General features: G+C 63.3%; 51 protein-coding genes (1 of these 51 cut by a window edge). 28 read left to right on the plus strand and 23 right to left on the minus strand.

Going from position 1 to position 57,130, the window contains the following annotated elements:
• Positions 1-193: 193 nt before the first annotated feature.
• A complete protein-coding gene (locus tag LB558_RS13745) occupies positions 194-826 on the minus strand; it encodes a class I SAM-dependent DNA methyltransferase (protein ID WP_224698044.1) in 633 nt (210 codons plus the stop codon).
• Between the two features lie 95 nt (positions 827-921).
• Between LB558_RS13745 and LB558_RS13750 the strand changes: the two genes are divergently transcribed.
• Entirely contained in the window at positions 922-1,824 is a 903-nt protein-coding gene (locus LB558_RS13750) for a phosphotransferase family protein (protein WP_224698045.1), read from the plus strand.
• 110 nt (positions 1,825-1,934) lie between these two features.
• On the opposite strand, the gene LB558_RS13755 is transcribed toward LB558_RS13750, so the two are convergent.
• Positions 1,935-2,858 carry a DMT family transporter gene (locus LB558_RS13755; protein ID WP_127256435.1) on the minus strand — a complete coding sequence of 308 codons (924 nt, stop codon included), beginning with the start codon at positions 2,856-2,858 and terminating at the stop codon, positions 1,935-1,937.
• 106 nt (positions 2,859-2,964) lie between these two features.
• Positions 2,965-4,245 (minus strand): amidohydrolase family protein, encoded by a 1,281-nt coding sequence (locus LB558_RS13760; RefSeq protein WP_224698046.1) that lies wholly within the window; start codon positions 4,243-4,245, stop codon positions 2,965-2,967.
• 168 nt (positions 4,246-4,413) lie between these two features.
• On the opposite strand from LB558_RS13760, the gene LB558_RS13765 reads away from it, so the two are divergent.
• A complete protein-coding gene (locus tag LB558_RS13765) occupies positions 4,414-6,168 on the plus strand; it encodes an ABC transporter ATP-binding protein (RefSeq protein WP_224698047.1) in 1,755 nt (584 codons plus the stop codon).
• A gap of 161 nt (positions 6,169-6,329) precedes the next feature.
• Here LB558_RS13765 and ilvD read toward each other — a convergent pair whose 3' ends face one another.
• The gene (gene ilvD, locus LB558_RS13770) at positions 6,330-8,174 is read right to left on the minus strand and encodes a dihydroxy-acid dehydratase (RefSeq protein ID WP_224698048.1); all 1,845 of its coding nucleotides are present in this window, start codon (positions 8,172-8,174) and stop codon (positions 6,330-6,332) included.
• 270 nt (positions 8,175-8,444) lie between these two features.
• On the opposite strand from ilvD, the gene LB558_RS13775 reads away from it, so the two are divergent.
• Positions 8,445-8,915, plus strand: a complete 471-nt coding sequence (locus LB558_RS13775) for a VOC family protein (RefSeq protein WP_224698049.1) — start codon at positions 8,445-8,447, stop codon at positions 8,913-8,915.
• A 73-nt stretch (positions 8,916-8,988) separates the two neighbouring features.
• Here the strand turns inward: LB558_RS13775 and LB558_RS13780 are convergent, their stop codons facing one another.
• Positions 8,989-10,581 (minus strand): peptide chain release factor 3, encoded by a 1,593-nt coding sequence (locus LB558_RS13780; protein ID WP_224698050.1) that lies wholly within the window; start codon positions 10,579-10,581, stop codon positions 8,989-8,991.
• Between the two features lie 233 nt (positions 10,582-10,814).
• On the opposite strand from LB558_RS13780, the gene LB558_RS13785 reads away from it, so the two are divergent.
• Positions 10,815-11,888, plus strand: coding sequence for an NAD(P)/FAD-dependent oxidoreductase (locus tag LB558_RS13785; protein WP_224698051.1), 1,074 nt, complete (start codon positions 10,815-10,817; stop codon positions 11,886-11,888).
• Here LB558_RS13785 and LB558_RS13790 read toward each other — a convergent pair.
• The 3 genes from LB558_RS13790 to LB558_RS13800 form a co-directional block, all read right to left on the minus strand.
• Positions 11,882-13,255: an amidase gene (locus tag LB558_RS13790; RefSeq protein WP_224698052.1), complete on the minus strand. Its 1,374-nt coding sequence runs from the start codon at positions 13,253-13,255 to the stop codon at positions 11,882-11,884. The two genes, LB558_RS13785 and LB558_RS13790, sit on opposite strands and share 7 nt — an antisense overlap.
• 164 nt (positions 13,256-13,419) lie before the next feature.
• Positions 13,420-14,220: a class II glutamine amidotransferase gene (locus tag LB558_RS13795; protein WP_224698053.1), complete on the minus strand. Its 801-nt coding sequence runs from the start codon at positions 14,218-14,220 to the stop codon at positions 13,420-13,422.
• 14 nt (positions 14,221-14,234) lie between these two features.
• A complete protein-coding gene (locus LB558_RS13800) occupies positions 14,235-14,483 on the minus strand; it encodes a DUF6356 family protein (RefSeq protein ID WP_224698054.1) in 249 nt (82 codons plus the stop codon).
• A 115-nt stretch (positions 14,484-14,598) separates the two neighbouring features.
• On the opposite strand from LB558_RS13800, the gene LB558_RS13805 reads away from it, so the two are divergent.
• The 6 genes from LB558_RS13805 (at position 14,599) to LB558_RS13830 (ending at position 19,248) form a co-directional block, all read left to right on the plus strand.
• Complete coding sequence (locus LB558_RS13805; protein ID WP_224698055.1) at positions 14,599-15,069, plus strand: Lrp/AsnC family transcriptional regulator; 471 nt, start codon at positions 14,599-14,601, stop codon at positions 15,067-15,069.
• 227 nt (positions 15,070-15,296) lie between these two features.
• Positions 15,297-15,782 (plus strand): dUTP diphosphatase, encoded by a 486-nt coding sequence (gene dut / locus LB558_RS13810; RefSeq protein ID WP_224698056.1) that lies wholly within the window; start codon positions 15,297-15,299, stop codon positions 15,780-15,782.
• Entirely contained in the window at positions 15,782-16,444 is a 663-nt protein-coding gene (locus tag LB558_RS13815; protein WP_224698057.1) for an HAD family hydrolase, read from the plus strand. The genes dut and LB558_RS13815 overlap by 1 nt, the downstream gene beginning before the upstream one ends.
• 70 nt (positions 16,445-16,514) lie before the next feature.
• Positions 16,515-17,369, plus strand: a complete 855-nt coding sequence (locus LB558_RS13820; protein WP_224698058.1) for a hypothetical protein — start codon at positions 16,515-16,517, stop codon at positions 17,367-17,369.
• Between the two features lie 80 nt (positions 17,370-17,449).
• On the plus strand, positions 17,450-18,253 hold the full coding sequence (locus LB558_RS13825) for an isocitrate lyase/PEP mutase family protein (protein ID WP_224698059.1): 804 nt from the start codon (positions 17,450-17,452) through the stop codon (positions 18,251-18,253).
• Complete coding sequence (locus LB558_RS13830; protein ID WP_224698060.1) at positions 18,250-19,248, plus strand: proline racemase family protein; 999 nt, start codon at positions 18,250-18,252, stop codon at positions 19,246-19,248. Before LB558_RS13825 ends, LB558_RS13830 begins: the two co-directional genes overlap by 4 nt.
• 8 nt (positions 19,249-19,256) lie before the next feature.
• Here the strand turns inward: LB558_RS13830 and LB558_RS13835 are convergent, their stop codons facing one another.
• Both LB558_RS13835 and LB558_RS13840 read right to left on the minus strand, forming a co-directional pair.
• Entirely contained in the window at positions 19,257-19,967 is a 711-nt protein-coding gene (locus LB558_RS13835) for a sulfate transporter family protein (protein ID WP_224698061.1), read from the minus strand.
• 91 nt (positions 19,968-20,058) lie between these two features.
• The gene (locus LB558_RS13840) at positions 20,059-20,943 is read right to left on the minus strand and encodes an EamA family transporter (RefSeq protein WP_224698062.1); all 885 of its coding nucleotides are present in this window, start codon (positions 20,941-20,943) and stop codon (positions 20,059-20,061) included.
• 278 nt (positions 20,944-21,221) lie between these two features.
• On the opposite strand from LB558_RS13840, the gene LB558_RS13845 reads away from it, so the two are divergent.
• Positions 21,222-22,214: an adenosine kinase gene (locus LB558_RS13845; RefSeq protein ID WP_224698063.1), complete on the plus strand. Its 993-nt coding sequence runs from the start codon at positions 21,222-21,224 to the stop codon at positions 22,212-22,214.
• A gap of 275 nt (positions 22,215-22,489) precedes the next feature.
• Positions 22,490-23,191, plus strand: coding sequence for an antitoxin Xre/MbcA/ParS toxin-binding domain-containing protein (locus LB558_RS13850; RefSeq protein WP_224698064.1), 702 nt, complete (start codon positions 22,490-22,492; stop codon positions 23,189-23,191).
• Positions 23,192-23,224: 33 nt separating this feature from the next.
• On the opposite strand, the gene LB558_RS13855 is transcribed toward LB558_RS13850, so the two are convergent.
• Positions 23,225-25,504: an NADP-dependent malic enzyme gene (locus LB558_RS13855; RefSeq protein WP_224698065.1), complete on the minus strand. Its 2,280-nt coding sequence runs from the start codon at positions 25,502-25,504 to the stop codon at positions 23,225-23,227.
• 213 nt (positions 25,505-25,717) lie between these two features.
• Here LB558_RS13855 and mutS point away from each other — a divergent pair, with 213 nt between their 5' ends.
• Positions 25,718-28,447, plus strand: coding sequence for a DNA mismatch repair protein MutS (gene mutS, locus LB558_RS13860; RefSeq protein WP_224698066.1), 2,730 nt, complete (start codon positions 25,718-25,720; stop codon positions 28,445-28,447).
• Positions 28,448-28,452: 5 nt separating this feature from the next.
• Here the strand turns inward: mutS and LB558_RS13865 are convergent, their stop codons facing one another.
• The 3 genes from LB558_RS13865 to LB558_RS13875 all read right to left on the minus strand — a co-directional run bounded on the left by LB558_RS13865 (position 28,453) and on the right by LB558_RS13875 (position 32,316).
• Positions 28,453-29,292 (minus strand): aldo/keto reductase, encoded by an 840-nt coding sequence (locus LB558_RS13865; RefSeq protein WP_224698067.1) that lies wholly within the window; start codon positions 29,290-29,292, stop codon positions 28,453-28,455.
• Between the two features lie 84 nt (positions 29,293-29,376).
• Positions 29,377-29,769 carry a DUF305 domain-containing protein gene (locus LB558_RS13870; RefSeq protein ID WP_224698068.1) on the minus strand — a complete coding sequence of 131 codons (393 nt, stop codon included), beginning with the start codon at positions 29,767-29,769 and terminating at the stop codon, positions 29,377-29,379.
• Positions 29,770-29,811: 42 nt separating this feature from the next.
• Complete coding sequence (locus LB558_RS13875) at positions 29,812-32,316, minus strand: heavy metal translocating P-type ATPase (RefSeq protein ID WP_224698069.1); 2,505 nt, start codon at positions 32,314-32,316, stop codon at positions 29,812-29,814.
• Positions 32,317-32,501: 185 nt separating this feature from the next.
• Here LB558_RS13875 and LB558_RS13880 point away from each other — a divergent pair, with 185 nt between their 5' ends.
• From LB558_RS13880 to murJ, 3 genes are all read left to right on the plus strand, one after another.
• On the plus strand, positions 32,502-33,326 hold the full coding sequence (locus LB558_RS13880; RefSeq protein ID WP_224698372.1) for a glycosyltransferase family 25 protein: 825 nt from the start codon (positions 32,502-32,504) through the stop codon (positions 33,324-33,326).
• A gap of 79 nt (positions 33,327-33,405) precedes the next feature.
• The gene (locus LB558_RS13885; protein ID WP_224698070.1) at positions 33,406-36,207 is read left to right on the plus strand and encodes a [protein-PII] uridylyltransferase; all 2,802 of its coding nucleotides are present in this window, start codon (positions 33,406-33,408) and stop codon (positions 36,205-36,207) included.
• Between the two features lie 46 nt (positions 36,208-36,253).
• Positions 36,254-37,837 (plus strand): murein biosynthesis integral membrane protein MurJ, encoded by a 1,584-nt coding sequence (murJ, locus tag LB558_RS13890; RefSeq protein ID WP_224698071.1) that lies wholly within the window; start codon positions 36,254-36,256, stop codon positions 37,835-37,837.
• Here the strand turns inward: murJ and LB558_RS13895 are convergent.
• Positions 37,827-38,231 carry a type II toxin-antitoxin system VapC family toxin gene (locus LB558_RS13895; protein WP_224698072.1) on the minus strand — a complete coding sequence of 135 codons (405 nt, stop codon included), beginning with the start codon at positions 38,229-38,231 and terminating at the stop codon, positions 37,827-37,829. The two genes, murJ and LB558_RS13895, sit on opposite strands and share 11 nt — an antisense overlap.
• A complete protein-coding gene (locus tag LB558_RS13900) occupies positions 38,231-38,476 on the minus strand; it encodes a PSK operon transcription factor (protein WP_027142906.1) in 246 nt (81 codons plus the stop codon). The genes LB558_RS13895 and LB558_RS13900 overlap by 1 nt, the downstream gene beginning before the upstream one ends.
• Before the next feature lie 184 nt (positions 38,477-38,660).
• Here LB558_RS13900 and trpS point away from each other — a divergent pair, with 184 nt between their 5' ends.
• From trpS to LB558_RS13915, 3 genes are all read left to right on the plus strand, one after another.
• A complete protein-coding gene (gene trpS, locus LB558_RS13905; RefSeq protein WP_127256391.1) occupies positions 38,661-39,728 on the plus strand; it encodes a tryptophan--tRNA ligase in 1,068 nt (355 codons plus the stop codon).
• 92 nt (positions 39,729-39,820) lie between these two features.
• Positions 39,821-40,312 (plus strand): universal stress protein, encoded by a 492-nt coding sequence (locus tag LB558_RS13910; protein WP_127256389.1) that lies wholly within the window; start codon positions 39,821-39,823, stop codon positions 40,310-40,312.
• Between the two features lie 156 nt (positions 40,313-40,468).
• Complete coding sequence (locus LB558_RS13915) at positions 40,469-41,038, plus strand: NifU family protein (protein WP_023811631.1); 570 nt, start codon at positions 40,469-40,471, stop codon at positions 41,036-41,038.
• 111 nt (positions 41,039-41,149) lie between these two features.
• Here LB558_RS13915 and LB558_RS13920 read toward each other — a convergent pair whose 3' ends face one another.
• Entirely contained in the window at positions 41,150-41,767 is a 618-nt protein-coding gene (locus LB558_RS13920; RefSeq protein WP_013528066.1) for a L,D-transpeptidase, read from the minus strand.
• A gap of 224 nt (positions 41,768-41,991) precedes the next feature.
• Here LB558_RS13920 and cueR point away from each other — a divergent pair, with 224 nt between their 5' ends.
• From cueR to LB558_RS13935, 3 genes are all read left to right on the plus strand, one after another.
• Positions 41,992-42,414 (plus strand): Cu(I)-responsive transcriptional regulator, encoded by a 423-nt coding sequence (cueR, locus tag LB558_RS13925; protein ID WP_224698073.1) that lies wholly within the window; start codon positions 41,992-41,994, stop codon positions 42,412-42,414.
• Between the two features lie 58 nt (positions 42,415-42,472).
• Positions 42,473-42,904, plus strand: coding sequence for an OsmC family protein (locus LB558_RS13930; RefSeq protein ID WP_224698074.1), 432 nt, complete (start codon positions 42,473-42,475; stop codon positions 42,902-42,904).
• A 163-nt stretch (positions 42,905-43,067) separates the two neighbouring features.
• Entirely contained in the window at positions 43,068-43,385 is a 318-nt protein-coding gene (locus LB558_RS13935; RefSeq protein ID WP_224698075.1) for a protamine-2 (modular protein), read from the plus strand.
• Positions 43,386-44,663: 1,278 nt separating this feature from the next.
• On the opposite strand, the gene LB558_RS13940 is transcribed toward LB558_RS13935, so the two are convergent.
• Entirely contained in the window at positions 44,664-44,834 is a 171-nt protein-coding gene (locus LB558_RS13940) for a hypothetical protein (RefSeq protein ID WP_224698076.1), read from the minus strand.
• Between the two features lie 392 nt (positions 44,835-45,226).
• On the opposite strand from LB558_RS13940, the gene LB558_RS13945 reads away from it, so the two are divergent.
• Positions 45,227-45,628: a hypothetical protein gene (locus LB558_RS13945; RefSeq protein ID WP_224698077.1), complete on the plus strand. Its 402-nt coding sequence runs from the start codon at positions 45,227-45,229 to the stop codon at positions 45,626-45,628.
• Positions 45,629-45,725: 97 nt separating this feature from the next.
• Positions 45,726-46,226: an MmcB family DNA repair protein gene (locus LB558_RS13950; RefSeq protein WP_224698078.1), complete on the plus strand. Its 501-nt coding sequence runs from the start codon at positions 45,726-45,728 to the stop codon at positions 46,224-46,226.
• A gap of 15 nt (positions 46,227-46,241) precedes the next feature.
• Here LB558_RS13950 and nhaA read toward each other — a convergent pair whose 3' ends face one another.
• The 5 genes from nhaA to LB558_RS13975 all read right to left on the minus strand — a co-directional run bounded on the left by nhaA (position 46,242) and on the right by LB558_RS13975 (position 53,115).
• Positions 46,242-47,450 carry a Na+/H+ antiporter NhaA gene (nhaA, locus tag LB558_RS13955; RefSeq protein WP_224698079.1) on the minus strand — a complete coding sequence of 403 codons (1,209 nt, stop codon included), beginning with the start codon at positions 47,448-47,450 and terminating at the stop codon, positions 46,242-46,244.
• A gap of 63 nt (positions 47,451-47,513) precedes the next feature.
• Entirely contained in the window at positions 47,514-48,077 is a 564-nt protein-coding gene (locus tag LB558_RS13960) for an ActR/PrrA/RegA family redox response regulator transcription factor (RefSeq protein ID WP_224698080.1), read from the minus strand.
• 85 nt (positions 48,078-48,162) lie between these two features.
• Complete coding sequence (locus tag LB558_RS13965; RefSeq protein WP_224698081.1) at positions 48,163-49,494, minus strand: ActS/PrrB/RegB family redox-sensitive histidine kinase; 1,332 nt, start codon at positions 49,492-49,494, stop codon at positions 48,163-48,165.
• A 112-nt stretch (positions 49,495-49,606) separates the two neighbouring features.
• Positions 49,607-52,177: an ATP-dependent helicase HrpB gene (gene hrpB / locus LB558_RS13970; protein WP_224698082.1), complete on the minus strand. Its 2,571-nt coding sequence runs from the start codon at positions 52,175-52,177 to the stop codon at positions 49,607-49,609.
• Positions 52,178-52,224: 47 nt separating this feature from the next.
• Complete coding sequence (locus tag LB558_RS13975) at positions 52,225-53,115, minus strand: DMT family transporter (RefSeq protein ID WP_224698083.1); 891 nt, start codon at positions 53,113-53,115, stop codon at positions 52,225-52,227.
• Between the two features lie 28 nt (positions 53,116-53,143).
• Here LB558_RS13975 and LB558_RS13980 point away from each other — a divergent pair, with 28 nt between their 5' ends.
• The 4 genes from LB558_RS13980 to LB558_RS13995 all read left to right on the plus strand — a co-directional run.
• Positions 53,144-53,833 (plus strand): PIG-L deacetylase family protein, encoded by a 690-nt coding sequence (locus LB558_RS13980; protein ID WP_224698084.1) that lies wholly within the window; start codon positions 53,144-53,146, stop codon positions 53,831-53,833.
• A gap of 277 nt (positions 53,834-54,110) precedes the next feature.
• The gene (locus LB558_RS13985) at positions 54,111-55,442 is read left to right on the plus strand and encodes an ABC transporter substrate-binding protein (protein WP_224698085.1); all 1,332 of its coding nucleotides are present in this window, start codon (positions 54,111-54,113) and stop codon (positions 55,440-55,442) included.
• 111 nt (positions 55,443-55,553) lie between these two features.
• Entirely contained in the window at positions 55,554-56,501 is a 948-nt protein-coding gene (locus tag LB558_RS13990) for a carbohydrate ABC transporter permease (RefSeq protein ID WP_224698086.1), read from the plus strand.
• Positions 56,498-57,130, plus strand: the 5' portion of a protein-coding gene (locus tag LB558_RS13995) for a carbohydrate ABC transporter permease (RefSeq protein WP_224698087.1). Its footprint extends 318 nt past the window's final position; only the first 633 of its 951 coding nucleotides appear in the window; the start codon lies at positions 56,498-56,500; the stop codon falls past the right edge of the window. The genes LB558_RS13990 and LB558_RS13995 overlap by 4 nt, the downstream gene beginning before the upstream one ends.

Raw genomic sequence — 57,130 nt, forward strand, 5'->3', positions numbered from 1 at the left:
CGCCGCCTGCGGGTGGTGAAGGCCCGCAGGCGGCAACCCACTTTGGCCCCGAAACGATGAAAAGTCATAAGACAAGCATTTCACCGTTTCACGGAAACGGCGAGCTGCTCTAACTCTTTGTTTTGACGCAATTCCCAAGGGAAAACGCTATGCGTTTTCCCGGGAAAACCGCTTCACACTTTCCTAGAATGCTCTAGTTTACGCGCAAAGCGAGACCGCGGCTGGGCACGGTGTCGGCTTCGCCAGGCATGGAGACGTAAGGGCGCGTTTCCTCGACGCGGGTGACGAGGCCTTGCGCCTCGAGCTCAGCGATGCGCGTTGCAAAGCCCTGATTCCACAGCGTGTTCTTGACCGTCAGCACGATGATGCCGCCCGGCCGGCAGATGCGGATCAGTTCGTCCAGCCCCTCGATGCCGACGTGGCCCGATGTGAAGACGCCGGCCGAGATCACTCCGGCATAAAGATCATCGGCAAAGGGCAGATGACCCCCCAGCGCCAGGCAATGCAGCGCCGAATAGACACCCTTGCGTGCCGCCTGGGCCAGCATGCCTTCAGAAATATCGAGTGCCTCGACCTGGGGATAGCCGGCAATGTTCAACCATTCGCCGATCAGTCCGGTGCCTGCCCCGGCATCGAGCAGCGGTGCGGCGCCGCGCGGCAAATGGCGGGCCAACAGGGCAAGGCAGATCGTCGGATGGCGGTAGCCGGCGGCCGACATGTCGGCGTCATAGGTTTCCGACCAGCGATCATAGAGTGCCGCCACCTCTTCGGGTCGCTTCGCCGCATAAGCAGCGCCGAGCGCGCCATGATGTTTGCTGTCCGCCACTTTTGTCCTGTCCCTTGGGTCTCACAGGGATGATAGCCAAAGCGCGAAAATTGTGGAACCGTCGCTGCGACAAATAACAGCGTGGGGGCGCAGGCATGGTGACAGACGAGGCGCGTGCGGCACTGGACGCCATTCCCATGCTGGCCGGCTACGACGGGCCGCTCGAACGGCTCGGCGGCCTTACCAATCTGGTCTTCAAGGCCGGCGAATTATGCCTGCGCATTCCCGGCAAGGGCACCGAGGAATACATCAACCGGGCCAACGAAGCGGTGGCAGCGCGCGAAGCGGCAAAAGCAGGGGTCAGTCCCGAGGTGCTGCATTTCGACGGCAGGACCGGCGTGATGGTGACACGCTTCATCGCCGGGGCCGAGACGATGTCGCCGGAGAAGTTCAAGATGCGACGGGGCAGTCCCGCGCGCGCCGGCGAAGCCTTTAGCAAGTTGCACACTTCCGGCGCGGTGTTTCCATTCCGCTTCGAATTGTTTGCGATGATCGACGACTATCTCAAGATATTGTCGACCAAGGACGTTGCCCTTCCTGCCGGCTATCATGACGTGGTGCGCAACGCTGAGACAGTGCGGTCGGCGCTGGCCGCCCATCCGCTGCCTCTCGTTGCCTGTCATTGCGACCCGCTGTGCGAGAATTTTCTCGATACGGGCGAGCGGATGTGGATCGTCGACTGGGAATATTCGGGCATGAATGATCCGCTCTGGGACCTTGGCGACCTCTCCGTGGAAGGCAAATTCGACACGGCGCAGGATGAAGAGATGATGCGCACCTATTTCGGCGGCGAAGCGAGGCCGGCAGAGCGCGGCCGCATCGTCATCTACAAGGCAATGTGCGATCTGTTGTGGACGCTGTGGGGACTGATCCAGCTCGCCAACAACAATCCAGTCGATGATTTTCGCGCTTATGCCGATGGCCGTTTCGCGGGCTGCAAGGCGCTGATGGAGACGTCCGAGTTTTCACGGCATCTGGCGGCGATCCGCCGGGGGTGAGCCTGGACTAAAGCGCGTCACGTTTGAACGGATTCAGGCGACGCGCTTTAGATCTCTGTTTTTATGCATGTCGTTCTCCCAAAACCGAGGTCACTTTTAGGCCACATGCATTAATTCACGCCCTTCGGAACGTTTTCGGGCGGCACCGTGGTCTCGACCACTTTCTGGCGGTGGAAGATGAACAGGCCGGCGAGAACGACGATGGCCGAGCCGATCAGGATGCGCGGACCGGGAACGTCGCCGAAGAACACCAGCCCGAAGACTACCGCCCACAGCAGCAGCGTGTAGTGCAGCGGCGCCAGCGTCGAGGCCGGCGCCAGCTTGAGCGCCCTGGTGATCATCAGATGCGCGCCGCAGGAGACTATGCCGAGCAGCAGCATGGCGCCGAGATCGAGCGCCGACGGCGTCTGCCAGGCGCCGATGCTCAGCACGCCGCCGACCAGCAGTGTGCCGATGGTCTGCCATGTCACCAGATTGGTGTCGCTGGTGCCGCGCAGCCGGCGGTTGAGGATGATGGCGAAGGCGAAGGAGATACTGCCCACCAGCGCAAAGCCAGATGACAGCGAGAACGCCGCCGAGGACGGTTTCAGCATGATCAGCACACCGCAGAAGCCGAGCAGGATCGCCATCCAGCGGCGCCAGCCGACCTTTTCGCCGAGCAAGAGGTGCGAGAGTGCCGCGACGTAGATTGGCCCGGCCATGTAGAAACTCATCACATCGGCAAGCGGCAGATAGACTACGGCGGCATAGAAGAGCGCGGTGTCGAGCGTGGTCATCACCACCCGCAGCAGCTGCAGCTCCAGGCGTTCCATGCGAAACAGCTTGGCCGGGCCCTGGTTGGCGATCATCGGGCCGAGCACGAAGAAAGCGCCAATAGAGCGGATCAGCACCACCTGGCCGACGGAGAAGCTGGCGACCAGCCATTTGCCCATGGCGTCGTTCAGCGCAAACAGGAAGTCGCCGGCCAGCATCAGCAGAATGCCAGCCAAAAGCACATTCCTGATCGTTGAATTCTGCGCCACGGGCTGCGTCATGCCGATCCCGATTCCTCCCTGGTAAGCCGCGTCGTAGACGGAAGTGGCTGCTTTGACGAGGAGAATTCGGGCAATGGGTAAGACCAGCGCCGGGAATCGGCTGTATCTAGCTGGATATGTGCCGCCGGTTCACCATTCCCGGCCTTCCGTCGATGGACAGCCTGGTTTCCTGCTTCGTCCGCTCCGCCAGCACCTTGCCCCTGGCGATGACGCACAGGCGCTCGGCGCGCAGCCGCAGGGCTTCGACCGGATTGCCGGCATCGAGGACGACCAGGCTGGCGCGCTTGCCGACCGCCAGGCCGAGATGATCGAGGCCCATGATCGCGGCATTGACGTTGGTAACCATGTCGAAGCAGCGCGCCATCTCGGCCGGGCTCGACATCTGGGCGACGTGCAGACCCATGAAGGCGACATCGAGCATGTCGGCGGTGCCCAGCGAATACCAGGGATCGAGCACGCAATCCTGGCCCCAGCCGACGCGAATGCCGAGCGCCAGCATTTCCTTGACCCGAGTCAGGCCGCGGCGCTTCGGGAAGGTGTCGTGGCGGCCCTGCAGCATGATGTTGATCAGCGGATTGGGAATGACCGAGACGCCCGCCTCGGCGATCAGCGGCAGCAGCTTCGAGACATAGTAATTGTCCATCGAATGCATCGAGGTGAGGTGCGAACCGGCGACCTTGCCCTGCAGGCCAAGGCGCTGCGTTTCATAGGCAAGCTGCTCGATATGGCGCGACAGCGGATCATCGGTCTCGTCGCAATGCAGGTCGACCATCAGGCCGCGTTTGGCCGCGATCTCGCACAGTTCCGTTACCGAGCGCGTGCCGTCGGCCATGGTGCGCTCGAAATGCGGAATGCCGCCGACAATGTCGACGCCCATGTCCAAGGCGCGGATGGTGTTCTCCCGCGCCGTCGGCGAGCGATAAAACCCGTCCTGCGGGAAGGCGACCAGTTGCAGGTCGATATAGGGAGCGACCGTCTTCTTGACCTCGAGCAGCGCCTCGACCGCCAGCAAGCGGTCATCGCAGACGTCGACATGGGTGCGGATGGCGAGCAGGCCCATCGACACCGCCCAGTCGCAATAGGCCAATGCGCGATCACGCACCGCCTCATGCGTCAAAAGCGGCTTCAACTCGCCCCACAGCGAAATCCCTTCGAGCAGCGTACCCGACGCGTTGATGCGCGGAATGCCGTAGGAGAGCGTCGCGTCCATGTGGAAATGCGGATCGACGAAGGGCGGCGAGACCAGATTGCCACGGGCGTCGACTTCGGTCCGCGCGGATCCCGGCAGAGTGGGTTCGATCGCCGCGATCGTCTCACCGCTGATGCCGATGTCAGCAACCCTGCCATCAGGCAGTGTGCCGCCGCGAACGATAAGGTCGAAATCCATATGTCGTCATCCCGTCAAAGAATCATCTGATATAGCCGAGGCTGAAAATCGCATCTCGTCGATGCCGCTTGCAACAGCGGTTTGTCCGCGGCGGCCGCGGATAGTTCCATCCGGCCGCAACTCCTTCTATAAGCCGCCTTCGTTGTCCCGGTTTCAAGGATCCGCCATTTGTTTCGTTTCTTCCGCTCGACGGAAAACCAGCGCCTCGTGGCGAGGTTGATCCGGGAATCCTTTTACCAGCACAGGTTTGGCTACGGCGCCGCGATCTTGTCGATGCTTGTGGTGGCCGCCACGACCGGCGCCAGTGCCTGGATTCTCAAAGAGATCACCGACGAATTCGTGGTCTTCAAGCGGATTGACCGCGTCAACCTGATTGCGGCGGGGGTTGCCACGATCTTCATCCTCAAGGGCCTCGCCAACTTCATCCAGGCCTATTTCATGAGCCGGGTCGGCAACGCCATCATCGCCGACCGCCAGCGCAAGATCTACGACCGCATCCTGGCGCAAGGCATCGAATTCTACCATTCGACCTCGTCGTCCGACCTGATCACACGCATGACCAACAATGCGCAGGCGGCGCGCAACGTACTCGACCTCGTTGTCACGTCCTATGTGCGCGACCTGTTGTCGCTGGTTGTCCTGGTAGGGGTCATGGTCTGGCAGCAGCCAGCCTTGTCCATAATCTGCTTTGTCGTCGGCCCCTTGGCTATCTACGGGGTCAACCGCATCCTCAAACGTGTTCGCAAATTCGCCGCGATGGAGTTTCGCTCGGTCGGCCAGATCGTGCAGGTGATGCAGGAAACGGCAATCGGCGTGCGCGTCGTCAAATCCTTCAACCTCGAAGGCGCAATGCGCAACCGCATGTACAAGGCCGTATCGGACGTCGAGAACCGGGCCAACAACATCGCGACACTGGAGGCTGCGACAAGCCCGGTGATGGAGACGCTGGCCGGGCTGGCAATTGCCGGGGCCATCTTCGTCAGCGGCTTCCTGGTCTTGCAGGGCGGCCAGATGCCGGGAAACATCATGGCCTTCATCGGGGCACTCCTGTTTGCCTATGAGCCGGCAAAGCGCCTTGCGCGCGTGCGCATATCGCTGGAAAGCGGCATTGTCGGCGTGCGCATGATGTTCGAGCTCGCCGACCAGCCGCTGACTCTGGTCGAGAAGCCGGACGCGAAGCCGCTTCTGGCCGGACCGGGCGAGATCCGGTTCGACGCCGTCGACTTCGCTTATCAGAATGGGCCGCCGGTGCTGGACAGGTTCGATCTGACGCTTGCGCCCGGCAAGATGACGGCGCTGGTCGGGCCTTCCGGCGGCGGCAAGTCGACGATTCTGAACCTGATCATGCGCATGTATGACCCGAAGGGTGGCAAGGTGCTGTTCGATGGTCAGGATATTTCCCATGCGACGCTCGCATCGCTGCGCGAAAAGATCGCCTATGTCAGCCAGGATACGTTCCTGTTTGCCGGCACTATCATGCACAACATCCGGCTTGGGCGCGAGGGTGCGACCGACGAAGAGGTGATCGCCGCCGCCAAGGCGGCCAACGCCCATGACTTCATCAGCGCGCAGGCGAAAGGCTACGAGACGGATGTCGGCGAGAATGGCGGCCTGCTGTCCGGCGGCCAGCGCCAACGGATCTCGATCGCACGCGCCATGCTGCGCAATGCCGAGGTCCTGCTGCTGGACGAAGCGACCAGCGCGCTCGATGCCGAATCGGAAGCGCTGTTCCGCGACGCGCTGCAGCAATTGACGAAAGGCCGCACGACGATCGTCATCGCGCACCGTCTGTCGACCGTGCACCAAGCCGACACGATCGTGGTGCTCGAAGCCGGCAAGGTGGTGGAAAGCGGCCCGCACAAGACCTTGCTCAAGCAGGGCGGGCTCTATCAGAAGCTTTATGAGTATCAGTTGATGCCGTGATGGTGTCCCGGATGTCGGAGCCAGGCCCCCTCATCCGGCCCTTCGGGCCACCTTCTCCCCGAGGGGAGAAGAGATCGCCAACGCCCGCGCGCCAGCCTCTTCTCCCCAGCGGGGAGAAGGTGGCCGCGTAGCGGCCGGATGAGGGGGCTTTGGCGTCAACCTTACTCCGGCACAAACCTCACCGCGCCCTTGGCCGCGCTGGTCGCCATGGCGGCATAGGCGCGCAAGGCGGTCGTCACCTTGCGCTTGCGCTTTTCCTCCGGCTTCCAGGCCAGGGCGCCCTTGGCCTCCATCGCCGCCCGGCGCGCAGCGAGTTCCGCCTCATCGACAGCCAGGCGGATGCTGCGGTTCGGGATGTCGATCTCGATCGTATCGCCCTCCTGCACCAGCCCGATCAGCCCGCCTTCGGCGGCTTCCGGCGACGCATGGCCGATGGACAGGCCCGACGTGCCGCCGGAGAAGCGGCCGTCGGTGACCAGAGCGCAGGCCTTGCCGAGGCCTTTCGACTTCAGATAGCTGGTCGGATAAAGCATTTCCTGCATGCCGGGGCCCCCGCGCGGTCCTTCATAGCGGATGACGACGACATCGCCGGCCTTGATCTCGTTCGACAGGATCGCCTTGACGCTGGAATCCTGGCTTTCAAAGACGCGCGCCGGGCCGGTGAACTTCAGGATCGATTCATCGACGCCAGCCGTCTTCACGATGCAGCCGTCGAGCGCCAGATTGCCTTTCAACACAGCAAGGCCGCCATCCTTGGAAAAGGGATGTTCGACTGACCGGATAACGCCTTTCTCGCGGTCGAGATCGAGCTCGTCCCAGCGGCGGTCCTGGCTGAAGGCGACCTGTGTCGGCACGCCGCCAGGGGCGGCGAGGAAGAAATCGCGCACACTCTGGCTGGTCGTGCGGGAAATATCCCAATGGTCGAGCGCTTCGCCCAGGGTTGACGTATGCACCGTCGGCAGGTCGCGGTTGAGCAGGCCGGCATTGTCGAGCTGGCCGAGGATGGCCATGATGCCGCCGGCGCGGTGGACGTCTTCCATGTGGACGTCGGACTTGGCCGGAGCAACCTTGCACAGCACCGGCACCTTGCGCGACAGCGCGTCGATGTCGTCCTGATCGAAATCGATCTCGCCCTCATGCGCGGCAGCCAGGATGTGAAGCACGGTGTTGGTCGAGCCGCCCATGGCGATGTCGAGCGTCATGGCGTTCTCAAAGGCGCCCTTGGAGGCGATGTTGCGCGGCAGCGCGGTTTCGTCGTCCTGCTCGTAATAGCGCTGGGCGAGATCGACGATCAAGTGACCGGCCTCGACGAACAGCCGCTTGCGGTCGGCGTGGGTAGCCAGCGTCGAGCCGTTGCCGGGCAGCGACAGGCCAAGCGCCTCGGTCAGGCAATTCATCGAATTGGCGGTGAACATGCCTGAGCAGGAGCCGCAGGTTGGGCAGGCCGAACGTTCGATGACCTTGACGTCCTCATCGGAGATCCTGTCGTCGGCGGCCGCGACCATGGCATCGACCAGGTCGAGCGCCTGCGTCTTGCCGGCCAGCACCACCTTGCCGGCCTCCATAGGGCCGCCGGAAACGAAGACGGTCGGGATGTTGAGGCGCAACGAGGCCATCAGCATGCCGGGCGTGATCTTGTCGCAATTGGAGATGCAGACCATGGCGTCGGCACAGTGAGCGTTGACCATGTATTCGACCGAATCGGCGATCAATTCGCGCGACGGCAGCGAATAGAGCATGCCGTCATGACCCATGGCGATGCCGTCATCGACGGCGATGGTGTTGAATTCCTTGGCAACGCCGCCGGCCTTCTCGATCTCGCGCGCCACCAGCTGGCCGAGATCCTTGAGGTGAACGTGGCCCGGCACGAATTGGGTGAAGGAGTTGACCACCGCGATGATCGGCTTGCCGAAATCCGAGTCCTTCATGCCGGTGGCGCGCCAGAGGCCGCGGGCGCCGGCCATGTTGCGGCCATGGGTGGTGGTGCGGGAGCGATAGGCTGGCATGTTTTTTCCTTGGTGGCTGGCCGCAGCCCAGGAATGGCGCGGCGAAGCTGAGTTCGGACCGCAGGCGTTATAGACGCGCAAGCCCGGTCTGGCCACAATTTTGCAATGCGCCAGATTCCTCGAAAAAATCAGATATTCCAAAAATATTGCACCCTGGTGTCGGATTGCGTGCCGCACGGCCGTCCTTAGGCACACGGCATGGAAATGGCACCATTCGCGGAGTCAGCCGTTTCGCCGTAACCGCAACCAAACCAACCCGAGGAGCACGACATGCAAAAGATCACCACCTGCCTGTGGTTCGACGGCCAGGCCGAAGAGGCCATGAACTTCTACGTCTCCATCTTCAAGAATTCGAAGGTGCTGAGCGTGATGCGCTGGCCCAAAGGCTACGCCGATGAAGGCAAGGTGCTGGTGACCACGTTCGAACTCGACGGCGTGCAGTTCCAGGCGCTCAACGGCGGACCGCAGTTCAAGCACACTGAGGCCATGTCGCAGTCGATCGACTGCAAGACGCAGGAAGAGGTGGATTACTTCTGGGACAAGCTCATCGAAGGTGGCGGCCAACCGTCGCAATGCAGCTGGCTGAAGGACAAGTTCGGCGTCTCCTGGCAGGTTGTGCCGGAGCAGCTGCCGCGCCTGCTTCTGGATCCGGACCGGGCCAAGGCCGGCCGCGTGATGTCCGCGATGATGCAGATGAGCAAGATCGACATTGCCAAGATCGAGGAAGCCGCTAGAGGATAGTAGAGGGTCGCGCCGTCCCTCATCCGCCCTTCGGGCACCTTCTCCCCGTGAATGGGAGAAGGAAAACTGGCGCCTACACCGCTCTGTCGCGGACCTGATAGTCTTTGATCGTGGCAAACTTGATCGCCTTCCAGCGTTCTGCTTCGTAGTTCAGCGAAAAGGCGTGCTGGGCGAGGAACACCGGATCGTTGTCGAGATCGCGGGCGATGTCGCCGCGGTGGGCTTCGATGAAGCGCTGCACTTCCGTCTTGTCGTCGGCCGAGATCCAGCGGCAGACCGAAAAACGCGACATCTCGAATTCGACCGGCAGCGTGTATTCGAAGTTCAGCCGCTCCTTCAGCACGTCGAGCTGCAGCGCACCGACGACGCCGACGATGGCTGGCGAGCCGTCTTCGGGCGAAAACAGCTGCACGACGCCCTCCTCGGCCATCTGGTGCAGCGCCTCCTTCAGCTTCTTGGCCTTCATCGCATCACCGAGGCGCACACGACGCAGGATTTCCGGGGCGAAGTTCGGCACGCCGCCGAACAGGATTTCCTCGCCCTCGGTCAGCGTGTCGCCGATGCGCAGCGTGCCGTGGTTGGGGATGCCGACGACGTCGCCGGCAAAGGCCTCGTCGGCGGTGACGCGGGTGCGGGCGAAGAAGAATTGCGGCGCAGACAGGCTCATCGGCTTGCCGGTGCGCACCAGCTTGGCCTTCATGCCGCGCTCGAGCTTGCCCGAGCAGACGCGGACGAAGGCGATGCGGTCGCGGTGGTTGGGATCCATGTTGGCCTGGATCTTGAAAACGAAGGACGTCATCTTCTCCTCGGTCGCCTCGACCTTGCGGGTGTCGGCCTCCTGCGCGCGCGGCGGCGGTCCAAAGGCGCCAAGCGCCTCGATCAGGTCGCGGACGCCATAGTTGCGCAGCGCCGAGCCGAAATAGACCGGTGTCAGGTGGCCTTCACGAAAAGCGTCGATGTCGAGCGGCCGGCAGGCTCCGCGCGCCAGGTCCAGCTCCTCGATGAAGGCCTCGCGTTCGTTTTCAGGCAACAGGCCGGCGACGCGGTTGGAATCAGGACCGTTGACCGGCGTGCGCTCCTTCTCATCATCGCCCCTGCGCACGGCGTTCAGCGCCAGATGATAGGTACCGGAAAAGGTCTTTCCCCGGCCGATCGGCCAGGTGATCGGCGCGGTGTCGAGCGCCAGTTTCTGCTCGATCTCGTCGAGGATCTCGAACGGGTCGCGGCTTTCGCGGTCCATCTTGTTGACGAAGGTGATGATCGGGATGTCGCGCAGCCGGCAAACCTCGAACAGCTTCAGCGTGCGCGGCTCGATGCCCTTGGCGGCGTCGATGACCATGACGGCCGAGTCGACCGCCGACAGCGTGCGGTAAGTGTCGTCGGCGAAATCCTCGTGGCCGGGCGTGTCGAGCAGGTTGAAGACATTGCCCTCATACTCGAAGGTCATCACCGAAGTGACGACCGAGATGCCGCGCTCGCGCTCGATCTTCATCCAGTCGGACCGCGTCTGGATCTTGTCCTTCTTGGCCTTGACCTCGCCGGCAAGCTGGATGGCGCCACCGAACAGCAGCAGCTTTTCGGTGAGCGTGGTCTTGCCGGCGTCCGGGTGCGCGATGATCGCGAAGGTGCGGCGGCGCGCCACTTCTTCTTCTATTGTTTCGGGCATTCTCTGGGATTCCGTATGACAGGCCGGGCTTCTAGCAGCGCAGTGCCGGCCTGTCGACCGGTCCGGCGGCTCGGAAGCTGCTGATCGCCGCCTCGCCGTCAGAGCGTACAGCTCAGTCGTGCTGTGGCTCAGGCCAGTGCATTGCCGCATATTTGCGCTGCGCGATGTTGGCAAGCGGCTGCCGGGATGGCACTGGATGAACATCCTCGGGATGGCGAGGCAGAGGAGCAAGCATGACTGCGGCGAAACACGTGATCGTCATCGGCACCGGCATCATCGGCGCCTCCATCGCCTGGCATCTGAGCAGAGCGGGTGCGCAAGTGACGGTGATTGCCGACAGTGCTGCCGGCGGGGTGGCGACGCCAAATTCGTTCGCCTGGATCAATGCCAGCTGGGGCAATCCGGCGCCCTATTTCCGGCTGCGCACCCGCGCGATGGCCGAATGGACGCGGCTGGCGCGGGACCTGCCCGACCTGCCGCTGAGCTGGTGCGGCGGCCTGTGCTGGGATTTACCGGCGGCCGACATGGAAACCTACGCCACGGAACATTCCGCCTGGGGTTATGGCATCGAGCGCGTCGACCGCGCTGGTGCCGCGCGCATCGAGCCCAATCTCGCCGAGCTTCCGGATTTTGCCCTGTATGTCGCCGAAGAAGGTGTCGCAGAGCCCGTGGCCGCCGCCCGTGCTCTATTGGCAGAAGCGGAGCGAGATGGCGCGAAGATCATCTCCAGCACGGTGACGGCCCTGGTCCAGACCGGCGGCAGGATCACCGGTGTCGACACATCGCACGGATTGATTGCATCAGACGAGGTGGTGGTCGCGGCCGGCGTCGGCTCGCCGGAGATCGCCGCGACCGCCGGGATCAAGCTGCCGATCGAAACGCCGCCCGGCCTGATCGTCCATTCGCGGCCTTACAAGAAGTTGCTCAACGGCCTGATTCTGGCCAAGCGGCTGCACATGCGCCAGACGGCGGAAGGCCGCATCATCGCCGGCTCGGATTTTGGCGGCGCGGATCCGGGCATGGATGCCGAGGCCACCGCCCACGCGCTGTTTGCGGCCATGAAAGCCATGCTGCGCGACAGCGAGGGGCTGGAACTCGATTTCTATACGGTCGGCTATCGGCCGACGCCGATCGACGGCTTTCCGATCATCGGCCGCGCAGAAGGCATGGATGGTGTCTACGTCGCCGTCATGCATTCCGGCATCACGCTGGCGCCGGCCGTCGGCCTGTTCGCCACAAGGGAAATTCTCGACGGCGAGCGCGACACCTTACTTGCCCCTTATGGATTGTCGCGCTTCGCTCAATAGGCGGGCGGACGGCGAAAGCCGCCGGTGAGTGGTTCGATTGCCTTGGCGATGCCGAGCAGCTGTGACTCCAACCAGCGCTTGCCGACCAGTTGCAGGCCGATCGGCAGGCCGGCGCTGTCCTGTCCGCATGGAATGGAAAGGGCTGGATGGCCGCTGTAGTTGAAGACAGCGCCATAGGCCGGCAGCATCCAGTAGCTCTGCTCCTTGCTGTCGACATTGATCGGCGTGCCCGGCTCGCAATGCGGGAAAGCGGTGGTCATGGCGACCGGGCAGAGCAGTGCGTCATGGTCCTCGAAGAACCGATCCCAGGCGAGCATGGATTTGTCGCGGCGGGCGAGCGCCTCGAACCAGCGCGAAACCGGTGTCGATTCCTCCGGCGGCTCCGGCCGAGCGGCCTCCATCATCATCCCGATCAGCGCGCCGCCCTGCTCCAGATCGTCGTGCAGATCGAGTTTTGGCAGTTTTGCTTCTTCGACGACGGCGCCGGCGCCTTGCAGATGCCTTGCGAGACTTTCGACTGCGGCAGAGATGTCGCCGGCCACCGGAAAGCCGGGAAAGGACGGCGCGAAGGCGATGCGCAGTGTCCTGGGGTCGAGCTTGGGCATGTCCTCGACCGGCACCGGCGCAAGATCGGTGTCGCGCCCGTCCGGGCCGCCGATGATTTGGTAGATCAGCGCCAAATCTGCCACACTGCGCGCCAACGGCCCGAGGCAGGACACCAGCCGCACGCTGCGCGCGGCACCGCCCGGATCGGGGAAGGCGCCGGCCAGCGAGACACGATGTTCCGTCGGCTTCAGGCCATAAACACCGCAAAAGGCGGCCGGCAAGCGGATCGAGTCCTGCATGTCGGTGCCGACGTCGAACGGCGTCATTCCCGAGCAAAGCGCAGCTGCGGCACCGCCGCTGGAGCCGCCGGCGGTGCGCTCGAGATTCCATGGATTGTTGGTACGGCCGAACAGCGGATTGTTCGACTGCCAGTCCGAAAGCATGGTCGCGACATTGGTCTTGGCCATCAGAACGCCGCCGGCCGTTTTCAGTCTGAGGACGACCGGGCTGTCCTGTTTGGCGACATAGTCGGCAAAGGGCGGGAAGCCTACAGTGGTCCTCATGCCTGACGTTTCGTGCGTGTCCTTCAGCGTGAACGGCACGCCATGCAGAGGCCCAAGTGCGGCGCCGCGCGCCTGGGCGGCGTCGGCCTTTTTGGCGCGCTCGTGAGCCCCTTCGCTGTCGAGCGAAATGACGGCATTGACGGCCTCGTTGTGCGCGTCGATCTGGGCCAGATGCGCGTCGAGTGCTTCGACAGCGGAGATTTTTCGCTTGGCGATGGCGGCGGCCAGTTCGACGGTTGAGGACAAGGCGATGTCCATGAGGAATGCTCCGGCTTGGCCGCGCGTGTCCATGAAGATGGCGGACTACGGCGAGACTTCAAGCGAAGTTGAGCATTCGAGGATTGGCCGCGTTTGATCGAAATTGTGCCGATAGTCTGTTGAGGTCGGCGCTGGCCCGCGACGCTACCAGTTGGCGAAGAAACCTACCCGACCAGAGCCAGCTTCGCCGCCGCTGGAGCAAACGGGCGAATGCTGATGCTATCGCCGGTGATCGTGACAAAACTCGCCGGCGGGATCGCTTGCCAGTCGCCGCCCTCGCGGTCAAACGGTTCGGAAACGATGCAGCGGCCGCCGCCCTTGCGCAGGATAGAAGTATAGAGCGTCGGGGCATGGGCGTCGGTGGCGTAGCGCACCGCATGCAGCGCCTGGCCATCCGAGAAGGCGGCGGTCAGCTTCAGCGCCGGTTCGAGGCCGGCGCGGCGCGAGGCTTCGAGCACGCGGCTGGTGGCGCGGGAGACGGCGCCTTGCGGATCGGTGGCCAATCCCTCGTCGATCATCAGCAGGAAGAACAGTTCGGAATCGGTGGTGCCTTCGCGGTGGTCGAAGACCGCGTCGGAGAGCGAGTTCTCCAGCGCGCGGCGGATCTTCTCGAAACCGCCGATCTGGCCGTTGTGCATGAACGACCAGTTGCCGGAGATGAACGGGTGGCAGTTCATGCGGCTGGTGGCGCCGCCGGTCGACGCCCGCACATGGGCAAGGAACAGGCCGGATTTGATCTGCCTGCACAGGCTTTTCAGATTGGGATCAGACCAGGCCGGCAGGATATCGCGATAGAGACCCGGCTCCGGGCGGGCGCCATACCAGGCAAGACCGAAGCCGTCGCCATTGGTCGGCGATTTCGCTTCCTGGGCACAATGGCTCTGGGCGATCAGCGAGTGACAGGGCGCCGTGAGGATGTCTTCGAGGAAGACCGCTTCACCGAGATAGGCCGCCCACCGGCACATCGCTGCTTCCGTTCCTAAGCGCGATCGGGAAGGGCCTTGGGCTCCTTGACCGCGTGTGTGCCTCTGTTGTGCGTCCGCTCGTAAAGCTCGCGAACGATTCGGCTGGCGGTAGTTTCAAACAGAAACGGCAAGAAAGCATGAACGAGGGCGGCACCGGCAGCCATCAACAGGCGTGACGAAAACCAGGCGGCAAAGCCCATGTGGCTGAAATAGGTTTCGCCGGCCTTGGCCGGATGAGAGGTGAAAATCTTTGCGACCGACATGCTGGTTCCCCTTCAGCGCTTCAAGTTCTTGATATGAGTATCCTGACACGCTTCGCCGGTTCATCGGTCTCAAAATGTCCTTGTATTTTGGTGATCTATGGGACAACTATCCCACATGGCGCCGGAAATTGATGAAATCGACCGAAAATTGCTCGCCGAATTGCAACGCGACGGCACGCTGTCGGTCGACCAGCTGTCGGAACGGGTGGCGCTGTCGCGCAATGCCTGCTGGCGGCGGGTGAAGCGGCTGGAAGAGGCTGGTGTCATCACCGGCAGGGTGGCGCTGGTCGATGCTGAAAAGCTCGGGCTTGGCCTTTCCGTCTTCATCCTGATCCGCACGTCCAACCATGATCCAGAGTGGCTGCAGAAGTTCCGGGCGGCGGTGACCGGCTTCCCCGAGATCATCGGCGTCTACCGCATGTCCGGCGACCTCGATTATGTCTTGCGCGCCCGCGTCGCCGACGTGAAGGCCTATGACCGGCTCTACCAGCGGCTGATTGCCAAGGTGTCGCTGTCGGATGTTTCCGCGTCGTTCGTGATGGAGGAAATCAAGGAGACTACGGTCGTTCCGATGGAACTGCGTTGAGGTATGTTGATATTCAGGTGATGCCGGCCTGCAAACGGCGGTTTTCTGCGCTTCCGGTGCTCACGTACTTAAGTACGCTCCGCTCCGGTTCTCGAAACCCACCGTTTTCGGTCGGCCTGACCTGAATCTCGACATACCTCAGGTCACAGTGCCGCCCAAAAGAAAGCCGTTGATAGGCTTGCGGTCGAGTTGACCGAATCGTCGTTCGCGCCGATAGGATCGATTTTATGCGCGCAGCCATCCAAAATTCCTCCGTCATCGGTCCGACTGTCGGCTTCGTAAGGTTGCCGCATGCGGAAGGACTCCCCCTTCCTGCCTATGAAAGCACCGGCGCGGCCGGCATGGATCTGCGCGCGGCGGTGCCCGACGATCGGCCGCTGCTGATCCTGCCGGGAAAACGCGCTCTGGTGCCGACGGGGCTTATCCTGGAAATTCCGGAAGGCATGGAAGGCCAGGTCCGACCGCGCTCGGGCCTTGCTTTCAAACATGGCCTTACCGTTTTGAACACGCCCGGCACGATCGACAGCGACTATCGTGGCGAGGTCAAGGTGCTGCTGATCAATCTCGGCGACGAGGACTTTGCCGTGACGCGCGGCATGCGCATCGCCCAGATCGTGTTCGCCGCGGTGACGCAGGCGGGCGTGGAAGAGCGCAACCTGGCCGGCGGCACGGCGCGTGGCGCGGGCGGGTTCGGATCGACCGGCACCGCCTGATGCCTGAACTGCCTAAACTTGTCATCTTCGACTGCGACGGGATCCTGGTCGATACCGAGAACCTGGCCAATCGGCGCCTCGCCGAATGGCTGACCGCTGCCGGCTATCCGACAAGCTTCGAATATTGCCGCAAGAATTTCTCCGGCCGCAGCATGGCGTCGGTGCAGAAAGAGATCGAGGAAGAGACCAGCGTCAGGCTCGGCGTCGATTTCGTCGATCGCTGGAATGCCGGCCTGCCGGACCTGTTCGCCCATGGCGTCGAGGCCATCCCTTACGTCCGCGAGTTTGTCGAAGCCGTACGTTCCGCCGGCATCGCCTATTGCGTCGCCACCTCGGCCAGGGTGTCGAAGATGCACATCACGCTTGGCCAGACCGGGCTGTTGCCGCTGTTCGAACACGCGATGTTTTCCTCGACCATGGTCGCGCGCGGCAAGCCGTTTCCGGACCTGTTCCTGCATGCTGCGAAAACCATGGGCTTTGCGCCCGCCGACTGCATCGTCATCGAGGACAGCGTCGCCGGCACGCAGGCCGGCATCGCCGCCGGCATGCGGGTGTTTTCCTATCACGGAGATCCCTATTCCGACCGCGACGGCCTGATCCAGGCAGGCGGCATCCTGTTCGACGACATGCGCGAACTGGCCGGGCTGGTGCCTATCCACTGAGCTGGCTGACGGACTGGACGGGTTGGAAGGCTGTGCTACGTTCCGCACGCCCGACAGCCTGAGGCGACCCATGCCGACGAACCTGCTTCGCTTCATCCTCGCCGTGATGCTACTGCCATTGCTGTGGACCGCAGCCGGCGCGCAAGACGCCAGCCTTCCGGAACTCGGCAGCCCACTGCCCGGCCAAAAAGACATCACCTATCTCGACCTCGCCAGGATGGTCATTCCTGACCTCACCGCCGACAAGAATGGCTTTTACAGGGGCGGGTTGCCGATCGAGATGCGCCATATCGAGGCACCCGACAGCGGCGGCTCGCCGCCCGAAACCTCAGGCTTTTCCAATGCCTCCGTGCTTGCCATCAAGGCGGGAGGCAAGGACCGCCTGACCATGCTGTTCGATCTCGGCGATTCCTCAGACAGCGCCGAAGGGTATGCGGTGCTAGCGCTCTACGACATTACGGGCAAACCAAGGCTGCTCGACGCCGCCAATGTCGCCCTCGACCGCAGCACCTATTTCCGCGAACCCGGCAAGCTCGGCATCGGCGCCAATGATGATATACTCATGATCGAGAGTTCGCATTCCAATTCAAACCAGAACTATATGATCGTCCCGCTGATTATGGTTGCCAGGGACAAGTTGAAGCTGATCGACATCATCTATTTGTTCGACGAGCACGTGTGTGCCTATAGCCGGACGCAGGACATTGCCTTTAAAGCCATCGCAGAGGGCCGGCGCCATGCGGGAATCAAGGCAACGGTGACCGATGCCACCGTAGTGGATGACGAAAGCTGCGATGACCAGCCGCCCAAGCCTGAATCTCACGACATCTCCGTCACCTATCACTGGGACAAGAAGACATCGCGCTACGCCAAGGATTCCGACGCGCTGGACAAATTGGCAGGAGAGAACGCCAAACGCTTCTGAACCAACCGCATTCGTTTGCCGGGCCAAATGGGGCAGGATAAAATCCACTTAGCCACACCGCATATGATGGGGGAACTACCATGGACAAGGGCAAGATTTTTCGCGACCTGCATGCCTCGACCTTCGTCATGCCCAATCCCTGGGATGTCGGCACGACGAAGCTGCTCGGCTCGTTCGGCTTCACGGCACTGGCGACGACCAGCGCCGGCTTTGCCTTTTCGCGCGGTCTGCCGGACGGCGCGGTGACCTTCGACCAGATGATCCACCATTGCCGCGAGGTGACAGCGGCGACCAGCCTGCCGGTCTCGGCCGACCTCGAGAAAGGCAAGGGCGACAGCGCCGAGCAGGCCGCTGAAACCGTCTTCGCGGCCGAAGCGGCCGGTCTTGCCGGCTGCTCGATCGAAGACCACACCGGCGATCGGGACAAGCCGATCTATGATTTTGCGCACGCCGTCGAGCGCGTTGCGGCAGCTGTGGAGGCCGCGCGCGCGCTCAAGCGCGATTTCGTCTTCACCGCGCGGGCCGAGAATTTTCTGTTGGGCAAATCCGACCTCGACGATACGATCAAGCGGCTGCAGGCGTTCGAGAAGGCCGGCGCCGACGTGCTCTATGCGCCAGGCATCGGCAACGTCGAGATGATCCGCACGCTCTGCTCGGCGGTCAGCAAGCCGGTCAATGTCATGGCGGTACCAGGCTTCACCATCGCCGATCTCGCCATGGCCGGCGTCAAGCGGATTTCACTCGGGCCGTGGCTGACCAATTTCGCCTATGGCATGCTGGAAACGGCGGCGCGCGAGATCCAGCAGGACGGCACCTTCGGCTTCACCCGCGCCGCCATGCCGTTCGGCAAATTGCAGGCCCTCTTCACGAAGCCAGTCGCATGACGCTGACCGTCGTCGACATGCATACCGGCGGCGAGCCGCTCCGGATCGTCACCGGCGGCTATCCGGATATCCCGAAGGGCACGATCCTGGAAAAGCGCGCCTATGTGCGCGACCATCTCGATCATCTCAGGAAAATCCTGATGTTCGAGCCGCGCGGCCATTACGACATGTATGGCGCCTTGCTGGTAGAGCCGGACCTGGCCGGCGCCGATCTCGCCGTGCTGTTCATGCACAATGAGGGTTATTCGACCATGTGCGGCCACGCCATCGTCGCGCTCGGCCGCTATGCCATTGACGAGGGGCTGGTGGCGAAACAGGAGCCAATCACGACCGTCAAGATCGAGGCGCCGTGCGGGCTGGTCGTCGCCTCGGTCGAGGTCAGGGACGGCAAGGCCGGCGCGGTCTCGTTCGAAAGCGTGCCGGCCTTCCTGTTCGCCGGCGGCCAGACGATAGAGCTGGGGGGCCATGGCACGATCGGCTTCGACGTCGCCTATGGCGGAGCTTTCTACGCGCTGGCCGATTGCCACCAATTCGGGCTCGAATTCGGCAGCAGTCGGGTGCGCGATTTCGTCGATGCGGCGACCGCGCTGACCAACAGGCTCAAGGCCGAGTTGCGGCTGTCGCATCCCGACCATGCCGACCTTGCATTCCTCTACGGCACCATCCTGACCGATGGCCGCGATACGTTTTCCGCCGAGGTGACCAAGAACATCTGCGTCTTCGCCGAAGCGGAGGTTGACCGCTCGCCGACCGGCTCCGGCGTCACCGCACGGCTGGCGGCCATGCATGCCAAGGGCGAGATCGCGATCGGACAGACGCGCACGTTCGAAAGCATTGCCGGCTCGCGTTTTTCGGGAGCCGTGGTGCGGACGGCGAAGGCTGGCCCGCACGGGGCGATCATCGCCCGCGTCGGCGGCCGCGCCTATTATAGCGGCCGGGCGGAGTTTATCGTCGAAGCAGACGACGAGCTCGGACGCGGGTTCCTGTTGCGCTGACGAAATGCTCATCCGCGTGAGCGGCGAGCCACTTCCCGCGCCGAGATCGCCTTGTGCAGATGCACCATCATGGCAGCGGCGAACAGCGGCGTCAGCAGGTTAAGCAACGGCACGGCGAGGAAAGCCGCGATAACCAGCCCGGCGAGAAACACTGTGCCGGCATACTGCCTGCGCAAGGCCCTGGCCTCGTCTTCCCCGCGAAAGCGCATGGCGGCGAATTCGAAGAACTCGCGCCCGAGCAGATAGCCGTTGACGATGAAGAAGGCGGCTATGTTGATCCCCGGCACCAGGAGAAGCAGCAGCGCGACTATGTTGCCGAGAATGACGACGCCGAGGAATCGCGCCGACAGCACCAGCGAGCGCAGCGCCGGCATGGCGCGGCCGGTCGGATCGCCGGGATAGTCGGTGCGCTCGGCCACTTCGGCGATATCGTCGAGGAACAGGCCGGCGACAACAGCCGTCACCGGCGCGATGAGCAACGCCATGCCGAAGGCAAGCGCTATCGCCGCGATGATGCCGCCGAGCCAGCCGGCCCAGGACGGCATGCCGGGCAACAGCGTCTGCAGCCACGGCAGCGCCAGCCACTCGACGAGGCTGGTCAAGCCGAACCACAGAGCCACCAGCGCCAGCACAGTCAAGCCCAGCGTCTTGACGAACACGGCCCGAAAAGGAGGCGAAAACAGCTCGAGGGCCGCAGTGCGGGCAGCGTCGAAAATCACAGTGCTTTACCCCCAGGTCACCAGACACCGTCGAAAAGGCGGACGCTTCCGAGATAAGCAGAGCAGGGCATGAGCACAAGCGGGCTGGCGTTTACCCCGCAAATGCCGGCTTTCGAATCGGGATGGTCATGGCGGCGACCCCGGCCACGACAAAACCCATGCCCAGCCATGCCGTCGAGCCCAGGCTTTCGCCGAGGAAGAGAGCGCCGATGCCGACGCCGATCGGCACGCGCAGATAGGCCTGCGAGGTGGTGCCGACCGAACCCAGCGTGTGGATGAGGCGGAAATAGATGACGAAGGCCAGCGCGGTGGAAAAGACCGACAGGCCGAGCAGGGCCAGGATCGATGCGGTCGAGGGCGCTAGCGTCCATGGGTGGTCGAACACCAGACTGAGGGGTACGAGGATGACGGCGCCGCATAGCATCGAACCGGCGGCCGGCAGCATCGGATCGAGGCCTTTGAAACCGCGGCCGAAAATGGCGGCCCCGGCATAGCAGACCGTTGCGGCGACGATTGCCAATTGCGCCCACAATTCATGACCGAGGCCACCCAGCGCCTGCGTGCCGATAATGAGGCAGATGCCGGCAATGCCGGCGCCCACACCGATCAGTTTGCGCAAGGTGACCGGCTCGTGGCGGGTGATGAGCGCGGTCAAGAGGAAGGTGAAGATCGGCGAGGTCGCATTCAGGATGGTGGCGAGGCCGGCATCGACCGAACGTTCCGCCCCGGCGATCAGGGTGAACGGGATGACGCTGTTGAGACAGGCCTGGAAAGCGAAGCGGCGCCAGCTTGCTGCATCGCCCGGCATGGCAAGCCCGCGCCAGCGGATGATGGCGAACAGGATGCCACCGGCGATCAGGGTGCGGGCCGCAATGAAGGTTACCGGCGGGATCGTCTCGACGCCGATCTTGATGAAGGTGTAGGAGGCGCCCCAGAGCACCGCCAGCAAGGCGAGCAGCGCCAGGTCGGTGGTCATGTCGTTTTTTGCAGTCTCGTTCTTTGTCGACATGCTCTTTGTAGACATTGGGGGCTGGCTCGCCTTCGAAACGGGATCGTCTGAGCCTGCCTTGTAGACGGTGCGGTGATGAAATGCTTCGGCCACGGTCGAATTGTCATAGCGCCTCGCGGCTGAGGCGCCTTTGCCTGTTCCGCCAAAGTTGCGTGTCACGCCCTAGGCAAACCGGTTTCAAATCGCTAGACCCGCGCCCGGCCGACATGGCAAGAAGCCGGCTCGGGTTTTTGGCGGAGATTTTGATGCCGGATTATGACGTGCTTTGCATCGGCAATGCCATTGTCGACATCATCGCCCAGTGCGACGAGGAATTCCTCGAGACCAACGGCATCATCAAGGGCGCGATGAACCTCATCGACACACAACGCGCCGAACTGCTCTACAGCCGCATGGGACCGGCGATCGAAGCCTCCGGCGGCAGCGCCGGCAACACGGCGGCCGGCGTCGCCAGCTTCGGCGGCCGTGCCGCCTTCTTCGGCAAGGTCTCCAACGATGCGCTGGGCGAAATCTACGCCCACGACATCCATGCGCAGGGCGTCGCCTTCGACACCTCGCCGCTCAAGGGCGAGCCGCCGACGGCGCGCTCGATGATCTTCGTCACGCCCGACGGCGAGCGCTCGATGAACACCTATCTCGGCGCCTGTGTCGAGCTTGGCCCTGACGACGTCGAGGCCGACAAGGCCTCTGGCGCCAAGGTCACCTATTTCGAGGGCTATCTGTGGGACCCGCCGCGCGCCAAGGAGGCGATCCGGCAGACGGCGAAGCTGGCGCACGCGGCAGGCCGGGAAGTGTCGATGACATTATCGGATTCGTTCTGCGTCGACCGCTACCGCGACGAATTCCTCGACCTGATGCGTTCGGGCACGGTCGATATCGTCTTTGCCAACAGCCATGAGATCAAGTCGCTCTACCAGACGTCGTCGTTCGACGAGGCGCTGGCGCAGATCCGCAAGGATTGCCGGATCGCCGCCGTGACCCGCTCGGAAAAAGGCTCGGTGATCGTGCGCGGCGACGAGACGGTGGTCATCAAGGCGACCGCCATCAAGGAACTGGTCGACACGACGGGCGCTGGCGATCTCTATGCCGCCGGCTTCCTGCATGGCTACACGCAAGGCCGCGACCTGCAGACCTGCGGCGACCTTGGCTCACTGGCGGCCGGATTGGTGATCCAGCAGATCGGCCCCAGGCCGCGGCAGAATCTGCGCCGCGAGGCTGAGCAGGCGGGGTTGCTTTAGGGACAACTGCCGATCTCCCCACAAGTGGGGAGATCGGCAGCTTCGCCGTTCGCTTCTCACCGTCGCGCGGCTGTCACACATCGCACCTACACGCAATCTGGGCGTCCCGCGACTGACATTTCGGGGCGCCCTTAGTCAGTTGGGGTGTCAAGAAATGCTAGACAGCATGCTGTCGGGTGGCCGGATTCGTTGCCGCCGCGATTTCCGTTTTCCGCACTAGAAATTCAACAATCGGCCGCAACTGGGGGGAGAGCGCGCGGCCAGAAGACAGATGCATGAACAGACTTCAGACAACCGGTCTCAGACAGGACGACTTCGCGGAGATGGTCGCGGAGGACGTCGAACGGGCGCTTGCCCACTATGACGAGGCCATCAACAAGGCCACCATGGTCTCGGTCGGCAAAATCGCCGGCAGCATAGCGTCGGCCGTCACCTTGCTGTCGCCGAAGCACCAGCGCGCCATCGACACCATCCATGCCGACCTTCCCGGCCTGGCATCGAAATTCGTGCGCGCGCTGGCGGCGGAAGCCGCGCGCCGCAGCGAAGCCGGTATTGCCGGCGTGGCAAATCCGCCGACGACCCCGTTGGCCGATGTCGAGCCTCCTTCGCTGCCAAAGTCGGACGATCTCGAATCGATGCTGATCGAGGACTGGGCGGGCCGCGTCGCCGGCTCGACCTATCTGGAAGAGCATTTGCGCATCGCCCGCTCGACCCTGCACCGTTGGCAGAGACGGGGTGAGGTCATCGCGTTGCGCAAGGGCGGTCGCAAACATGTCTTCCCGCTGGCGCAATTCGTCGACGGCCGGCCGGTTGCAGGCATTCGCGGCGTGCTGTCGCTGATCACCAATCCAAGGCTCGCATGGCTGTGGCTGACGCGTCCCTCGGCGCAGCTCGACGGCCGCGTTCCCATCGACCTGCTCCGGCAGGATCGGGTCGGTGAGGTCGTCGAGGCGGCGCGTGCGTTCGCGCCGGACTGAGCGCCTCGCGGACTCACCGCTCGGGCTCGCATCTCAAGTCCCCGCCGTATACGCCGCGATCGCCGCCATGTTGACGATGTCTGAGTCCTTGGCGTTGAGCGACACGATCTGAACCGGCTTGTTCAGGCCGACCAGCAGCGGGCCGATCACCGTGGAGCCGCCGAGTTCCTGCAGCATCTTGGTCGAGATCGAGGCCGAATGGAATGCCGGCATGATCAGCACGTTGGCCGGTCCGGTCAGCCTTATGAACGGATATTGCGCCATGGCCCGCGCATTGAGCGCCACGTCGGCGGCCATTTCGCCGTCATATTCGAAGTCGACGCGGCGCTTGTCGAGGATGCGCACGGCTTCCTGGACGCGTTCGGAGCGCTCGCCCTGCGGATGGCCGAAGGTGGAATAGGCGAGCATGGCGAGCCTCGGCTCATAACCCATGCGGCGGGCAAAGCCCGCGGCCTCCTCGGCGATGTCGGCGATCTGCTCGGCGTTCGGCATGTCGTGCACGGCGGTGTCGGCGACCAGCACGGTCTTGCCCCGCGCCAGCACGATCGAGACGCCAATGACGCGGTGGCCGGGCTTGGCATCGATGACGCGGCGGATGTCGTCGAGCGCGGTCGAATAGTTGCGGGTGACGCCGGTGACGATGCCGTCGGCATCGCCCAACGCCACCATGCAGGCAGCAAAATGGTTGCGGTCGTTGTTGATCAGGCGCTGGCAGTCGCGAAACAGGAAGCCTTTGCGCTGCATACGCTCGTAGAGATAGTCGGTGTAGATGCCGTTGCGACGCGACAGCCGGGCATTGATGATCTCGATGCCTTGCTTGTTGAGGTCGATGCCGGCGTGCTTGGCGTTTTCCTTGATGACGTCGTCGCGGCCAAGCAGGATGGCGGTGCCGAGCCGCTGGTTCACGTAGGAGACGGCGGCACGCATGACCTGCTCCTCCTCGCCCTCGGCGAAGACGATGCGCTTGGGCTGGCGGCGCACGCGGTCGTAGATGCGCTGCAGGGTCGAAGCGATCGGGTCGCGGCGGGCGGAGAGTTCCTGCGCGTAACGATCGAGATCGAGGATCGGCTTGCGGGCGACGCCGGAATCCATCGCCGCCTTGGCGACCGCAATCGGGATGGCCGAGATCAGGCGCGGGTCGAACGGCACCGGGATGATGTAATTGGGGCCGAATTTCGGCCGGTTGCCCTGATAGGCGGCGGCGACGTCGTCTGGCACGTCCTGGCGCGCAAGTGCCGCCAGCGCCTGGGCAGCGGCGATCTTCATGTCGTCATTGATCGTGGTTGCCCGCACATCCAGCGCACCGCGAAAGATATAGGGGAAGCCGAGCACATTGTTGACCTGGTTCGGATAGTCCGAACGCCCGGTGGCCATGATGGCGTCGGTGCGGATCTCGGCCACTTCCTCGGGCGTGATTTCCGGATCGGGATTGGCCATGGCGAAGATGATCGGGTTCTTGGCCATCGACTGCACCATGGCGGTGGTCAGCGTGCCCTTGGCGGAGAGGCCGAGGAAGACATCGGCGCCGTCGAGCGCCTCGGCGAGGCTGCGCGCCTCGGTCTTGACCGCATGCGCCGACTTCCACTGGTTCATGCCTTCGGTGCGGCCCTGGAACACCACACCCTTGGTGTCGCATAAGGTGATGTTTTCGGGGGCAAAGCCCATCGCCTTCATCAGCTCGATGCAGGCGATGCCGGCCGCACCGGCGCCGTTGCAGACCATTTTCGTGGTCTTCATGTCGCGGCCGGTGATCTCCAGCGCGTTGATCAGGCCGGCGGCCGAGATGATGGCGGTGCCGTGCTGGTCGTCATGGAAGACCGGAATGTCCATCAATTCGCGCAGGCGCTGCTCGATGATGAAGCACTCCGGCGCCTTGATGTCCTCGAGGTTAATACCGCCGAAAGAGGGCCCGAGGAAACGCACACAATTGATGAACTCGTCGGCGTCCTCGGTGTCGACCTCGAGGTCGATGGAATCGACATCGGCGAAGCGCTTGAACAGCACCGCCTTGCCCTCCATCACCGGCTTGGAGGCCAGCGCGCCGAGATTGCCGAGACCGAGGATGGCCGTGCCATTGGAAATGACGGCGACCATGTTGCCGCGCGTGGTGTAGTCGAAGGCACGGCTGGGGTCTTCGGCGATGGCCAGGACAGGAACCGCGACGCCAGGCGAATAGGCGAGGCTGAGGTCGCGTTGCGTCGCCATCGGCTTGGTGGCGACGACCTCTAGCTTGCCGGGGCGGCCCATGGCGTGGAATTCGAGCGCTTCCTGCGCGCTGACGGACGGACCGCTGTTCTCGGTTTTCCTGGCCATGATTTTCTTGATTTCCTCGCCGGTGCAGCACCTCCTTGAAGCGGGTGCTTTGTTTCGGTCCGAATTAAGACCACGCGCCGCCGCGTGTAAACCGCCAGCGCGCCGGAATCGCCGTCCGCATCGGCAATTGCGGACAAGCTGCCGTCCCGTCGTCCCCTGTTTTTCGAAGCGCCGGCATTAAACCGTACCATCACATCTGCTAGCGTGCCGCGTATGAACGTGCATAGCCCGAACGAGCCAGACGCCCCCGAGGCGATGACGCCGGTGCCGACCGCCCACGCCGGCGCCACGCCGATGATCGAGCAATTCATCGAGATCAAGGCGGCGAACCCCGATTCGCTGCTGTTTTATCGCATGGGCGATTTCTACGAGCTGTTCTTCGACGATGCCGAGAAGGCGAGCCGGGCGCTGGGCATCGTGCTGACCAAACGCGGCAAGTATCAAGGGCTCGACATTCCGATGTGCGGCGTGCCGGTGCATGCCGCCGACGATTATCTGCAAAAGCTGATCGGCCAGGGTTTCCGCGTTGCCGTCTGCGAACAGATCGAGGATCCGGCCGAGGCCAAGAAACGCGGCGGCAAATCGGTGGTGCGCCGCGACGTGGTGCGGCTGGTGACACCAGGCACCATCACCGAGGACAAATTGCTGGCGCCATCGGAATCGAGTTTCCTGATGGCGCTGGGGCGGGTGAAGGGTGGAGCGGACCACTCCTTTGCGCTTGCCTGGATCGACATCTCGACCGGTGCCTTTCGCGTGACCGACACCACCGCCGACCGGCTGCTGGCCGACATCTTCCGTGTCGATCCGCGCGAATTGATCGTTGCCGAACCGGTGTTCCACGATCCGGAGCTGAAGCCGGTGTTCGACGTGCTCGGCCGGGTCGCCAGCCCGCAGCCGCCGTCACTGTTCGATTCGGCTTCGGCCACCGGGCGCATTGCCCGCTTCTTCGATGTGGCGACGCCGGATAGTTTTGGCGCCTTTTCGCGCGCCGAACTGTCGGCGATCTCGGGCGCCATCGCCTATGTCGAGAAGACGCAGAAAGCCGAGCGTCCGCCGCTGTCGCGGCCCGAGCGTGAGGAACAGGGATCGACCCTGTTCATCGATCCGGCGACGCGCGGCAATCTGGAACTGCTGCGCACGCTGTCGGGTAGCCGCGAAGGCTCGCTGTTCAAGGCGATTGACCGCACGGTGACGGGCGGCGGCGCAAGGCTGCTCGCCGACCGGCTGATGGCGCCGCTGACCGATCCCGCGGCCATCGGCGCCAGGCTGGATTCGGTGTCGTTCTTCCGCTCAGAAACGCGGCTTTGCCAGGCGGTGCGGTCGAACCTGAAGAGCGTCGCCGACATGCCGCGCGCGCTGTCCAGGCTGGCGCTCAACCGGGGTGGGCCGCGCGACCTCGGCGCGCTGCGCGCCGGTTTCGAGGCGGCAGGCGCGATCGCCGAAATCTTTGCAGCGACCGCCCTGCCCTCGGAACTCGCGGCCGCATTGGCCGCCATCCATGCGCTGCCCCAAACGCTTTCGCAGCATCTGACGCAGGCGCTTGGCGACGAGCTGCCGCTGCTCAAGCGTGACGGCGGCTTCGTGCGCGGCGGCTACCATGCCGATCTCGACGAGATGCGGGCGCTGCGCGACGAATCGCGAAAGGTGATCGCCGGGCTGGAGCGCTCGCTGATCGACGAGACCGGCATTCGCTCGCTGAAGATCCGGCACAACAATGTGCTCGGCTACTATATCGAGGTGACCGCCAATCATCATGCGGTGATGACCGGCAGCGATGGCGCCAAGGCGCGCTTCATCCACCGCCAGACCATGGCCAACGCCATGCGCTTCACCACGACCGAACTTGCCGAACTCGAGACCAAGATCGCCAACGCCGCCGACCGGGCGCTGAGCATCGAACTGTCGGCCTTCGATGCGCTGATGGCGGAAGCGGTCGGTGAGGCGGAAAAAATCCGTGCCGGCGCCGACGCGCTGGCCGTGCTCGACGTGTCGGCGGCGCTCGCGCTACTTTCGGAAAGCGAAGCCTGGTGCCGGCCGGTGGTGGATTCCAGCCTTGCCTTCGAGATTGCGGGCGGCCGGCATCCGGTGGTGGAGCAGGCGCTGCGCCGTTCGGGCGAAGGCCCATTCGTCGCCAATGATTGCGACCTGTCGCCGGAGGGCAGCGCCAGGAACGGTGCGATCTGGCTTCTGACCGGCCCCAACATGGGCGGCAAGTCGACATTCCTGCGGCAGAACGCGCTGATTGCCATCCTGGCCCAGACCGGCTCCTTCGTACCGGCGACATCGGCCCATATCGGCGTCGTCGACCGGCTGTTCTCGCGTGTCGGCGCCTCGGACGATCTGGCGCGCGGCCGCTCGACCTTCATGGTCGAGATGGTCGAAACGGCGGCGATCCTCAACCAGGCCGGTGAGCGCGCACTGGTGATCCTCGACGAGATCGGCCGCGGCACTGCCACTTTCGACGGCCTGTCGATCGCCTGGGCGGCGGTCGAATATCTGCATGAGAAGAACCGCTGCCGGGCGATCTTCGCCACCCATTTTCACGAAATGACGTCGCTGGCCGGCAAGCTGGCGCGGCTCTCCAACGTCACCATGCGGGTCAAGGAATGGGAAAACGACGTCGTCTTCCTGCACGAGGTCGGCAAGGGTGCCGCCGACCGCTCCTACGGCGTGCAGGTGGCGCGGCTGGCCGGCCTGCCGGAGGCGGTGGTGGACCGGGCCAAAGAAGTGCTGCATCAATTGGAAGAGGGAGAGGTTTCCGGCAAGACCAACCGCCTGGTGGATGACCTGCCGCTGTTTTCGGTGGCTGTGAAGCGGGAAGCGCCCAAGCCGGTGAAGAACGACGCGCTGGGCGCGGCACTCGGCGAGATCAACCCCGACGAGATGACGCCGCGCGAGGCGCTGGAGGCGCTCTACCGGCTGAAGGGGCTGGCGGGGACGTAGTCAGATCATCTCCAGCCGCGCTTGCGTGTCGGCGGCGGGAAGGCGCGGTCGAGATCGGCGATGTCCTGCGACGTAAGCTTGATGTCGAGCGCCGCGACATTCTGGCGGACGTGCTCCTGGCTGCTGGCTTTCGGGATGGCGATGACACCCTCCTGGTGCATCACCCAGGCCAGGGCGATCTGTGCCGGGGTCGCATTGTGGCGGGCGGCAACGGTGTCGAGCCTGGTATTGCGCGCCAACGTGCCCTGCTCGACCGGCGAATAGGCCATCAAGGGAATGCCGCGCTGCCGGCTCCAGGGCGCCAGATCGAATTCGAGGCCACGCCGGACCAGATTGTAGAGCACCTGATTGGTCTGGACATTGCCGCCGGCAGGCAAGCCGACCAGTTCTTCCATCTCGTCGGTGTCGAAATTGCTGACACCCCAGTGGCGGATCTTGCCGGCCTTTTTCAAGGCCTCGAAGGCCGCGACCGTTTCCGTCAGTGGCACGCTGCCGGGCCAATGCAGCAGATAGAGGTCGATACGGTCGGTGCGCAGGCGTTTCAGGCTGTTTTCGCAGGCGCGCTGCACGCCCGCGCGCGAAGCGTTCGATGGTAGAACTTTCGAGACCAGGAAGGTCTCGTCGCGGCGCCCGGCAATGGCCTCAGCCACCACCTCTTCGGCGCCACCGCCGGCATACATTTCGGCGGTGTCGATCAGCGTGACGCCAAGGTCGAGGCCGAGCTTGAGGGCATTCACCTCATCGGCACGATGACTGATATCTTCGCCCATCTTCCATGTGCCCTGGCCAAGCACCTGAACGGCTTCGCCTGAGGGCAGTTTGGTGGTTCTGATGGTCGACGGCATGGCGGGCTCCATTTGGGCCGATCGCATCACAGGCTGGACGAGAAATCCAGAGGCGTTCTCGCCGCCTTGGCGATTGCCGAAAGCTTACTTCACCGGATGGGCGGCGAGCCAGGCCTGCATCTGCTTGATTTCGGCTTCCTGCGCGGCGATGACGCCTTCGGCCAGCTTGCGGATTTCCGGATCCTTGCCGTTGGCAAGCTCGACCTTGGCCATGTCGATCGCACCCTGATGGTGCGGGATCATGCCGCGGACGAAATCGACGTCGGCATTGCCGGTGTATTCAGATGCCATCATGTCGGCATGCATCTTGTCCATCGCCGCCTTGTAGCCTTCGGTCGAGGGGCTGGTCGCGTCCGTCGCCGTGGCGCCCATATCGTGTTTCATCTCTTCGCTCTGCGCCGGAACGCTTTCGAGGAAGACGGCAACCAGCATTCCGGCCGCCATCAGCAGCAGCACGAGTTTTTTGGCCAAAGTCATTCATGGTCTCCTGTTGAGTGATTTCGTATTTGGGGGCTTCGATCAGAGTTTCAATGTTCGCAGCCGCAATGCGTTTGCGATCACCGACACCGAGGACAGGCTCATCGCCGCCGCTGCCAGCATCGGCGACAGAAGCGTGCCGGTGAGCGGATAGAGCACGCCTGCGGCGACAGGCACACCAAGCACATTGTAGAGGAAGGCAAAGAACAGGTTCTGGCGGATGTTGCGGATCGTCGCCTGGGCCAGCGTGCGCGCCCGCACGATGCCATTGAGGTCGCCTTTGACCAGAGTGATGCCGGCGCTTTCGACAGCGACATCGGCGCCTGTGCCCATGGCGATGCCGACATCGGCCACGGAAAGCGCGGGCGCGTCGTTGACGCCGTCGCCGGCCATGGCGACGCCCGCGCCTTTGGCGCGCAGTTCCTCCACGAGGGCCGCCTTCTGTTCCGGCAGCAGGCCGGCGCGAACCTCATCGATGCCAAGGCTTCTGGCGATCGCGTTGGCTGTGCGTTCATTGTCGCCGGTCGCCATGATGATCCTCAAGCCGCTGTCATGCAGCGCCTTGATCGCCTCGGCCGTCGTTGCCTTGATAGGGTCGGCGACGGCGACGATGCCGGCCAGTTTCTTGTCGACAGCGACGAACATCGCCGTCTTGCCTTCGGGTCGCAACGCCTCGGCCTTAGCCGAGATGGATGCGATGTCGACGCCCAGGTCCGCCATCATCGTGGCATTGCCGAGCGCGACCTTCTTTCCTGACACCGTGCCGGATACGCCCTTGCCGGTGACCGCCTCGAAGCCGCTGGCCTCGGCAACGGTCACACCGCGCGTGCCGGCGCCGTCGACGATGGCCTCGGCCAGCGGATGCTCCGAGCCCTTCTCCAGACCGGCGGCAAGCGCCAGCAATTCGTCCTCGGAAAAACCGTTTTCCGCAACGACATCGGTCAGTTTCGGCCGGCCTTCGGTCAGCGTACCCGTCTTGTCGACGATCAGCGTGTCGACCGAGGCGAAGCGTTCGAGCGCGGCCGCCTCCTTGATCAGCACGCCGGCATGCGCCCCGCGCCCGGTGGCGGTCATGATCGACATCGGCGTGGCGAGGCCGAGCGCGCACGGGCAAGCGATGATCAGCACCGACACCGCCGAGACGATGGCAAAGATCAGGCTGGGCTCGGGTCCGAAGATCGCCCAGGCGATGAAAGCGGCAATCGCGACAAGGACGACGGCCGGGACAAAATAGAAGGAAACGCGATCGGCCAACCCTTGAATCGGAGCGCGCGAGCGCTGCGCCTTGGCGACGAGCTCGACAATGCGCGCCAACGTCGTCTCGGCGCCGACCTTCTCAGCGCGCATGATCAGCGAACCGTTCTTATTGAGGGTGCCGCCGGTCAGCGCATCGCCCCCGGCCTTCTCGACCGGCAACGGCTCGCCCGTGATCATCGATTCGTCGATCGAGGAACGGCCTTCCAGCACCGTGCCATCGACCGGCACGGCGTCGCCGGGGCGGATGCGCAGGCGATCGCCGGCCTTGACCGCATCGAGCGGCACATCGCTTTCGGAGCCGTCGGCGGCGATCAGCCGCGCGGTCTTCGGCGCGAGATCGAGCAAGGCGCGGATCGCCGAACCGGTCTTTTCACGGGCGCGCAACTCCAGCACCTGGCCAAGGAAGACCAGCGCGACGATGACGGCGGCAGCCTCGAAATAGACCGGCACGGCACCGCCATGGCCACGGAACTGATGCGGGAAAATGTCCGGAAACAGCGTGGCGACGACGCTGTAGAGATAGGCAGCGCCAACGCCGAGCGAGATCAGCGTCCACATGTTAGGGCTGCGGTTGACGAGCGAATCCCAGCCGCGGTGGAAGAAGGGGAAGGCGGCCCAAAGCACCACCGGACTTGCCAGGACCAGTTCGATCCAGACCTTTGTCCGGTCCTCAAGCAGGCCTTCAAACGTCAGGCCGATCATGGGTGCCATGGCGATGATCAGAAGGGGGACCGACAGGACAGCGCTCACCCATAACCGTCTGGTGAAATCGACCAGCTCGGGATTTGGCCCTTCCTCGCCCGTCGGTACGCCCATCGGCTCCAACGCCATGCCGCATTTTGGGCAGGACCCAGGTTTGTCGCGGATGATCTCCGGGTGCATCGGACAGGTGTATTGCGTGCCCTTGGGCATCGCTTGGGGCGCCGGCCTGTCGCCGAGATATCTTTGCGGCTCGGCCTCGAATTTCGCCTGGCAGGCGGCCGAGCAGAAATAGAAGCCCTGGCCCTCGTGGCGGGCAAAGTGCCTGGCTGTCGCGCGATCGACGCTCATGCCGCAAACCGGATCGGTGGCCGTCAGGAATTTTTCCGGCTCGGAGACGAATTTCGTGCGGCAGCCTTGGCTGCAGAAATGATAGAGATGGCCATCATGCTCGGCGGTCGGCTTGCCGTCGACCGGGTCGACGATCATGCCGCAGACCGGGTCGCGGACGGCGATCTTCGCGGCAGGCACGGCGCCTTTTGTCGAGCAGCAGCTACCATGCGCGTGATGATCGTGATCGGAATGCGTCATTCGAAAATACCTTGATGGATCAGTGTGTGAAGTGGAGATAGGGCTTCCAGTAACTGGAAGGTCAAGGGCTGCTTCGACTTTTCTTTTCCGCTCCACGGCGCGCCCATCCTCCCCAGAAAAAGTCTCGCGCGGCAACACCACCCCTGCTAGAGAGCGAGCACCCAGGGTTGAGATTTTCTTTGGCAATGAAGCGTCTGGTCATCAATCTCGATCGGTCTCCCGATCGCCTTGCCCATGTGACGGCGGAATTTGCCCGCATCGGCGTCCCATTCGAACGCGTTCAGGCCATAGACGCTCGGGATCGGCCGGACCTGGGCCTGATGCCGCAAAATGTCGGATATCGGAACAGGCTGCCATTGACCGATGGCGAGATCGCCTGCCTGCTCAGTCACCGGGCCTGCTGGGCTGTCATCGCGCAAGGCGATGCTCGCTATGGGGCAATCTTCGAGGACGACATCGTCTTTGCCGCAAAAGCCGGCGCATTGCTTCGCGACAGCGACTGGATTCCAGCCGATGCCGAAGTCGTCAAGCTCGAAAGCTACTTTTGTAAGACCGTGATCCGACGCAAGCGCATTGTCATCGGTCACGGCTTTTCCACATCCAAACTCGACGCCGGACATATAGGAACTGCCGGCTACATCATCTCCAGGCAAACCGCGCTCGACCTGATCAAGGCCACCGAAGAGATCGGCATCGCTGTCGACGACCTTGTCTTCAACCCGGAGTTTTCGGTTTTGCGAGGCGAGACGATCTATCAGATTGTTCCTGCGCTCTGCGCGCAAGATCAGTTCCTTGGCGACAGGGCGCTCCAATTGCCAAGTCTGCTCAGGGAAAAGCGGGATATCCAGTGCGCCGCACCCGCCGTTGCCGGGAACCGCAGAAAGACGGCCATAGCGAAGGTCAAAGCCGAGGCTCGGCGAACAAGCAAGCGCATTGTCGATTTCTGTCGGCTGAAGCGGAGAATGGTCATTCCATTTACTTATCCGAGCCAAAGCTCAGCCGGGTCTTGAACAGGCTTTCAGCGCCCCATACCCAGCGCCGCTAAAACGCGCTATAGACGCCGCCGAAACGGCGAGGCCGACTGGATATATGGCAAGAATCTCCCTGAAGCTCGACGAATTGATCGACGGCGAAGCCTTGCGCCGCGAGATGACCGCGCTGACCGCGGCCACGGCGGGCGACGGCTCAGGGCAGGTTGCGCGCAATGGCGTGCTCCAGCTGCTCAAGGGACGACTGGCGGAAGGGCGCGCCATTGCCGAACGCATGCTGAGGGACGATGGCGGCGGCAGCGCCTGCGCGGCGCGGCTGTCGCATCTCATGGACGAGATCATCCGGGCGCTTTACGATTTCGCCGTCACCCATGTCTACCGGGTCAAGAACCCGTCGTCCGCGGAGCGCATGGCCGTCGTCGCCGTGGGCGGCTACGGCCGCGGCACGCTGGCGCCCGGATCCGACATCGACCTGTTGTTCCTGCTGCCTTACAAGCAGACGCCGTGGGGCGAACAGACAGTCGAATACATGCTCTACATGCTGTGGGATCTGGGGCTGAAGGTCGGCCACGCCACACGCAATATCGACGAATGCCTGCGCCTGTCGCGCACCGATGTCACCATCCGCACCTCGATCCTCGAAGCACGTTTCCTGTGGGGCGAGGAAAAGCTCTATGACGAGCTGATGCTGCGGTTCGACCATGAGGTGGTGCGCACGACCGGCCCCGAATATGTCCAGGCCAAGCTTGCCGAACGCGATGACCGCCATGCCAAGGCCGGCGAAAGCCGCTATCTGGTCGAGCCCAACGTCAAGGATGGCAAGGGCGGCCTGCGCGACCTGCAGACGCTGTTCTGGATCGGCAAATATTTCTACCGGGTGCGCACCGGCGAGGAACTGGTCGACAAGGGCGTCTTCACCGAGGGCGAGTACCGCGAGTTCCAGAAGGCCGAGGATTTCCTGTGGGCGGTACGTTGCCACATGCATTTCCTCACCGGCAAGGCCGAGGAGCGGCTGCATTTCGACATCCAGCGCGAGATCGCCGAACGGCTCGGCTACACCACACACCCCGGCCTGTCGGCGGTCGAGCGCTTCATGAAGCACTACTTCCTCGTTGCCAAGGACGTCGGCGACCTGACCCGCATCTTCTGTGCAGCGCTCGAGGAGGAGCAGGCCAAGCACGTGCCGGGCTTCAACCGTATCTTCCTGACTTTCTCGCGGCGCAAACGCAAGCTGGCCGGCACTTCCGACTTCATTGTCGACAACCACCGCATCAACATCGCCGACGACCAGGTGTTCGAGCGCGATCCGGTCAATCTGCTCAGGCTGTTCTGGTTCGCCGATAAGCATGGCCTGGAATTCCACCCCGATGCGCTGAAGCTGCTGACCCGCTCGCTCGGCCTGGTGAACAAGTCGCTGCGGCGCGACGAGGAGGCCAACCGGCTGTTCCTCGACATCCTGACATCGGACCGCAATGCCGAACTCAATCTGCGGCGCATGAACGAAGCCGGGCTGCTCGGCAGACTGATCCCGGATTTCGGCAAGATCGTCGCCATGATGCAGTTCTCGATGTACCATCACTACACGGTGGACGAGCACCTGATCCGCTGCATCGGCGTGCTGGCCGAGATCGAGCGCGGCGACGGCGAAAAGGTCCACCCCCTGTCGCACACGCTGATGCCGGGCCTGAAGAAGAGCCGCGAGGCGCTCTATGTCGCCGTACTGCTGCACGATATCGCCAAGGGCAGGCCGGAGGATCATTCCGAGGCCGGCGCCAGGATCGCGCGTCGCATCTGCCCGCATATGGGGCTGTCGCCGGCCGATACCGAAACCGTTGCCTGGCTGGTCGAGCATCATCTCGTGATGTCGATGACGGCGCAGACCCGCGACCTCAACGACCGCAAGACCATTGAGGATTTCGCCGCGATCGTGCAGTCGGTCGAGCGGCTGAAGCTGCTTTTAATCCTCACGGTCTGCGACATCAGGGGCGTCGGACCCGGTGTCTGGAACGGCTGGAAGGGACAGCTGCTGCGCACGCTCTATTACGAGACCGAACTGCTTTTGACCGGCGGGTTTTCGGAGGTGTCGCGCGCCCAGCGCACGGCGGCGGCGCGCGAGCGTCTGGCCGAGGCGCTCGCCGACTGGCCGGACAAGGCCCGCAAGCGCTATGTCGGCCAGCACTACGAGAATTACCTTTTGACCGTCGATCTCGCAGACCAGCTGCGCCATGCCGAGTTCATTCGTGAGGCTGACGCGTCAGGCAACAAGCTTGCCACCATGGTCAAGACCCACCAGTTCGAGGCGGTGACCGAAATCACAGTGCTGGCCCAGGACCACCCCCGCCTGCTCTCGGTCATCGCCGGGGCTTGCGCCGGAGCCGGCGGCAACATCGTCGATGCGCAAATCTTCACGACGTCGGATGGCCGCGCACTCGACACGATCCTGATCAGCAGAGAATTCGACCGCGACGAGGACGAGCGCCGGCGTGCCGAGCGTGTCGGCCGGTTGATCGAGGACGTGCTGTCGGGCAAGAGCTGGCTGCCGGAAATGATCGAGAAGCGCACCAAGCCGCGGCGCGGCTCCAAGGTGTTCAAGATCCCGCCGCGCGCCGAAATCCGCAACACGCTGTCGAATCGTTTTTCGGTCATCGAGGTCGAGGGCCTCGACCGGCCGGGGCTGCTGTCAGAGATCACCGGAACGCTTTCCGACCTGTCGCTCGACATCGCATCGGCCCACATCACCACCTTCGGCGAGAAGGTCATCGACACTTTCTATGTCACTGATCTCACTGGCCAGAAGATAGATAGCCCGGCCCGCATCGCCACCATCCGCAATCGGCTGATGGCAACGCTCGAAGGCATCGTGCCCGAACGCGGCGGCAAGTCCAGGGCGGCGGCCGAGTGACAACGACCATCACTTTGTCCCAATTCCGCAGGCAGTTCCCAAAAGCATGAGCCTCGTCAAGAAATTCGCAACGGTCGCTTCCGGCACGCTGATGAGCCGCGCGCTCGGTTTCGGCCGGGAGATGCTGATGGCTGCTGCACTCGGTACCGGACCGGTCGCCGATGCCTTCAACGCCGCCTTCCAGTTTCCCAACACCTTTCGCCGGCTGTTTGCCGAAGGCGCCTTCAACGCCGCCTTCGTGCCGCTGTTCGCCAAGGAGATCGAGACCCACGGCACCGAGGGCGCCAAGCGCTTTTCCGAGGAAGTGTTCGGCGTTCTGTTCACGGCGCTGCTGGCGCTGACCATCATCATGGAACTGTCGATGCCGCTGATCGTGCGCTATCTGGTGGCGCCGGGTTTTGCCGGCACGCCGGGGAAGTTCGACACCACGGTGACGCTGGCGACGATCATGTTCCCCTATCTGATCTGCATGTCGCTGGGTGCCATGATGGCGGGCATGCTGAATTCGCTGCGCCGCTATTTCGCCGCCGCGGTGGCCCCGGTGTTCCTCAACATCATCCTGATCGGCGTGCTCGCCTATGCCTGGTACAAGGGCTCGGACGCCCTCACAGTCGGCTACGGGCTGTCGTGGGGCGTGCTTGCCGCCGGACTGGTTCAACTGGCGATCGTCTGGGTGGCAGTGCGCCATGCCGGCATCTCGATCGGCTTCCGCCGTCCGAAGATGACGCCCGCCGTCAAGCGGCTGCTGATCCTGGCGCTGCCGGCGGCCATCACCGGCGGCATCACCCAGATCAACCAGTTGATCGGCACGGCAATCGCCTCGGCGCAGAACAGCGCGGTCTCCTCGCTCGCCTATGCCGACCGTATCTACCAGTTGCCGCTCGGCGTGGTCGGTGTTGCGGTCGCCATCGTGCTGCTGCCCGAACTGTCGCGGGCGCTGAAGTCGGGCAATCTGATCGAGGCGGCCAATCTGCAGAACCGCTCGGTCGAATTCACGCTGTTCCTGACGCTGCCGGCAGCCGCCGCACTCTGGGTAATGTCGGAGCCGATCGTGCGGCTGGTCTATGAGCGCGGGGCGTTCGCCGCCAACGGCTCGACGCCGACGGTGGCGGCGATCCTGGCGATCTTCGGCCTCGGCCTGCCGGCCTTCGTGCTGATCAAGGCGTTCACGCCGGGCTATTTCGCCCGCGAGGACACGCGCACGCCGATGATCTTTGCCGCCATCTCGGTGGCGGTGAACGTCACCACGGCGCTGACGCTGTTTCCACGCATGGGCGCGCCCGGCATCGCGGTGGCCTCGGCCGTCGCCGGCTGGGTCAACGCGGTGATGCTGCTCGGCGTCTTGATCCGGCGCGGCCACTGGGGCCGCGACGTGCCGCTGATGAAGCGCATTCCACGGCTGGTGCTGTCGGCGGTGGTGATGGGGGCGGCGCTTTATTTTGCCGAGCACTGGTTCGCCATCAGGCTCGGCCCCGGTTCGCCCCTGGTGGTCAAGGCGACGACGCTTCTGGCGCTCGTCGCCGGTGGGGCGCTGCTCTATTTCATCACCGCGTTTGCCACCGGCGGCGCCGACTTTGGCATGATCCGGCGCAATGTCGGACGGAAGGGATCGCCGCCGACTACGGAATAGTCTGCAGATCCGTGAGCCGGAATTCGTCCGCCGTCGAAAGCATCGGAACGGCGTAATAGCGCGCGCAAGCATAATGAAAACAGTCGGCCATGTTCAGGCGGATCGCATTGTTGCGAAACCGCGACGCGGCCTCGACGGACAGAGATGACGCGTCAGAAGCTGGCGGAAGCTCCCGCAAGGCAATTGCCCGCTCTTCGAGAAAACGACTGACTATCTTCAGGCTTAGGTCGACCGGTATGGCCAGCTTTTCCGATCGTGAAAGCGCCATTGCGGCTTCCCAAACGGCGATCGCCGACGTGAACGGAGCAGATGCTTCCATGACTGCCTGCGCGCAGCGTTGGGCTTCAGCTTCGTGGCTCAGTATCGCGACGATAGCGGCGGCGTCGACAAACATCAGTCCTCGCCGGACAATTCGTCGTAAACCGAGCGCGGCAGCGGATTGCGGGCCTGCTCGCTCAGCTCAATGCCGAACTCAGCCCGCAATCGAGCCGCCGTCTCCAGCGGCGTCTCGCGGTTGCGCCGGCGCTCAAGGGCCTCACGCATGGCGATCACGATCGCCTCGGTGATGCCGACGCCTTCTACCTTGGCGAAAGCGCGCGTCAGGCTGTCCGCCTCCTTGTTGTTGATGTTGATCGTCATCATGGCCTCGCTACATGAGGAATGTAGAAAGTAATATGTAGCTGCCTACATCGGTATGTCAACATTCCTAGCTACTCGATGGTCCCAAGAGCCTCTTGATCCTCTCCCCGCTCTCGTCCATAAGCGCGCCGTCGAAAGACTTTCGCCGCGCGCGAAACGGCCCTCCACAAGCCATGAGGAAACCATGACCGCCTTCAAGCCACTCGTCTTTTCCGGCGTCCAGCCGACCGGCAATCTGCATCTCGGCAACTATCTCGGCGCCATCAAGAAATTCGTCGCCCTGCAGGACACTTCCGACTGCATCTATTGCGTCGTCGACCTGCATTCGCTGACAGCCCAACTCGTTTATGAAGACCTGGCCGACCAGACGCGGTCGATCACCGCGGCGTTCCTGGCCTCGGGCATCGACCCGAAGAAGCACATCGTCTTCAACCAGTCGCGGGTCATGCAGCATGCGGAGCTCGCCTGGATCTTCAATTGCGTGGCGCGCATCGGCTGGATGAACCGCATGACGCAGTTCAAGGACAAGGCCGGCAAGGATCGCGAGAACGCCTCGCTCGGCCTGCTTGCCTATCCGTCCCTGATGGCGGCCGACATCCTGCTCTATCGTGCCACCCACGTGCCGGTGGGTGAGGACCAGAAGCAGCATCTGGAGCTCACCCGCGACATCGCGCAGAAATTCAACAATGACTTCTCCGACCGCATCGCGGCCCTTGGCGTTGGTGTCGAGATGCAGGTCGGCGAAGAGACCGTGAACGGCTATTTCCCGCTGACCGAGCCGGTCATCGGCGGGCCGGCGGCGCGCATCATGTCGCTGCGCGACGGCTCCAAGAAAATGTCCAAATCGGATCCGTCGGATCTGTCGCGCATCAACCTGACCGACGATGCCGATGACATCTCGAAGAAGATCCGCAAGGCCAAGACCGACCCGGAAGCGTTGCCGAGCGAGCTGGACGGCCTGGCCGGCCGGCCCGAGGCGGAGAACCTGGTCGGCATCTATGCGGGTCTCGCCGAGATATCGAAGGCGGATGTTCTCAAGGAATTCGCCGGCCAGCAGTTTTCCGTGTTCAAGCCGGCCTTGGCCGATCTTGCAGTGGAAAAACTGGCGCCGATCGCCAGCGAGATGCGCCGCATTTCGGATGACCGCGCCTATGTCGACGCGGTGCTCAAGGACGGTGGCGAGCGCGCCGGCGTGCTGGCCGAAGCGACGATGAAGACGGTGCGCGACATTATCGGCCTGCTGCAGGGCTGATCGCGACACCGGGTGCACTGGCACAAGGCCGGCGGCTTGCCGCCGGTCCGCCGCAGTGGCAGATTGCGGCCGCAGACACCGAGTAGATAGACATGGTCTCCAAACGCCTCAGCCGCGAAGCCGGCCATCGCAGGAAATTCCTGACGATCATCGACGACACGCCGGAATGCGAGCGTGCCGTCGCCTATGCCTCGAAACGGGCGCAGAGCACCAGCGGCACGCTGGTGCTGCTCTATGTCATCGTGCCGGACGATTTCCAGCATTGGCTGGGTGTCGAGAAGATCATGCGCGAGGAAGCCACCGCCACGGCGCGCGCGGCACTCGATACTTATGCCAACAAGGTGCGCCAGAAGCTCGGCATCGAGCCCGAGATGGTGGTGCGCGAAGGCAAGCCGACGGAAGAGATCCACAAATTGATTGAGGAAGACCAGGACATCGCCATCCTGGTGCTGGCCGCCGGTGCGGGCAAGGAAGGCCCGGGGCCGCTGGTCGGCGCCGTGGCGGGCAAGGGTGCCGCCTTCCCGATCCCGGTGACTGTCGTGCCGCAGAACCTGTCGGACGAGGAGATCGACAGCCTCGCCTGAGAGTCTGTTCTTCAGGTGATGCCGGTCCGATTTTGGGCGCGCAAAAACATTCCGCCAGCCAGCCGTTCCGGCGATGCGTTTCGCTTGAATGTCCAGCCAATTGAGCCTATTTAGAATTGTTCCAAACTAGATGCCCAAACGGGCACGGAGACGGCCATGTTCATCCAGACAGAATCGACGCCAAACCCGGCGACGCTGAAATTCCTGCCCGGCAAGGAAGTGCTTCTGGAAGGCACCGCCGATTTCCGCGATGCCGACAGCGCCGCCGTCGCCTCGCCGCTGGCCGGCCGGCTGTTCGAAATTCCTGGCGTCACCGGCGTTTTCTTCGGCTATGACTTCATCACCGTGACCAAGGATGGCCCCGACTGGCAGCATTTGAAGCCGGCGATCCTTGGCGCCATCATGGAGCATTTCATGTCCGGCGCGCCCGTCATGGCCAAGGCTGGCCCGGCCGCCGAGACCAGCCAGACCGGTGAGTTCTACGACAAGGCCGACGAGGAGCTGGTCATCACCATCAAGGAACTGCTCGATACACGGGTGCGCCCGGCGGTCGCCCAGGATGGCGGCGACATCACCTTCCGCGGTTTCGAGAATGGCACGGTGTTCCTGCACATGAAGGGCGCCTGCGCCGGCTGCCCGTCCTCGACGGCGACGCTGAAGCACGGCATCCAGAACCTTCTGCGCCATTTCGTGCCGGAAGTGCAGCAGGTCGAGCAGGTCTCGTAGAGACCTCCTTCTCAGCATTAGAGGCAAACAACAAAAAACCGGGCCGAATTGCCCGGTTTTCTGCTTGGGACGTCCGTTGTTGCCTAGACGGTCCGCGTACGAAAACTGCCTCTAGAGAACGATGACCTTGGCGCCGACCGAGGCGCGGTCATAGAGGTCGATAATGTCCTGATTCATCAGGCGGATGCAGCCCGACGACATCGCCTTGCCGATCGAATTCCATTCCGGGCTGCCATGCAGGCGATAGCCTGAATCACCGCCCTTGTTGAACAAGTACATGGCGCGCGCGCCGAGCGGGTTCTTCAGGCCCGGCTCCATGCCGCCGGCAAACTTTTCCAATTCCGGCTGGCGCTGGATCATCTGCCTCGGCGGCGTCCAGGTCGGCCATTCGCGCTTGAGCGCAATGTGGGCGGTGCCATGCCACTCGAAGCCCTCGCGACCGACGCCGATGCCGTAGCGAATGGCCCTTCCGTCGCCCTCGATGAAGTAGAGAAACTTGTTCTGCGTATCGACGATGATCGTGCCCGGCTTTTCCGGGCTGTCATAGTTCACTTCCTGCCGATGGTACTTCATCGGCACCTTCTCGATCGGGATGCGCGGCAGCTGATAACCGGCGTCGGTGACCGCGCCGTAGTCGTTGGAGAATATCTGCGAGCCGATGGTGCTGCAACCGGCGATAGCAGTGGAGAGCGCCAGTGCGGCGATGATTGCAAACGACTTCATGCGCATCAGGTGATCCAGTGCCCGCCAACTTCGGCGGCACGAGTCGGCCGCTCTCTCATCATCATTCATGCTGGCATTTGCTTTGCTTGCCAAGCGCGCGATGCCTATATGCCTGCCTTGACGTACCGGTAAGCTTATCACTATGGCATTTTGGCAACAGGACTCACAGGATTGTGAAGCAAATTCAAGGGGCCTGCTCCATGGCTTCCTGGAAATCGAGGAGAACCGTCATGAATGTCGGTGACGCCGCCCACCGCTCCGGCCTGCCGGCCAAGACCATCCGCTATTATGAAGAGATCGGCCTGATCGCCCCGGCGCGCGCCGCGAACGGCTACCGCGATTATTCCGGAGACGATATTCATCGGCTGGCCTTCCTGCGCCGTGCGCGCAATCTCGGCTTCTCCATCGACGATTGCCGCCAGTTGATGGCGCTCTACCAGGATCGCGGCCGCGCCAGCCACAACGTGCGCGAAATCGCCGCCGCCCATGTCACGGCGATCGAGGAGAAAGTGCGTGAGTTGCAGTCGATGCGCTCGACGCTGCAGAAGCTGATCCATGCCTGCCACGGCGACGAAAGGCCGGATTGTCCGATCCTTGATGACATGGCGGGCGCGGCGTTGCCCAGCGACAAGGGCGCCTCTGCGCCTGCATAATGACCGCACGTCGACGAGGCCCGCCGCCTGGTCGACTCCTGCCGGGAGGACATCCGCAATGGTCTCGATGACCGTGGAACTGCGCAATGTGGAGGACACGCAGGCGGCCATGGGCTGGGCCGGCGGCCACGCGATCATCGTCGACCGGCCCGAAGGCAAGGCCGGCGGCATGGGCCTGGGCTTCAATGGCGGCCAGCTGCTCGCCCTGGCGATCGGCGGCTGCTTCTGCAACGACCTTCGCTACGTCGCCGAGGAAATGGGCGTAACGCTCAACAAGATCGCCGTGACCGTGACGCTGAACCTCGAAGGCCAGCCTTTGCTCGCGACCTCGTCAACCATGACGGTTTCATGCACGACGCTGGACGGCTCCGACCCGGCGGAGATCATCACAAGGGCCGCGGCGCTTTCCACGGTCAGCAACTCCTTGCGCCAGGGCGTGCCGGTGAGCATTGAAACGGCCGCAACGGCGACCGGCTTGCCGGAGGAATGATCCCCGGGAGCAGGCGCATTTGGCCGCGGGATTGTCAGAGACCGCTAAAAAGGCCCGCCGCCGGCACGGCAGAACGATAGACCCAATTTTCTTCGGCATCTGGGCGCGTCAATCTGCCGCTCTATGTCTTCCCTTGTCGCAATGATCAACGATGGAGATTGGCATGGATCGGCGATTGTTTCTGACTGGAATGCTTGGGCTGGCAGGGGCTGCGACCGTCGTCGCAATCGCGCGTCCTGCCACCGCCTTGGCCGGCATCCCGAATACGGGGCCCGGCATTCTCGATGAGCTCGACAAACCGTCCGACGACATTCTCGACCCGGATGGTCCCGACGTCCAGGACGGCGTCGAGTTCGTGCGGCACCGCAGGTGGCACCGCCGCCGTCGTCGACGCGGCTGGAGGCGGGTTTGCCGTCGCTACTGGCGCCACGGCTCCTGGCGCCGCAGATGTTTCCGCAGATCCTTCTGGATCCACTTCTGACGAGACCAACAGCGCGAAGGTCCCGGTGTCCGCCGGGGCCTTCGCTATCGCTGCAGGCTTGAATCCAATCGGTAAAAAGGCCCGCCGCCCCTCGGCAGCGGGCAGGTCCTGGAGTGCCGGGGGATCAACCCGGCATGGGATCAACGAGCAGGTCACCGGTTGGTTGCAGGGATCGGCCCGGTAGCCTTCCTTTGGGTAGACCGCCACCGGGCCTGACCGGAGCGGGGTGTATTGGGGGAGCCCCGGCTGCTTCCAAAATATCACCTTTCATTTATATTCGCTGTAGCTAATTTAACAGGAACGACGCAACCCGGAGTGTGGCTGGACGGGCCTCATCGGACAGGCGCCAAACCCTGATGAACGTAGCATCGTCTTACCTTCGGATTCGCTCCGGCCGTTACGGCAATCGCGGTTTCCCGACACAATCAACCTGCCCCGATGGCGAATCAATCACCAAGCCAGCAACTTGGGTCTGGCCATTGCCCGGCTGGGTAGCGCCTAGCGCCCGATCCTGAGTGGTGCGATGATACGTGAGCGGGTGCCGACTTCACTGATAGAGAATTGCAAGCGCGGCTAAACCAACTTGGTGCGCGCGTTGCAGAGCTTAAGGCTGCGAGACAGCCTCCACCTGATAAAGCGCATATTGAGAGCGGCCAGCTTAGTCCAGCAGTCGCACTAGAGGCAGAACTCTTAGAGCGATCTGGAGGATGGGGCTTCTTCAGCCGCAACCCTGCGTTCCCGGTAGTGTCCTTTATTCTCTTTATCCGCTCGCTGCGTCGAACAACCTAGCCGCGGGCCTGTAAGGGTTATATTCCTAGGTCTGTCAAAATATATAATCGCCAATCAAATGCAAAATCACCGGCTTCGTCCGCGAACAGGAAGGTGTGCGTCATGCCCGACAGCAACAAGACATCTGCCAAGAGTCAAGTTGAGAAGTTCCGCGACCTAGCGCGGGAGATCGAAACCGTTGATTCCGAAGACGGCTGGATAGCGCCATAGCGCCTGCCGCAGGCAACGGCCAGCGTGCCTAATAGCAGGCATTTTTGCTCGCCATTAACATAGGTGATTCCGCTGGATGCCGCTTTTGGTCTTTCCATTGGGGAAGGAAAACAACAGGTCGGGAACGACTGGGGAGCACCATCAAAATGGCAGAACGCGCAGGGAACGGCGGCGGCCCGTTCGAGATAGCTATGGTCGTCGTCATGTCCCTTGCGGCGATCGGGATCGTCGTGCTTGGCGTGACGTTTTTCTGAGGCCTATGCCCAAAGGAAGGACTGGCTACTTTTTCACCAGCATGAGCGCTTCGCGCACCAGCGATGGCACGTTGCCAACGCCGAGCAAATCAATAAGCTCCCGAGCCTGGCTATGGGTGACCCCGGTTTTGTCTACCAGCCAGTTGACGTGCCTTTCCTTGGCGGCTTGATGCTCGCGCTCGTGGTCACTGGACATTGGCTTTCTTCCCGTTGGGGCGAAAGCCTGATGTTCTCTTCCAAGCGTCCGATTGCCTTATTTTTGTGCACAGACGACCAGAAACCCTACGCCTTCTTAGGGCCTTTGGCTATATGGGTCTGTCAAGTATACAATCGCCGTCTCCTCAGCGTGGCGCCACAAGCGAGATGTCTCGTCATACCCATAAACAACCCCGCCGATTGGGCAGCGCTCAGCAAAAAATACGCTAATGGCGTAGAAATGGCGGAGTGGACTCGGACGGTGTGGCAGGCCGATTAGCCAGCCATCCCCTACGGCAGGATAGCGCCTGACTTGGCGGTAAGCCGGTCGGCTTCACCACTATGATTAGCGATCACTAATATGCTATAGGCAAATGGTGAGGGGCTAGTTCCATGAGACAGTTCCTAAGACACATTGCATTGGCATGGCTTGTGCTGCCCGGCGATGCGGGCGCCCATGATTGGTATACGGGCAAGACTGATCCCGTTCTTCACTATGACTGCTGCGGGGGCAAGGATTGCCACCCAATCAATTCCAATGATGTCAGGATGACGAAGGACGGCTATTTCGTCAGGATGCCGCGCCCGGCTTCCTTGAATGAGTCCCAGGAACCGGAGTGGTTTATCCCCCGGGAACGCGTCCAGACTTCGCCTGATGATCAATACCATATCTGCGAGCGATTGATGACGTTTTACCGGACGATCGTTCCTCACTTGAGGTTTGAGACCTATTACCGATTCAGATGGACGTGCTTCTTCGCGCCGACGGGGACCGGTTCAATCCAGTCGGATTGAACCGGCAAGGGCTTTCTGTCAATTGGGTTTGTCAACCAGATAATCGCCTTGCATAAACAGGTTCAAACCGTGAACAGAATCTGGCATGGTGCCGGGCATGCCGATCATCTCGCCCATCCCCATCAACCCTCTCATCGACGGCCGCCAGTCCGAACGCGCCATGCTGGTGCGGCGCGGCGTACAGCGGCTGCTCAGGGATATGGGCGCGCATGTGTTGCCCGAACTGTCGCTGGCCACGGGCCGCCGCGCCGACCTCGTTGCGCTGACCCGGCAGGGCGATATCTGGATCATCGAGATCAAATCCTCGATCGAGGATTTCAGGGTCGACCGCAAATGGCCCGACTACCGGCTGCATTCCGACCGCTTCTTCTTCGCCACCCATCCCGGCGTGCCCTTGGAGATATTTCCGCAGGAATGCGGCTTCATCCTTTCCGACGGCTATGGCGCCGAGATCCTACGCGATGCGCCCGAGCACCGCATGGCAGCGGCAACGCGCAAGGCGCTGATGCTGCGGATCGCGCGGGCCGGCGCTTCGCGGCTGTTGGCGGCGGAGCTTGCCGGCGTGTCGGTGCCGGCGCTGGAGGGTGAAAGCGAGTAACGGCCGTCCTTCAGTCTATGACCGGCTCTGCTCTTCATCGTCCTCCACGCCACCCTTGGCGCGCGCCATGAGCAGCACGGCAGCACCCAGGATGGCGGCGATGAAGGAGCCGGCGAGGATGCCGACCTTGACCGCGTCCTGCAGCGCCACGTCGCCGGCGAAGGCGAGCAGGCCGATGAACAGGCTCATGGTGAAGCCGATGCCGCACAGCAGCGATATGCCGATCATGTGCGTCCAGCCGGCATTGGCGGGCAGGTCGGCAAGACCGAGCCGGATGGCAAGTGCCGAGGAGCCGAACACGCCGACCAGCTTGCCGACCACCAGGCCGGCGGCGACACCCAGCGTCAACGGCTCGATCAGCGCACTGACGCTGAGGCCGGCGAGCGAAACGCCGGCATTGGCAAAGCCGAAGATCGGGATGACGACGAAGGCCACTATCTTGTGCAGACCATGCTCGAGCCGGTGCAGCGGCGAATGGTCGAGATCGTGGCCAATCCCGGCGGAGCGTTCGAGCGGGATGGTCAGCGCCAGCGCCACGCCGGCAAGCGTTGCATGGACGCCCGATTTCAGCACCAGAACCCACAGGATGACGCCCAGAACGAGATAGGGCACAAGCGTCATCACCCGCATGCGGTTGAGCACGACAAGCGCGGCAATAACGGCGAAGGCAGCACCCAGATAAGCCAGCGAAAGCCCGCTGGTGTAGAAGATGGCGATGATGATGACGGCACCGAGGTCGTCGATGATGGCGAGTGCTGTGAGGAACACCTTCAGCGAAGCCGGCACGCGGCTGCCGAGCAGAGACAGCACGCCGAGCGCGAAAGCGATGTCGGTGGCGGTCGGGATCGCCCAGCCGGACAGGGCGGCCGCATTGTTGCGGTTGACGGCCACATAGACGAGTGCCGGGACCGCCATGCCGCCGGCGGCTGCAATGCCGGGCAGCACGCGCCGGGGCCAGGTGGAGAGCTGGCCGTCCAGCATCTCGCGCTTGATCTCCAGTCCGACGAGCAGGAAGAACACCGCCATCAGCCCGTCATTGACCCAGTGCGAGACGCTGAGCGGGCCGAGATAGGCGTGGAGCGCGGAGAAATAGGTTTCGGCGAGCGGCGAATTGGCGACGATCAGCGCCAGTGCCGCCGCCACCATCAGGATGATGCCGCCGGCCGCTTCACTATCGAGGAATTCGCGGAAGACGGAAACCGTCCGATGCTTCAAGTCCTGCATGTCGCCTCCGTCATGCCGTCTGTTTTGGCGGGCTTCGATCCCGCAAGATGGCAAACGGCGGCCTTAACGCGGCGCGCGCTTGGCCAGTATGCGCTGCAAGGTGCGGCGGTGCATGTTGAGCCGGCGCGCTGTCTCGGAGACGTTGCGCTCGCACATCTCATAGACGCGCTGGATATGTTCCCAACGGACGCGGTCGGCCGACATCGGGTTTTCCGGCGGCGCCGCGCGCTCCCCGGCGGTGCGGGTGAGTGCGGCGAAGATATCATCGGCGTCGGCGGGCTTGGAGAGATAATCGACCGCACCGAGCTTCACCGCGGTCACCGCGGTGGCGATGTTGCCATAGCCGGTGAGGATGATGGTGCGGGAATCCTCGCGCTTTTCGCGGATGGCCGCGACCACGTCGAGGCCGTTGCCGTCGCCGAGCCGCATGTCGACCACGGCGTAGGCGGGTGGATTGGCGCGCGCCTTGGCAACCGCCTCCTCGACGCTCTCGGCCGTCTCGACCACGAAACCCCTGGTTTCCATGGCGCGGGCCAGACGCGTGAGGAACGGCTTGTCGTCATCGACGATAAGCAGCGAGGTGTCCTCGCCTTCAACCATTGCGCCAATATTCTCGTCGCCTGTCATAGTCTCAAAATTCCTGCTGCCTTAATTTTACGCAAATATAGTTCCTGAGCCTCCTTGTCCAATTTTTAGAGGTCCTTCAAGGCTCTCAGGCGGTGTCGAACATGCTGGCCGAAGTGATTTCCGGATTGAGGAACACACCACGCGGCCACGATATCTGGACCATGGCGCCCTCGCCCAAGCCGCTCGAATTGCGGAAATCGAGCACGGCGCCAGAGCGTTCGAGCAGGGTCTTGGCGATGAACAGGCCGAGGCCCAGACCGCCGCCGGTTTCATTGCCCTGGCGCGTCGACATATAGGGCTCGCCGATGCGGTCGATGATCTCGGCCGGAAAGCCGGGGCCGTCATCGATGATCGAGAAGGTGACAGTGGCCTCGTCCCAGCTCCAGCGCACGGTGACGCTTTTGCGGGCGAAATCGACGGCGTTCTCGACCAGATTGCCGAGGCCGTAGATGACACCCGGATTGCGCCGCCCGACCGGCTCGGGGCCGATGCGTTCGCCGGGCCGAAGCTTGATCGAGATGCCGAAGTCCCGGTGCGGCGCGGTGACCTCTTCGACCAGCGAGGTCAATGGCAGCCGCGAAAGATGCGCTTCGCCCTCGGATGAGAGGCTGGTCAGCCGCTTGAGAATCTCACGGCAACGCTCGCTCTGCGAACGCAACAGCGTCACGTCTTCCCCATATTTCGGATCCTTGCCGAGCGCCTTTTCCATCTCCTTGGCGACAAGCGCGATGGTGGCGAGCGGCGTGCCGAGCTCGTGCGCGGCCGCAGCTGCCAGCCCGTCGAGCGCCGAAAGGTGCTGCTCGCGTTGCAGCACCAGCTCCGTGGCGGCAAGCGCATTGGCCAGAAGCCGCGCTTCAGCAGCCACCCGGAAGGCGTATATGGCGGTGAAGGCGATCGAGGACAGCACCGCCATCCACATGCCGGCGACATAGATGAAGGGCATCGCCAGCGGTGCATCTTCATGCCAGGGTAGCGGCAGATGGACAAAGACCAGCAACGTCGCCGCCGACATCACCAGCCCGCCGAGGATGGCAGTCAGGCGCAGGGGCAGAGATGTCGCCGAAATGACGACAGGCACCGTCATCAGCAGCGAGAACGGGTTGGTGAGACCGCCTGTCATGTAGAGCAGGCCAGCAAGCTGCAGGCTGTCGAAGATCAGGATGCCGAAGGCCGCCAGCGGCGTGAGCCGGTGCGCCGCTGGAAACCGGAAGGCGAGAAACAGGTTCATCCAGGCCGAACAGGCGATCAGGGCAAAGCAGAGGCTGACCGGCAGCGGAAACTTCAGCCCATAGGCGACGACGAGCACCGTCAGGCTCTGACCGACAATGGCAAGCCAGCGCAACCGGATCAGCGTGTTGAGGCGCAGTCTCTGGCTCTGCTGGAAATCGGGGGAACGCAAAACGTTGATCATGGCCATGAATTACAGCCGCGAAGCTCCAAAGGCTAGGTCCCGCCCCAATCCGAGGAGTGGGGCTCTACTTCTTGTTTGAGCATGACCTTTTCCAAAAACCGGTTTCCACTTTTTGGGATCATGCTCTGGGTTTTGCCCGGGCGGTGGCGGTCGCGAGCAGCGGGTTTTCCGGCCAGACGTGCTTGGGATATCGGCCGCGCATATCGGCGCGCACATCGGCCCAGGAGCCGCGCCAGAAGCCGGGCAGGTCGCGCGTCGTCTGGATCGGCCGGTGCGCCGGCGAAAGGAGTTCGAGCGTCAGCGGCACGGCGCCATTGGCGATCGAAGGATGGCGGTCGAGGCCGAACAGCTCCTGCACGCGAATCGCCAGCACCGGCCATTCGCCGTCATAGCGGATCGGCACATGGCTGCCGGACGGGGCATCGAAATGGGTCGGCGCCAGCGTATCGATCCTGCGCTGCAGATCATGCGGCACGAGTGCGGCCAGTCCACTCGAGACAACGCCCGCATCGATGGCGGCAAACGATGCCGCGCCGGCGAGGTAAGGCAGCAACCAGTCGTCGAGGCGCTCGATGAGGGCGTCATCCGCCATATCGGGCCAGGGCGCGCCAAGGCCGCGATGCAGCCAGCCAAGCCGCTGGCGCAGCGTTTGCGCCTCCTTGCTCCAATTCAGCAGCGACAGCCCGTGCTGACGCACCGCATCGAGGACGGCACCGTCGGCGTCGGCCCCCGTTGGCGGCGGCAGCATGCGTTCGGCGAGCGTGATGGCGCCAAGGCGCACAGTTTCGCGTACCCGCACGGCACGGCGGTCGCGATCGAAGCTCGTTTCACGGCGGACCTCGATCCTGTCCGCCAGCGCAGCGCGGACATCGTCTTCGCCGATTGCCGCCGCCGCTGTGATGCGCGCATTCTGTGCCTTGCCCTGCAGGTCGGCGACGACCACAAACGGCTCGCCCGCCAACGGGTCGGCGGCGTCGAGCATGGCGCCGGAGCCGTTGGCCAGCACGAAACGGCCACGCTCACCACGCGCCTTCGCCACCCGATCCGGCCAGGCGTGGACGAGCAGGCGACCGGCGCTGATACCCTCCCCCTTGTGGGGAGGGTCGGCGAGCGCGCCTTGCGCAGCAAGGTGTGGGAGACGGGGTGGGGGTGCCGCGCCCGGCCGACCCCGCTCCGCTTCGCGGATCGACCCTCCCCCCAAAGGGGAGGATGAAGAGGCCTGCCTTGCCAGCCTTTCGGCGAGCTGCTTGGCGGCGGTAGCGCGCGGCGATCTTTCCCCGCGAAAGCGCATCAGCCGACGTTCCAGGTCGGCGCCATCGCCGCCAAGGCCGCGTTCGGTGAGCAGCACGGCAAGCATGGCAGCCTCGAAGGCATGGCCGCTGCCTGCCGCCTCGGCAACCATATGCGCCAACCGTACCGGCAGAGCGAGCTTGCGCATCGAAGCCCCCGCATCCGTCAAGCGCCCCGCCTCGTCTATGGCATCCAGCGCGCGCAGCAGCGTCCTTGCCTCGTTAAGCGCCGGAGCGGGCGGCGGATCGAGGAAGGCGAGCCCTGCCGGATCGGCAACGCCGAAGGCGGCGCAGTCTAGTAGCAGGCCCGACAGGTCTGCCTCGAGGATTTCCGGCGGCGTGAAAGCAGGCAGTGAAGCCGTCTGCTCGGCCCGCCACAGGCGGATGGCGACGCCAGGCTGCGTGCGACCGGCACGGCCGGCGCGCTGGTCGGCGGAAGCCTTGCTGACGCGCACGGTCTCCAGCCGGGTCAAGCCGCTGGCCGGTTCGTAGCGCGGCAGCCGCGACAGGCCCGAATCGATGACGACGCGCACGCCGTCAATGGTGATCGAGGTTTCGGCGATCGAGGTGGCCAGCACCACCTTGCGGCGGCCGGGCGGCGGCGGCTTGATCGCCGCGTCCTGCGCCTTGCCTTCGAGCATGCCGTAGAGCGGCACGATGTCGGTATCGGTGCCGACCTTGCCGGCCAGCCGTTCGGCGGTGCGCTCGATCTCGCGCTGGCCAGGCAGGAAGGCAAGCACGCTGCCGCTCTCGTCGGCAAGGGCCGCGCGGATCGCCTTGGCCATGGCGTCCTCGATGGTGGTGCCAGCGGGACGCTCGTCATAGCGGATGTCGACAGGAAAGGCGCGGCCCTCGCTCTCGATCACCGGCGCGCCCGACAGAAGTTTCGCGACACGCGCACCGTCGAGCGTCGCCGACATCACCAGCACGCGCAGGTCCGGCCGCAGTGCACCTTGCACGTCGAGCGCCAGCGCGAGACCGAAATCGCCATCGAGCGAACGCTCGTGGAATTCGTCGAAAATGACAGCCGAGATTCCAGGCAGTTCGGGGTCGTCGAGGATCATCCGCGCCAGCACGCCTTCGGTGACGACCAATATCCTGGTCTTTGCCGAGGTGCGGTTTTCCATGCGCATGGCATAGCCGACGGTGGCGCCGGGCTCCTCATCAAGCAATTCGGCCATGCGGCGGGCGGCGGCGCGGGCAGCGAGCCGGCGCGGTTCGAGCAGAACGATCTTGCCGGCGCCGAGCCAAGGCGCGTCAAGCAGCGCCAGCGGCACCAGGGTCGTCTTGCCGGCGCCGGGCGGCGCCACCAGCACGGCGCTGTTGCCATGGCCGAGCGCTTCGCTTAGCGCCGGCAGCACCGCGGATACAGGAAGCTCCGGCAGGGGTTTTGTCGTCATGGCGCCCGCATATCAGCGGTTACGGCCACGGCGCAACCAGAGTCGGTTCAAAGCCGGGTGCGCGAAAACGGGTTCCAGCGCACGGTGCCCAGCCGCGCTTCTTCCCGCACCATGGTCAACAGGCCGGCGCCGCCGACGACCGCCAGGCCAACCAGCGACAGCCCGTCCGGATATTCCTGGAAGAACAACGCGCCGAGGATCACCGCCCAGGCGATCTGCGAATAATGCGTCGGCGCGACCCGGTTGGCAGGCGCGTATTTCATGGCCAGCAGTTGAAGGAATTGTCCACCTGCGGTGAAGGCACCGGCCATCACCAGCCACAGCAACTGCTTTCCGCTGGGAACAGTGAAGGCGGTGGCGGCGGCGCCGATGCCGTTGAACAGCAGGCCGCAACCGACCAGCACGCCGAGCATGGTGGTGCGCTTTTCCTGCTGCGCCAGCGAGCGCATCAAGATGACGCTGATGGCGGCGAGGAAGGCAACGCCGAAGGCAGCAAGATGGCCGAGATTGAGTTCACGAAAGCCCGGCCGCACCACCAGCATGACACCGGCAAAACCGGCGACCACCGCCAGCCAGCGCCAGGGGCCGACCTCCTCCTTGAGGATCACCGTGGAGAGGATGGTGACGCAGAGCGGCGCCAGGAAGATCAGCGCATAGGACTCGGCCAGCGGAATGGTGGTGAAGGCATAGACGCTGAGCACGCCGGAAGCGATGCCCGCCCAGGCACGCGCCTGCACCGCCCATGGTCGTTTGGTGCGCCAGAAATCGCGCCAGCGTTCGCCCGCAGGCCGCGTGAAGAATAGGAAGAAGCCCGCGAACAAGGTTATGAAAAAGCCGATCTCGAAGATCGTGAGCTGACCGCCCAGGCTTTTGACAACGGCATCGCTGCCCGAATAGCTTGCGTAGGCGATCAGGGCCAGCAGGATTCCGTTCGTCACGTTGTTCCAGTTCCGGGGAGAGAGTGGTTTGAAAATCCTGGCGCTCGGTGCGCATCCGGACGACATCGAGATCTTCATGTTCGGTACGATGGCCGCCTATGCGGCGCAAGGCGCAGAGCTCACTTTTGCCATGGCCACGGATGGTGCCAGGGGCGGCACGAGTGATCCCGCTGTTCTCGCTCGTGTCCGTCGCGAGGAAGCAACGGCCGCGGCCGCGCTGCTCGGGGCGACGCCACGCTTCCTCGACTTTCCGGACGGCGAACTGGTGGCCGATGCAGCGCTGATCGGGGCGCTGAAAGCACTGATTGGTCAAACCGGCCCGGATCTGGTGATCACGCATGCGCCCAACGACTATCATGCCGACCATCGCGCACTGTCGGACGGCGTGCGCATCGCGGCCTCGTTCGCCGTACCGGTGCTGCATGCCGACACGATGGGCGGCACCGGGTTTTCGCCGACGCACTATGTCGATGTTTCCGCCCATGCCGACCTCAAGGCCAAGGCGATCCGCATGCATCAGTCGCAGGATCCTGACCGCTTCGTCGACATCGCGCGGACACAGAACGCCTTTCGCGCCGGCCAGTGCAACGGCGCACAAGGCTCATCGGCCGAAGCGTTCCGTTTCGAACCGTCGTTCCCGTACGCCGATATCCGCGAACTGCTGCCGCCGGCGCCGCCGATCCGTAGGGTGATGGTGAGCACCAGAAGGGTAGATTGAAAGCCGAGGCGACCCCACGGTCCTGGTCAGTATCGGCCTGAACAGCTTCGATACGTCGACCTGCGATCCGCGCTTTTCCCAACGTTTTCAGACATCGCCACAAGCATGGTGCGGCGCAGCAACGAATTCGCTTGCCTTGTTTAGTAAAAATTGCATCACTAAACAAATTACTAAACATCCGCAGCGTAACCGCGCCGCCATGTTTGGGCCCCTGAGGAGAGGGGTTGAGGGCTTTTGAAACCGTCATTCGGGCGCGTTTCGCAAATGGGAGGAAGGCATGAAATCGAGCTTGAAACTGGCGTTGGGACTAACCTCGGCGATAACCGCGTCGACAGCCGTCTTGAACGTCGCGCACGCTGAAGACCTGACGCTGTGCTGGGCCGCCTGGGACCCGGCTAACGCACTTGTCGAACTGTCCAAGGATTTTACCAAGGAAACCGGCATCGGCATGAAATTCGAGTTCGTGCCCTGGACCAATTATGCCGACCGCTTCCTCAACGAGCTGAATTCGCACGGCAAATTGTGCGACCTGATCATCGGCGACAGCCAGTGGATCGGCGGCGCTGCCGAGAACGGCCATTACGTCAAGCTGAACGACTTCTTCGACAAGGAGAAGATCAGCATGGACGATTTCGTGCCGGCAACCGTCGTCGGCTATTCGGAATGGCCGAAGAACACGCCGAACTACTGGGCACTGCCGGCCATGGGCGACGTTGTCGGCTGGACCTATCGCAAGGACTGGTTCTCCAAGCCCGAGCTGCAGAAGGAATTCAAGGAGAAGTACGGCTGGGATCTCGGCCCGCCGACCACCTTCGACCAGTTGAAGCAGGTCGCCGAGTTCTTCCAGAAGCGTGAGATCGACGGCAAGACCGTCTACGGTGCCTCGATCTACACGGAGCGCGGCTCGGAAGGCATCACCATGGGCGCCATGGACGTGCTCTACAGCTATGGCTTCCAGTACGAGAACCCCAAGAAGCCCTACGAGATGGAAGGCTTCGTCAACTCCGACAAATCGGTGAAGGGTCTGGAGTTCTACAAGGCGCTCTATGATTGCTGCACCCCTCCGGGCGCGTCGAACAGCTACATGGGCGAAGGCGTCGATGCCTTCAAATCCGGCCAGGTGGCGATGCACATGAACTTCGCCTTCACATGGCCGGGCCTGCAGAAGGACGAGAATGTCGGCGGCGATAAGATCGGCTACTTCGTCAACCCGAAGGGCCCCGACGGCGAGCAGTTCGCCCAGCTCGGCGGCCAGGGCATCTCGGTGGTGTCCTATTCCGACAAGCAGGAATCGGCGCTGAAATACATCAAGTGGTTCGCCAACAAGGACGTGCAGGCCAAATGGTGGTCGCTCGGCGGCTATTCCTGCCTCAACGCGGTGGTCAAGGATCCGAAGTTCCCAGCCAGCCAGCCCTACGCGCAGACCTTCCTCGACTCGATGGCCATCGTGAAGGACTTCTGGGCCGAGCCGAGCTACGCCCCGCTGCTGCAGGCCTCGCAGAAGCGTTTCCACGACTATGTCGTCGCCGGCCAGGGTTCGGCCAAGGATGCGCTGGACGGCCTGGTCAAGGACTGGACGCAAGTCTTCCAGGACGACGGCAAGATGTAACCCCGGCTCCTCCCGAGCCCGACCCATGCGTCCCGTGCCGCCCTTGGCACGGGACGCAGTTCAGATAAATTCCATGACAGAGACGACCAAGTGACCGAAGCAGGACTCACCATGCTCAATCGGACCGCGGAGAACGCTGCCCGGGCGACCCCGGAACCGTTGGCCCGCAAAGTCCGGGGCATCAGCGACAAGGGCCTCGCCTGGCTGTTCATCTCGCCGACGATCCTGTTGCTGCTGGCCATCAACATCTTCCCGCTGTTCTGGGCGATCTATCTGTCGTTCACCAACTACCGGGCCAACCGGCCGAACGAGGTGGTGAAGAATCTCGGGCTCGCCAACTACCAGCGCATCCTCGGCGACAAGGATATTTGGATCGCCATGCAGACGACGGCGCATTTCGTGTTCTGGACCATCCTGTTGCAGACGCTGATCGGCTTCACGCTGGCCTGGCTGATCGACCGGAAATTCCGCGGCCACGCCTTCTGGACGACGCTGATCCTGGTGCCCATGATGCTGTCACCGGCGGTGGTCGGTAATTTCTGGCGCTTCCTCTACGAGCCGCAGATCGGCCTGTTCGCCTACGCGATCTCGTTCGTCACGAGGATTCCGCCGACCGATATCCAGATGCTCTCCAACGTGTCGCTGGCGCCGTGGTCGATCATCATCGTCGATACCTGGATGTGGACACCCTACGTGATGCTGATCTGCCTCGCGGGCCTACGCTCCATCCCCGAATACATCTACGAGGCGGCCGAGGTCGACCGCGCCTCCAACTGGCGGCAGTTCTGGTCGATCACGCTGCCGATGGCGCTGCCCTTCATCATGCTGGCGGTGCTGTTTCGCGGCATCGAAAACTTCAAGATGTTCGACATGGTCAATCTGTTGACCGGCGGCGGGCCGGGCTCGACCACCGAGGTCGCCTCGATCACGCTGAAGCGGCAGGCTTTCGAGAGCTGGCGCACCGGCTATTCCTCGGCCTTCGCCATCATCCTGTTCGTCGCGGTGTTCGGTCTGGCCAACATCTACGTCAAGGCGCTCAACAAGGTGAAGCAGAGATGAGCCTGACATCAGCCCATTCCGTCGTCGCACCCTCGACAAATTCCAAGCGCATCGCCGGCACGATCATCGTGCTCTACGCGCTGATCTCGATCGTGCCGCTGCTGTGGATCTTCGCCACCAGCTTCAAGACGCCGCCGGATTCGATCGCCTATCCGCCCAAGATCCTGTTCCAGCCTAGCCTCGAAGGTTACTGCAACCTGTTCACGACGCGGACGCGGCAGACGCCGGACTACATCAACTCGCTGGGACCGGCGACGGGCTTCTGCGACGAGACCACGCGCAAGCGCAACATGGTGATCGCCGGCCCCTCCAACTTCCTGCCGCGCTTTGTCAATTCGCTGATCATCGCCTTCGGTTCGACCTTCTGCGCCGTGTTCCTCGGCACGCTGTCGGCCTATGGTTTCTCGCGCTTCAAGGTGCCGCTCGCCGACGACCTTCTGTTCTTCATCCTGTCGACGCGCTTCATGCCGCCGATCGCCGTCGCCATTCCGATCTACCTGATGTACCGCGAGCTTGGCCTGTCGGACACCGCGCTCGGCATGATCCTGCTTTACACGGCGGTCAACGTGTCGCTGGCGGTGTGGCTGCTGAAAGGTTTCATCGACGAGATCCCGCGCGAATATGAGGAA

The organism is Mesorhizobium sp. CO1-1-8, from assembly GCF_020164875.1.
Classification (GTDB): Bacteria; Pseudomonadota; Alphaproteobacteria; order Rhizobiales; family Rhizobiaceae; genus Mesorhizobium.

Bases quoted from the DNA above. Each gene is read 5' to 3' on its own strand.
- LB558_RS13750 (WP_224698045.1), top strand. From the start codon at position 922: ATGGTGACAGACGAGGCGCGTGCGGCACTGGACGCCATTCCCATGCTG.
- LB558_RS13755 (WP_127256435.1), bottom strand. From the start codon at position 2,858: ATGACGCAGCCCGTGGCGCAGAATTCAACGATCAGGAATGTGCTTTTG.
- LB558_RS13760 (WP_224698046.1), bottom strand. From the start codon at position 4,245: ATGGATTTCGACCTTATCGTTCGCGGCGGCACACTGCCTGATGGCAGG.
- ilvD (WP_224698048.1), bottom strand. From the start codon at position 8,174: ATGCCAGCCTATCGCTCCCGCACCACCACCCATGGCCGCAACATGGCC.
- LB558_RS13775 (WP_224698049.1), top strand. From the start codon at position 8,445: ATGCAAAAGATCACCACCTGCCTGTGGTTCGACGGCCAGGCCGAAGAG.
- LB558_RS13780 (WP_224698050.1), bottom strand. From the start codon at position 10,581: ATGCCCGAAACAATAGAAGAAGAAGTGGCGCGCCGCCGCACCTTCGCG.
- LB558_RS13785 (WP_224698051.1), top strand. From the start codon at position 10,815: ATGACTGCGGCGAAACACGTGATCGTCATCGGCACCGGCATCATCGGC.
- LB558_RS13790 (WP_224698052.1), bottom strand. From the start codon at position 13,255: ATGGACATCGCCTTGTCCTCAACCGTCGAACTGGCCGCCGCCATCGCC.
- LB558_RS13795 (WP_224698053.1), bottom strand. From the start codon at position 14,220: ATGTGCCGGTGGGCGGCCTATCTCGGTGAAGCGGTCTTCCTCGAAGAC.
- LB558_RS13800 (WP_224698054.1), bottom strand. From the start codon at position 14,483: ATGTCGGTCGCAAAGATTTTCACCTCTCATCCGGCCAAGGCCGGCGAA.
- LB558_RS13805 (WP_224698055.1), top strand. From the start codon at position 14,599: ATGGCGCCGGAAATTGATGAAATCGACCGAAAATTGCTCGCCGAATTG.
- dut (WP_224698056.1), top strand. From the start codon at position 15,297: ATGCGCGCAGCCATCCAAAATTCCTCCGTCATCGGTCCGACTGTCGGC.
- LB558_RS13815 (WP_224698057.1), top strand. From the start codon at position 15,782: ATGCCTGAACTGCCTAAACTTGTCATCTTCGACTGCGACGGGATCCTG.
- LB558_RS13820 (WP_224698058.1), top strand. From the start codon at position 16,515: ATGCCGACGAACCTGCTTCGCTTCATCCTCGCCGTGATGCTACTGCCA.
- LB558_RS13825 (WP_224698059.1), top strand. From the start codon at position 17,450: ATGGACAAGGGCAAGATTTTTCGCGACCTGCATGCCTCGACCTTCGTC.
- LB558_RS13830 (WP_224698060.1), top strand. From the start codon at position 18,250: ATGACGCTGACCGTCGTCGACATGCATACCGGCGGCGAGCCGCTCCGG.
- LB558_RS13840 (WP_224698062.1), bottom strand. From the start codon at position 20,943: ATGACCACCGACCTGGCGCTGCTCGCCTTGCTGGCGGTGCTCTGGGGC.
- LB558_RS13845 (WP_224698063.1), top strand. From the start codon at position 21,222: ATGCCGGATTATGACGTGCTTTGCATCGGCAATGCCATTGTCGACATC.
- LB558_RS13850 (WP_224698064.1), top strand. From the start codon at position 22,490: ATGAACAGACTTCAGACAACCGGTCTCAGACAGGACGACTTCGCGGAG.
- LB558_RS13855 (WP_224698065.1), bottom strand. From the start codon at position 25,504: ATGGCCAGGAAAACCGAGAACAGCGGTCCGTCCGTCAGCGCGCAGGAA.
- mutS (WP_224698066.1), top strand. From the start codon at position 25,718: ATGAACGTGCATAGCCCGAACGAGCCAGACGCCCCCGAGGCGATGACG.
- LB558_RS13865 (WP_224698067.1), bottom strand. From the start codon at position 29,292: ATGCCGTCGACCATCAGAACCACCAAACTGCCCTCAGGCGAAGCCGTT.
- LB558_RS13870 (WP_224698068.1), bottom strand. From the start codon at position 29,769: ATGACTTTGGCCAAAAAACTCGTGCTGCTGCTGATGGCGGCCGGAATG.
- LB558_RS13875 (WP_224698069.1), bottom strand. From the start codon at position 32,316: ATGACGCATTCCGATCACGATCATCACGCGCATGGTAGCTGCTGCTCG.
- LB558_RS13880 (WP_224698372.1), top strand. From the start codon at position 32,502: ATGAAGCGTCTGGTCATCAATCTCGATCGGTCTCCCGATCGCCTTGCC.
- LB558_RS13885 (WP_224698070.1), top strand. From the start codon at position 33,406: ATGGCAAGAATCTCCCTGAAGCTCGACGAATTGATCGACGGCGAAGCC.
- murJ (WP_224698071.1), top strand. From the start codon at position 36,254: ATGAGCCTCGTCAAGAAATTCGCAACGGTCGCTTCCGGCACGCTGATG.
- LB558_RS13895 (WP_224698072.1), bottom strand. From the start codon at position 38,231: ATGTTTGTCGACGCCGCCGCTATCGTCGCGATACTGAGCCACGAAGCT.
- LB558_RS13900 (WP_027142906.1), bottom strand. From the start codon at position 38,476: ATGACGATCAACATCAACAACAAGGAGGCGGACAGCCTGACGCGCGCT.
- trpS (WP_127256391.1), top strand. From the start codon at position 38,661: ATGACCGCCTTCAAGCCACTCGTCTTTTCCGGCGTCCAGCCGACCGGC.
- LB558_RS13910 (WP_127256389.1), top strand. From the start codon at position 39,821: ATGGTCTCCAAACGCCTCAGCCGCGAAGCCGGCCATCGCAGGAAATTC.
- LB558_RS13915 (WP_023811631.1), top strand. From the start codon at position 40,469: ATGTTCATCCAGACAGAATCGACGCCAAACCCGGCGACGCTGAAATTC.
- LB558_RS13920 (WP_013528066.1), bottom strand. From the start codon at position 41,767: ATGCGCATGAAGTCGTTTGCAATCATCGCCGCACTGGCGCTCTCCACT.
- cueR (WP_224698073.1), top strand. From the start codon at position 41,992: ATGAATGTCGGTGACGCCGCCCACCGCTCCGGCCTGCCGGCCAAGACC.
- LB558_RS13930 (WP_224698074.1), top strand. From the start codon at position 42,473: ATGGTCTCGATGACCGTGGAACTGCGCAATGTGGAGGACACGCAGGCG.
- LB558_RS13935 (WP_224698075.1), top strand. From the start codon at position 43,068: ATGGATCGGCGATTGTTTCTGACTGGAATGCTTGGGCTGGCAGGGGCT.
- LB558_RS13940 (WP_224698076.1), bottom strand. From the start codon at position 44,834: ATGTCCAGTGACCACGAGCGCGAGCATCAAGCCGCCAAGGAAAGGCAC.
- LB558_RS13945 (WP_224698077.1), top strand. From the start codon at position 45,227: ATGAGACAGTTCCTAAGACACATTGCATTGGCATGGCTTGTGCTGCCC.
- LB558_RS13950 (WP_224698078.1), top strand. From the start codon at position 45,726: ATGCCGATCATCTCGCCCATCCCCATCAACCCTCTCATCGACGGCCGC.
- nhaA (WP_224698079.1), bottom strand. From the start codon at position 47,450: ATGCAGGACTTGAAGCATCGGACGGTTTCCGTCTTCCGCGAATTCCTC.
- LB558_RS13960 (WP_224698080.1), bottom strand. From the start codon at position 48,077: ATGACAGGCGACGAGAATATTGGCGCAATGGTTGAAGGCGAGGACACC.
- LB558_RS13965 (WP_224698081.1), bottom strand. From the start codon at position 49,494: ATGGCCATGATCAACGTTTTGCGTTCCCCCGATTTCCAGCAGAGCCAG.
- hrpB (WP_224698082.1), bottom strand. From the start codon at position 52,177: ATGACGACAAAACCCCTGCCGGAGCTTCCTGTATCCGCGGTGCTGCCG.
- LB558_RS13985 (WP_224698085.1), top strand. From the start codon at position 54,111: ATGAAATCGAGCTTGAAACTGGCGTTGGGACTAACCTCGGCGATAACC.
- LB558_RS13990 (WP_224698086.1), top strand. From the start codon at position 55,554: ATGCTCAATCGGACCGCGGAGAACGCTGCCCGGGCGACCCCGGAACCG.